General features: G+C 41.2%; 44 protein-coding genes and 1 pseudogene (1 of these 45 only partly in view). 23 read left to right on the top strand and 22 right to left on the bottom strand.

The window, feature by feature from the left end; all coding sequences use genetic code 11:
* Nucleotides 1–592 carry the end of a winged helix-turn-helix domain-containing protein gene (locus tag HJP15_RS06695; RefSeq protein ID WP_170173313.1) on the top strand. Its footprint begins 1,565 nt before the window's first position, so the window shows 592 of its 2,157 coding nt (coding positions 1,566–2,157); the start codon falls outside the window, past its left edge; it ends in the stop codon at nucleotides 590–592.
* On the opposite strand, the gene mtnA is transcribed toward HJP15_RS06695, so the two are convergent.
* A complete protein-coding gene (gene mtnA, locus HJP15_RS06690; protein ID WP_170173312.1) occupies nucleotides 589–1,611 on the bottom strand; it encodes an S-methyl-5-thioribose-1-phosphate isomerase in 1,023 nt (340 codons plus the stop codon). The two genes, HJP15_RS06695 and mtnA, sit on opposite strands and share 4 nt — an antisense overlap.
* Nucleotides 1,612–1,745: 134 nt before the next feature.
* Between mtnA and mtnK the strand changes: the two genes are divergently transcribed.
* Entirely contained in the window at nucleotides 1,746–2,963 is a 1,218-nt protein-coding gene (mtnK, locus tag HJP15_RS06685; RefSeq protein ID WP_170173311.1) for an S-methyl-5-thioribose kinase, read from the top strand.
* 85 nt (nucleotides 2,964–3,048) lie between these two features.
* On the opposite strand, the gene HJP15_RS06680 is transcribed toward mtnK, so the two are convergent.
* Both HJP15_RS06680 and HJP15_RS06675 read right to left on the bottom strand, forming a co-directional pair.
* Complete coding sequence (locus HJP15_RS06680) at nucleotides 3,049–4,530, bottom strand: FMN-binding glutamate synthase family protein (protein ID WP_170173310.1); 1,482 nt, start codon at nucleotides 4,528–4,530, stop codon at nucleotides 3,049–3,051.
* Between the two features lie 116 nt (nucleotides 4,531–4,646).
* Nucleotides 4,647–6,425 carry a DUF885 domain-containing protein gene (locus HJP15_RS06675; protein ID WP_170173309.1) on the bottom strand — a complete coding sequence of 593 codons (1,779 nt, stop codon included), beginning with the start codon at nucleotides 6,423–6,425 and terminating at the stop codon, nucleotides 4,647–4,649.
* A gap of 355 nt (nucleotides 6,426–6,780) precedes the next feature.
* Between HJP15_RS06675 and HJP15_RS06670 the strand changes: the two genes are divergently transcribed.
* The 12 genes from HJP15_RS06670 to HJP15_RS06615 all read left to right on the top strand — a co-directional run bounded on the left by HJP15_RS06670 (nucleotide 6,781) and on the right by HJP15_RS06615 (nucleotide 19,388).
* Entirely contained in the window at nucleotides 6,781–7,767 is a 987-nt protein-coding gene (locus HJP15_RS06670) for a GGDEF domain-containing protein (protein ID WP_170173354.1), read from the top strand.
* A 103-nt stretch (nucleotides 7,768–7,870) separates the two neighbouring features.
* Nucleotides 7,871–8,626: a bifunctional demethylmenaquinone methyltransferase/2-methoxy-6-polyprenyl-1,4-benzoquinol methylase UbiE gene (gene ubiE, locus HJP15_RS06665; RefSeq protein ID WP_054205296.1), complete on the top strand. Its 756-nt coding sequence runs from the start codon at nucleotides 7,871–7,873 to the stop codon at nucleotides 8,624–8,626.
* Between the two features lie 38 nt (nucleotides 8,627–8,664).
* Nucleotides 8,665–9,270, top strand: a complete 606-nt coding sequence (locus HJP15_RS06660; protein WP_054205321.1) for a ubiquinone biosynthesis accessory factor UbiJ — start codon at nucleotides 8,665–8,667, stop codon at nucleotides 9,268–9,270.
* 17 nt (nucleotides 9,271–9,287) lie between these two features.
* The gene (ubiB, locus tag HJP15_RS06655) at nucleotides 9,288–10,898 is read left to right on the top strand and encodes a ubiquinone biosynthesis regulatory protein kinase UbiB (protein ID WP_169326636.1); all 1,611 of its coding nucleotides are present in this window, start codon (nucleotides 9,288–9,290) and stop codon (nucleotides 10,896–10,898) included.
* Nucleotides 10,899–10,978: 80 nt separating this feature from the next.
* Complete coding sequence (gene tatA, locus HJP15_RS06650) at nucleotides 10,979–11,218, top strand: Sec-independent protein translocase subunit TatA (RefSeq protein ID WP_054205298.1); 240 nt, start codon at nucleotides 10,979–10,981, stop codon at nucleotides 11,216–11,218.
* 5 nt (nucleotides 11,219–11,223) lie between these two features.
* A complete protein-coding gene (gene tatB, locus HJP15_RS06645) occupies nucleotides 11,224–11,556 on the top strand; it encodes a Sec-independent protein translocase protein TatB (protein WP_170173308.1) in 333 nt (110 codons plus the stop codon).
* A gap of 46 nt (nucleotides 11,557–11,602) precedes the next feature.
* Nucleotides 11,603–12,346 carry a twin-arginine translocase subunit TatC gene (tatC, locus tag HJP15_RS06640; RefSeq protein ID WP_054205300.1) on the top strand — a complete coding sequence of 248 codons (744 nt, stop codon included), beginning with the start codon at nucleotides 11,603–11,605 and terminating at the stop codon, nucleotides 12,344–12,346.
* 1 nt (nucleotide 12,347) lies between these two features.
* Nucleotides 12,348–12,863, top strand: coding sequence for a hypothetical protein (locus HJP15_RS06635; protein ID WP_054454480.1), 516 nt, complete (start codon nucleotides 12,348–12,350; stop codon nucleotides 12,861–12,863).
* Nucleotides 12,863–13,645, top strand: a complete 783-nt coding sequence (locus HJP15_RS06630; RefSeq protein ID WP_054454482.1) for a TatD family hydrolase — start codon at nucleotides 12,863–12,865, stop codon at nucleotides 13,643–13,645. Before HJP15_RS06635 ends, HJP15_RS06630 begins: the two co-directional genes overlap by 1 nt.
* A 2-nt stretch (nucleotides 13,646–13,647) precedes the next feature.
* Nucleotides 13,648–15,504 carry a sensor domain-containing diguanylate cyclase gene (locus tag HJP15_RS06625; protein ID WP_054205303.1) on the top strand — a complete coding sequence of 619 codons (1,857 nt, stop codon included), beginning with the start codon at nucleotides 13,648–13,650 and terminating at the stop codon, nucleotides 15,502–15,504.
* Nucleotides 15,505–15,513: 9 nt separating this feature from the next.
* Nucleotides 15,514–16,521, top strand: coding sequence for a porphobilinogen synthase (hemB, locus tag HJP15_RS06620; RefSeq protein WP_054205304.1), 1,008 nt, complete (start codon nucleotides 15,514–15,516; stop codon nucleotides 16,519–16,521).
* A gap of 128 nt (nucleotides 16,522–16,649) precedes the next feature.
* The gene (locus HJP15_RS06615) at nucleotides 16,650–19,388 is read left to right on the top strand and encodes an ExeM/NucH family extracellular endonuclease (RefSeq protein WP_054205305.1); all 2,739 of its coding nucleotides are present in this window, start codon (nucleotides 16,650–16,652) and stop codon (nucleotides 19,386–19,388) included.
* A gap of 72 nt (nucleotides 19,389–19,460) precedes the next feature.
* Here HJP15_RS06615 and HJP15_RS06610 read toward each other — a convergent pair whose 3' ends face one another.
* The 7 genes from HJP15_RS06610 to agaR form a co-directional block, all read right to left on the bottom strand.
* Complete coding sequence (locus tag HJP15_RS06610) at nucleotides 19,461–19,886, bottom strand: hypothetical protein (protein WP_054205306.1); 426 nt, start codon at nucleotides 19,884–19,886, stop codon at nucleotides 19,461–19,463.
* A 583-nt stretch (nucleotides 19,887–20,469) separates the two neighbouring features.
* Complete coding sequence (fusA, locus tag HJP15_RS06605) at nucleotides 20,470–22,554, bottom strand: elongation factor G (protein ID WP_170173307.1); 2,085 nt, start codon at nucleotides 22,552–22,554, stop codon at nucleotides 20,470–20,472.
* 156 nt (nucleotides 22,555–22,710) lie between these two features.
* Nucleotides 22,711–23,883, bottom strand: a complete 1,173-nt coding sequence (gene nagA, locus HJP15_RS06600) for an N-acetylglucosamine-6-phosphate deacetylase (RefSeq protein WP_170173306.1) — start codon at nucleotides 23,881–23,883, stop codon at nucleotides 22,711–22,713.
* The gene (locus HJP15_RS06595) at nucleotides 23,880–24,809 is read right to left on the bottom strand and encodes an ROK family protein (RefSeq protein ID WP_170173305.1); all 930 of its coding nucleotides are present in this window, start codon (nucleotides 24,807–24,809) and stop codon (nucleotides 23,880–23,882) included. Before HJP15_RS06595 ends, nagA begins: the two co-directional genes overlap by 4 nt.
* Nucleotides 24,802–25,938: an SIS domain-containing protein gene (locus HJP15_RS06590; protein ID WP_170173304.1), complete on the bottom strand. Its 1,137-nt coding sequence runs from the start codon at nucleotides 25,936–25,938 to the stop codon at nucleotides 24,802–24,804. Before HJP15_RS06590 ends, HJP15_RS06595 begins: the two co-directional genes overlap by 8 nt.
* Before the next feature lie 20 nt (nucleotides 25,939–25,958).
* Complete coding sequence (locus HJP15_RS06585) at nucleotides 25,959–27,239, bottom strand: D-tagatose-bisphosphate aldolase, class II, non-catalytic subunit (RefSeq protein WP_170173303.1); 1,281 nt, start codon at nucleotides 27,237–27,239, stop codon at nucleotides 25,959–25,961.
* Between the two features lie 44 nt (nucleotides 27,240–27,283).
* Nucleotides 27,284–28,054, bottom strand: coding sequence for a transcriptional repressor AgaR (gene agaR, locus HJP15_RS06580; RefSeq protein ID WP_054205312.1), 771 nt, complete (start codon nucleotides 28,052–28,054; stop codon nucleotides 27,284–27,286).
* 264 nt (nucleotides 28,055–28,318) lie between these two features.
* Between agaR and HJP15_RS06575 the strand changes: the two genes are divergently transcribed.
* The 3 genes from HJP15_RS06575 (at nucleotide 28,319) to HJP15_RS06565 (ending at nucleotide 33,963) form a co-directional block, all read left to right on the top strand.
* Nucleotides 28,319–29,692: a Gfo/Idh/MocA family protein gene (locus HJP15_RS06575; RefSeq protein ID WP_054205313.1), complete on the top strand. Its 1,374-nt coding sequence runs from the start codon at nucleotides 28,319–28,321 to the stop codon at nucleotides 29,690–29,692.
* A gap of 93 nt (nucleotides 29,693–29,785) precedes the next feature.
* A complete protein-coding gene (locus HJP15_RS06570) occupies nucleotides 29,786–32,623 on the top strand; it encodes a TonB-dependent receptor (protein ID WP_170173302.1) in 2,838 nt (945 codons plus the stop codon).
* 44 nt (nucleotides 32,624–32,667) lie between these two features.
* The gene (locus tag HJP15_RS06565; RefSeq protein WP_249365805.1) at nucleotides 32,668–33,963 is read left to right on the top strand and encodes a DUF3472 domain-containing protein; all 1,296 of its coding nucleotides are present in this window, start codon (nucleotides 32,668–32,670) and stop codon (nucleotides 33,961–33,963) included.
* Nucleotides 33,964–34,255: 292 nt separating this feature from the next.
* Here HJP15_RS06565 and HJP15_RS06560 read toward each other — a convergent pair whose 3' ends face one another.
* The 12 genes and pseudogenes from HJP15_RS06560 to HJP15_RS06505 all read right to left on the bottom strand — a co-directional run bounded on the left by HJP15_RS06560 (nucleotide 34,256) and on the right by HJP15_RS06505 (nucleotide 46,546).
* A complete protein-coding gene (locus HJP15_RS06560; RefSeq protein ID WP_064435643.1) occupies nucleotides 34,256–34,771 on the bottom strand; it encodes a hypothetical protein in 516 nt (171 codons plus the stop codon).
* Nucleotides 34,772–34,870: 99 nt separating this feature from the next.
* Nucleotides 34,871–36,094, bottom strand: a complete 1,224-nt coding sequence (locus HJP15_RS06555; RefSeq protein WP_170173300.1) for an RHS repeat domain-containing protein — start codon at nucleotides 36,092–36,094, stop codon at nucleotides 34,871–34,873.
* A 252-nt stretch (nucleotides 36,095–36,346) separates the two neighbouring features.
* Complete coding sequence (locus tag HJP15_RS06550; RefSeq protein ID WP_054454387.1) at nucleotides 36,347–36,835, bottom strand: hypothetical protein; 489 nt, start codon at nucleotides 36,833–36,835, stop codon at nucleotides 36,347–36,349.
* On the bottom strand, nucleotides 36,825–37,469 hold the full coding sequence (locus tag HJP15_RS06545) for a hypothetical protein (protein ID WP_170173299.1): 645 nt from the start codon (nucleotides 37,467–37,469) through the stop codon (nucleotides 36,825–36,827). The genes HJP15_RS06550 and HJP15_RS06545 overlap by 11 nt, the downstream gene beginning before the upstream one ends.
* A gap of 165 nt (nucleotides 37,470–37,634) precedes the next feature.
* Nucleotides 37,635–37,865: pseudogene (locus tag HJP15_RS06540) on the bottom strand (hypothetical protein); the annotation flags it as partial.
* 40 nt (nucleotides 37,866–37,905) lie between these two features.
* A complete protein-coding gene (locus HJP15_RS06535) occupies nucleotides 37,906–38,628 on the bottom strand; it encodes a response regulator (protein WP_054205883.1) in 723 nt (240 codons plus the stop codon).
* Between the two features lie 88 nt (nucleotides 38,629–38,716).
* The gene (locus tag HJP15_RS06530; RefSeq protein ID WP_054454393.1) at nucleotides 38,717–40,339 is read right to left on the bottom strand and encodes an ATP-binding protein; all 1,623 of its coding nucleotides are present in this window, start codon (nucleotides 40,337–40,339) and stop codon (nucleotides 38,717–38,719) included.
* A gap of 17 nt (nucleotides 40,340–40,356) precedes the next feature.
* A complete protein-coding gene (locus HJP15_RS06525) occupies nucleotides 40,357–41,901 on the bottom strand; it encodes a tripartite tricarboxylate transporter permease (RefSeq protein WP_054205882.1) in 1,545 nt (514 codons plus the stop codon).
* 3 nt (nucleotides 41,902–41,904) lie between these two features.
* Complete coding sequence (locus HJP15_RS06520) at nucleotides 41,905–42,375, bottom strand: tripartite tricarboxylate transporter TctB family protein (protein ID WP_054205881.1); 471 nt, start codon at nucleotides 42,373–42,375, stop codon at nucleotides 41,905–41,907.
* A gap of 11 nt (nucleotides 42,376–42,386) precedes the next feature.
* The gene (locus HJP15_RS06515; protein WP_170173298.1) at nucleotides 42,387–43,367 is read right to left on the bottom strand and encodes a Bug family tripartite tricarboxylate transporter substrate binding protein; all 981 of its coding nucleotides are present in this window, start codon (nucleotides 43,365–43,367) and stop codon (nucleotides 42,387–42,389) included.
* A 13-nt stretch (nucleotides 43,368–43,380) separates the two neighbouring features.
* Nucleotides 43,381–44,622, bottom strand: a complete 1,242-nt coding sequence (locus tag HJP15_RS06510; protein ID WP_054205879.1) for an OprO/OprP family phosphate-selective porin — start codon at nucleotides 44,620–44,622, stop codon at nucleotides 43,381–43,383.
* Between the two features lie 277 nt (nucleotides 44,623–44,899).
* On the bottom strand, nucleotides 44,900–46,546 hold the full coding sequence (locus HJP15_RS06505) for a methyl-accepting chemotaxis protein (RefSeq protein ID WP_054205878.1): 1,647 nt from the start codon (nucleotides 46,544–46,546) through the stop codon (nucleotides 44,900–44,902).
* 338 nt (nucleotides 46,547–46,884) lie between these two features.
* Here HJP15_RS06505 and HJP15_RS06500 point away from each other — a divergent pair, with 338 nt between their 5' ends.
* The 6 genes from HJP15_RS06500 (at nucleotide 46,885) to HJP15_RS06475 (ending at nucleotide 57,158) form a co-directional block, all read left to right on the top strand.
* Nucleotides 46,885–48,162 (top strand): efflux RND transporter periplasmic adaptor subunit, encoded by a 1,278-nt coding sequence (locus HJP15_RS06500; RefSeq protein ID WP_170173297.1) that lies wholly within the window; start codon nucleotides 46,885–46,887, stop codon nucleotides 48,160–48,162.
* Nucleotides 48,159–48,914: an ABC transporter ATP-binding protein gene (locus tag HJP15_RS06495; protein WP_054454372.1), complete on the top strand. Its 756-nt coding sequence runs from the start codon at nucleotides 48,159–48,161 to the stop codon at nucleotides 48,912–48,914. The genes HJP15_RS06500 and HJP15_RS06495 overlap by 4 nt, the downstream gene beginning before the upstream one ends.
* Before the next feature lies 1 nt (nucleotide 48,915).
* Nucleotides 48,916–51,369, top strand: a complete 2,454-nt coding sequence (locus HJP15_RS06490) for an ABC transporter permease (RefSeq protein ID WP_170173296.1) — start codon at nucleotides 48,916–48,918, stop codon at nucleotides 51,367–51,369.
* Between the two features lie 73 nt (nucleotides 51,370–51,442).
* Nucleotides 51,443–52,822 carry a sigma-54-dependent transcriptional regulator gene (locus tag HJP15_RS06485; RefSeq protein ID WP_170173295.1) on the top strand — a complete coding sequence of 460 codons (1,380 nt, stop codon included), beginning with the start codon at nucleotides 51,443–51,445 and terminating at the stop codon, nucleotides 52,820–52,822.
* On the top strand, nucleotides 52,822–54,105 hold the full coding sequence (locus tag HJP15_RS06480) for a sensor histidine kinase (protein WP_170173294.1): 1,284 nt from the start codon (nucleotides 52,822–52,824) through the stop codon (nucleotides 54,103–54,105). The genes HJP15_RS06485 and HJP15_RS06480 overlap by 1 nt, the downstream gene beginning before the upstream one ends.
* A 92-nt stretch (nucleotides 54,106–54,197) precedes the next feature.
* Nucleotides 54,198–57,158 carry a DUF3857 domain-containing transglutaminase family protein gene (locus HJP15_RS06475; protein ID WP_170173293.1) on the top strand — a complete coding sequence of 987 codons (2,961 nt, stop codon included), beginning with the start codon at nucleotides 54,198–54,200 and terminating at the stop codon, nucleotides 57,156–57,158.
* Nucleotides 57,159–57,671: the final 513 nt, after the last annotated feature.

Here is a 57,671-nt window from a genome sequence, read left to right as displayed (position 1 = left end):
TAGCTCGCATTTATTGAGCTACAACAAAAGTAGTTATCAACTCTCCATTTTGAATGCCACTGATTACCATGTGATAAAACAGTGGTCGGTGCCTGGTCATATTCAAAGTGCTGTAATGCGTAACAATAAAGTGGCTATAATCTATACGGATGCCACTAATCAAAACAACCAAATAATACTGTTAAATACTGATAATGAAAACACTGTAATGAGTGACATCGACACTCCACTTGCGCTTGCTTGGATTGATGACGATCAGTTAATTGTGCATACAAAAAACACGCAATTTTTAATACTTGATAGCCAAACCAATACTTATAAAGAATTTGCAACACCAGATAAACTAACGACAATCAAACCCTCTATAGTGGCTATAGCAAGCAATGATAAAACATTATTTGTGGCAACCGATTTAGAAATATACAGTACGACTTTAGATACAATGCAAGATATTAAAAGTTTAGTGAAAATGAAGCCAACAAACTATATAACAAAGCTAAATGCCCAGAATGATAAGTTAGCTATTTCATTTTTATCTACCAACAACCCAAATAGTATTGAGCTTTACACAGAGCATAAACCAAATGACTAAAAGCCCCTCAAAGCGCCTCGCTTAATATCGGCTTGGCTATATACCCCACTATCCAGTACCCAGCCCGTGATAAGCTTGGCGGGCGTTACGTCAAATGCTGGATTGTAAACTTTTGCGTTAGTCGGTGCCCAAAGCGCCTCGCCAAAACTGCCGCTGACACCACGTACCTCTGCTCCATTACGCTGCTCTATTTCTATATCTTTGCCGCACGCCGTGTTTATATCTAATGTGGTTAGCGGCGCAACAACATAAAATTCAATATCATGAAAGTGCGCAAGCACAGCTAAATTGTAAGTACCTACTTTATTTGCAAAATCGCCATTGGCGGCGATACGGTCTGCACCCACAAAAATTTTATTCACTTTGCCCGCGGCCATTAAACTTGCAGCCATGTTGTCGCAAATTAAAGTATAAGGGATTTGCCAGCGCTCTAATTCAAATGCAGTCAACCGCCCACCTTGTAACAATGGCCTAGTTTCGTCTACCCACACATGAATGTCACCATGGCGCTGCTGCGCTTTATAAATCACCCCAAGCGCAGTGCCTATGCCTGCAGTAGCTAACGCTCCCGTATTACAATGAGTCAGAATATTATCGCCACTGTTAACGAGTTTTGCTCCGTGAGTTGCCATTTTCTCGCACAGAGCAATGTCTTCGTTGAACAGCTTTACTGCTGTGTTTATAACTTCAGCTACATAATCTTGCTGCTGTAATGCCACCCTTAGTTTCGCCATGCAATGCATTAAATTAACAGCGGTGGGACGCGTAGCTTCAAGGTCATCAATGGCTTGCGCTAAAACAGCTTTGGTTGTGTCTTGTTCAGCCAAATAAGCAATTAATAAACTAGCACCTAAACCAATCAATGGAGCACCACGAATTTTTAAACTCAAAATTAGCTCTCTCATGGTTTTTACATCACGGCATTCATGCCACACCTGTTGATGGGGCAATAAATACTGATCCAATACCATTAAGGTATTATTTTGGAATTTTAAGCTGCTAGCGATTAAATCTTGCATATGAGTTGGACCTACCAATATAAAATCTGCTGCTATTTTACATCAGTTTTAAAAACCCACAAAGCGGAAGTGTAGACTTCCAAACGGTTAAAGGTATAGAATGCTATTGTTCCTGAATTAATAAGAGAAGCCCGATGGCCAAATACTTTGCGTTTAATGCCCAGCATGCGATTGATTATATTAAAAATCTTGTAAAAGAAGAGGGATATGATTTTTTTCAGCCAGATCAAACTTTAACTGCGTATGAGTTTGGTGATGGTAATTTAAACTTAGTATTTAGAATCAGTGATGAGCAAAATAACAGCGTTATATTAAAACAAGCACTGCCTTATGCTCGCTGCGTAGGAGAATCATGGCCATTAACACTTGATAGAGCACGAATTGAAGCTGAAGTGTTAGTTAATCATGGCGCTATTTGCCCTGAACACACAGCCAATGTACTGCATTATAACCCCGCATCAGCGTTAACTATTTTAGAAGATCTGGGTCATTTACAAATTTTACGCACCGCACAAATTAACGCAGAACACTTTCCATTGCTTGGCCAGCATGTAGCCCGCTATTTAAGTTATACGGGATTTTATAATTCAGATTTTTACTTAGCCGCTCAGGATAAAAAAGCGAAGGTCACTCAGTTTACCAACCCTGAACTTTGCCAAATTACTGAAGACTTATTTTTTAACGATATTCTGCGTGAGCATGAGCGAAATAACTACCCTGCACAATTACAAAGCACGGTGAGTAAATTACAAAGTAACGCTGCGCTACATTTAGCAATCGCAAAACTCAAAGCGCAATTTTTATCATGCCCGCAAACTCTGCTCCACGGTGATATGCATAGCGGCAGCATTTTTGCAGATCAAAGCACCACTAAGATAATCGATCCTGAGTTTGGTTTTTTTGGCCCTATAGGCTTTGATATCGGCTCATTTATCGGCAACTTATTATTAAATTACTGCGCTCAAAACGCCCGCATTAGTGAGTTTGTTATTCGCCGCAACTATCACAGCCACTTACTGACTTGCCTGCAAGAAAGCTATAGCTTATTTGAACAACAGTGGCTTGCGCTAATTGTAAAGCAAAGTACTGATTTGAATTTGCAAGCAAATGGCTACGCTGAACACTTTATGCAACAAGTTTTGCAAGATGCTATTGGCTACTGTGGTGTTGAGCTTATTCGCCGTACGATTGGCTTGGCTCATGTTGCCGATATTGATGGTATTGAAGATGAGCAAGCCCGCTTAGATGTACAGCGTCACACCTTAGCGCTGGGCGAGCAGTTAGTACTCAACGCCCATACCTGCAATAACAAAGAGGAATTTTTCTCTTTATTAATAAGCCAACTAAATTAAATGTATAAATATAGCAAAAGGCACTTTATTAAGTGCCTTTTTATCAACCTACTTTGGGCGGGCCCTATTACCTAGCCCCTTTAAATTACTGATAATTTTCATACATTTTATCTACTGGTTCTGATAAGCCATTTTCCTGCACAACCCGAACATGTTCACGGCTGAGTTCTCGAGCACTAAATACACCACATGAGTGCGCAATTAACCCCGCCCCATAATGAATATACTTGTTGTAATTAGCGACACGCTGCGCCTTGTCAGCTACATCAAGGCCGCGCTGCAAGCGTTCATCGTGTGTTGTTATACCTGTTGGGCAAGTGTCCTTATTGCACTGCAATGCTTGAATACAGCCCAGGGCAAACATATGACCACGTGCAGAAACAACAAAATCTGCGCCAAGCGCCAGTGCCCAAGCCACTTTTGACGGCACAATTAATTTACCCGATGCAATCACCTTAACCCGCTCTCGTAAGCCATGTTTTTCAAGCATGCTAACGACTAAAGGTAGACTCTCTTTTAAGGGTAATCCAACCGAGTCCATTAAAGGTTGAGGTGCCGCGCCGGTGCCACCATCAGCACTATCGATAGTAATAAAATCGGGCGCTGATTCGATACCGCGATGGTTTATTTCTGCAAACAAGGTTTCTAGCCATGCATAAGCGCCTATAACGGCTTTAAAACCGGTAGGCTTACCTGTTGTTTCACGGACTTTTGCAATCATATCAAGTAAGTCTGACGGATTTTTAACCTCTGGATGACCATTTGGGCTGATTGAATCTTGCCCCTGTGGAATGCCCCGAATAGCTGCAATTTCAGCATTAACTTTTTTACCGGGTAGCATACCTCCTTTGCCCGGTTTTGCTCCTTGGCTCATTTTTATTTCAAACATCTTAACTTGCTCATGAGCCGCAATCTCTTGAAGCTTTTTAATGCTCAAATTGCCTTGCCCATCACGCACACCATACTTAGCCGTGCCTATTTGGAAAACTATATCTGCGCCCCCCTCTAAATGATAAGGGCTTAAACCGCCTTCGCCTGTATTCATCCAGCATCCTGCAAGCTTTGCACCTTTTGATAAAGCACGCACTGCAGGTTTAGATAAGGCACCAAAACTCATGCCTGAGATATTAAATAAGGAGTTTGTTGCATAAGGTACTGTACAATAAGGCCCAATTATTACAGCGCTTGGCTCGAGGGCTTCTTCGTCTAAGGTAGGAAACGCACAGTTCATAAACATAACTGTACCAGTGACTTCTAAACTCTGTGTTGAACCAAACGCTGATGTACGGTCAACATTCTTAGCCGCTTTGTACACCCAACTGCGATCAGCACGGTTGAAAGGCATTTCCTCACGATCCATGGCAAAGAAATACTGACGAAAAAACTCGCCTTGGCGCTCAAAAAAATATCGAAACCGGCCAATCACCGGGTAGTTACGCCTAATAGCTTGTTTTGATTGAGTTACATCTGCAATATAAAAATAAATAACCACTAATACAAACAAACCCAATGCCACAATAAATAAACTGGCAAACACATCTATACTAAAAATTATAAAATCACTCATCCAACGCCCCTTGCTGGTTATTTTATTCCAGCAAAGAGCATATAAGCAGATCAAATTTCAAGCAAAGAGTTTTATACCCTAGGACTTCAAATTGTTGGGCCTACACTGAATAACGGTTAGCTTTTCTGTTTAGCTAATTCAGCTTGAATATACAAACGAATTTGTTCCTCAAGAACTGACAGAGGGACTGAACCATGGCGAAGTATTTGATGATGGAATTCACGAATATCAAAGTTCTGCCCTAGTGCTTGCTCTGTTTCTTGGCGTAAACGCTTAATGGTTAACTCACCGATTTTGTAAGATAACGCTTGCGCTGGCCATGATATATAACGGTCAGTTTCTGTTTTAACGTTATGTAACGACAGGGCCGTATTTTCACTCATAAAGTTCATTGCACGCTCACGGCTCCAGCCATACATATGCATACCCGTATCAACAACTAAACGTGCAGCACGCCACATTTCATACGTTAAACGGCCAAAGTTACTATATGGGTCTTGATAAAAACCAGCCTCAAGCCCTAAATATTCAGAGTATAAACCCCAGCCTTCACCAAATGCTGACAAGTAAGCGTCGCGGCGATAACTTGGTAAATACTCTAACTCTGCATTGAGCGATATTTGTAAGTGATGGCCTGGCACTGCTTCGTGCAAAGTTAGCGCCTCTAATACATACAAAGGACGTTTATCCAGCGCATAGGTGTTTACCCAATAAAAACCGGCTTGATCGTCACGGCTTGAACCAGAATAACGTCCGGTTGTATATTTTGGCGCAATACTCGCAGGTACTGGGGCTACACCGTAAGGCATACGCGGTAAGGTATGAAATAGTTTAGGTAATTGTGCATCCATTTTTTTAGCGATAAACGATGCTTCTTTTAATAACTCTTCGGGAGTTGTTGCGTAAAATTGCGGATCCGTACGCAAAAAATGCACAAATTCGGCAAACGTGCCTTCAAAACCAACTTGTTTAATCACCTCATCCATTTCACCACGGATACGCGCAACCTCTTTTAAACCAAGCTCATGGATTTCTTTTGGCGTCATATCTGTGGTGGTGTAATACTTGGCGCGATTAGCATAAAACGCCTCACCATTTGGTGTAGTTGAAATGCCTATTTCGCTACGCGCACCCGGTTGATACTCTTCATTAAAAAACGTTAAATACCCTTTGTAAGCGACAATCACCTGATCTTTAATTATTTTTTGGGCTTGTCGTTGTAAAACTGAAAATTCATTATCACTTAACCCGGCAGTGTTAGTTAAAAATGGCTTATAAAATTCCGATTGCGTTACATCGTCAACAATGTAGGCGTTAATTGAGTCTTGATACCCGATTAAGACGGCTTTCGGTTGTGTTAAACCAGCTTGCAAGCCTTTACGCATCCAGCCAATATTTTGCTCAAAAAAGCGGGGAACTTGCTGCAAACGTTTAAGGTAAAGCTGGTAGTCAGCAGCTGTCTTATAATCTGAGCGCGATACCATAAACGACAAACTCGAATGAAAACCATATTCAGATGTCAGTGGCATATAGTGTGCATTAAACACATATTCATCGACACTGTTTTGCACTTGAGCACGGATTATAGTGAGATTTATTCGGTTTTCTTCACTGAGTTTATCTTTATCTATCGCGTCTAATTGCGCTAATAGCTGAATATTTCCTTGGTATTTTTTTTCAAGAAACTCAGCTGATAAATTACTTAATAAGTAGCCATCTACTCCTGCGGGGTTACTGTACGGGCTAATACTTTTACGATAGTCAACAATCGCTTCAGCGGCATCCGTAAATTGTTGGTCGCTGTTTATATCGGTCATTTGACACGCACTCAACGAACACACAAGAGCTAGGCTCAATAATGAGTGATGGAAAATATTTGAGCGTGGTTTTTTCATAGTTTTAGAGCTCTGTGGCATTAATAGTAAGGCTAAGCTAACCCAGTAAGACTAAAACAATCAAAAAAATGCGACTAAGAGGCTTTAAAATAAGGCTAAATTAACAGCAATTATTGCCTAGTACTTAATCAGTATTTTTTTACATTAGTGCTATTGTTGAGAAAATCAGCGATTGGAAAGCAAAAATGCAACTTTTGCTTCTAAATTGTGTTTTTTAGCTTTTAAATTCACTCGATACAGATTAATGTATTGAGGAAATAAATGCTAGGATGGCCCAGATGTCTCATGGATTGAGTTATTTAATTTAGCTGTTACGCGTATTTAGTTGGTATAAACAATGATGTTCCATGATTCCATGGCTATTGCTCAAGAAAAAATGACCAAGGTATGTATCTTTTTAGAACATCATAGTTTACCGCCGTCACCTCTAAATTATCAGGTAGTTTATACTTTCGTTAGCCAAGTCAATTCCGACCTAAGCACAACGATTGATCGCGCAATTGCCCAAGGGCAAATAATTGATTCTGTTTATATCGAACAACTTTATTTTGACTACATCGATCAGGCTCACAAAGCTGAAACCACCATGGTTCGCAATGTCGACGGTGTTATTAATTCATTGTCGCGCTCAGCACACTCCACTGAAAAAGAAATAATTCGCTTTGCCAGCCAAGTGAGTGACTGCGTTCATTCACTTGATGAAAATAACGTTAAGCAAAGCCGCTTAGCATTAGAGACGCTAAGCAAACAGACTGCCCATTTACTCACACAGCATAAGCAATTTAAGCGAGAGCTTATCAAAGCTAAACGATTACAAGAAAGAACCCAGCAACAACTCCTACAATTACGTAAACAACACATCACTGATCACCAAACTGGTCTGTATAAGCGCCACTACTTAAACCAGCAAACACAATTATGGTTAGGTAAAAACAAATCAGTATGTGCAATCGCCATTCAAATTGATAATTTAGATCACTTTATTGATAACTACGGCGATATGATTGGTGAAGTTATTTTAAATAAAGTTGCTAAACAAATTCAAAAGTACGTATTTGAAAGCGGTTTACCCGGACGTACAGGTAAAGATGCATTTACCATTTTACTTGCTGATATTGACCCAGAAACAGCCAATGTTATAGCTGAAAAAGTCCGCAATGGAGTCGAGAAGTTACGCTTTGTAAGCTCAAAAAATGGTATTAAACTTCCACCAATTAGTTTATCCCTTGGTATTGCTAAGCATCACGACGAGAAAGATTTTAATAAATTAGCGCGCAAAGCATCGAATGCTGCATATAAAGCAAAATCTCTTGGTCAAAGCAGCTTTATCGCTGGTCAATAAACCATATAAAGTTGTTACCTGCGAACAATTTAACCATATTCAAATTGCACCTCACGGTCACAATCAAGTACACTAGTCTTTATTGCCACGATAGAGATTAATCATGAACGAGAATCCAGAAAAGACCGCGCATTTTGGCTATAAAACTGTTGCCGAAACCGAAAAAGCTTCCATGGTCGCCGATGTATTTCACTCCGTTGCGACTAAATATGACGTAATGAATGATCTTATGTCTTTTGGTATTCATCGTTTATGGAAACGCCAAACTATTGCCAGCTCTGGTGTACGTAAAGGTCATTATGTACTTGATTTAGCCGGCGGCACGGGTGATTTAACAGCTAAATTTAGCCAACTCGTTGGTGATACAGGCCAAGTGGTATTAGGTGACATTAACTCATCGATGCTCAAAGTAGGCCGTGAAAAACTGCACAACTTAGGTCTTGTAGGAAATATCGACTACGTGCAAATGAATGCCGAAGCACTGCCTTTCCCTGATAATAGCTTTGATTTAATTACTATCGCATTTGGTTTGCGTAATGTGACCGATCAAAATAAAGCGCTGCGCTCAATGTACCGCATTTTAAAGCCAGGTGGTCGGTTGTTGGTATTAGAGTTTTCTAAACCAGAACATGAGTTGCTCAATAAAGCCTATGATTTTTACTCATTCAACCTGCTACCAAAAATGGGTGAATTGGTTGCTAACGACGGCGAATCATACAAATATTTGGCTGAATCAATTCGCATGCATCCAGATCAAGAAACACTCAAAACCATGATGAATGATGCTGGCTTTGAACAAACAACGTATCAAAATCTAACTGGTGGCATTGTCGCGTTACATCGTGGTTTTAAATATTAAGCGCTAGCTTGGACACTGAAAAAGGTAAAGGTGCTGTTATGTTAACGAATTTTCTAGTCGCTGTAGTTGAGCGTATTTTAAATACAGCGCTAGTGCTTGATAGTACTTTAATAGCCAAGCTAAAACCTGTCACTCAACAGCGTTTATTAATTGATATACGTGACTGGCAACAACAATTTGTAGTGGTGTTCACCGGCCAAAATTTACATTTATACAATACCAAAGAAACACTGTATGACTGCATGATCAGCGCTAATATCGATACCTTAATGGCATTACAAAATCCAGCGATGTTGACGCAGCTGATCCGCCAGGACAAACTCGATCTCCAAGGTGATTTAAATATTGCTCAAGGCTACAGTAATGCTTTTGCTGCAATGGATATTGACTGGCCTGAACACCTTTCTCGCTATATTGGTGATGTCCCTGCACAACAAGTTTGGCAGCTTATTACGCAATTGAAAAGCCAAGGCGATAAAACACAGCTTAAGCTTAACAATACGATTACTCATTTATGCCAAGATGAGTTAGCGGTCACCATTCACCCGATAGAGCTTGAACAATTTAAACAACACACCCGCCAATTAAAAGGCCAAGTTGCTCAGCTTGAAATGCGTATAAACCAATTACTTCAATCTAACTAAATCTGTAAGGATTATTTGTGTCAGCTGCTCGGTTATATTACATCACCCAAACCCTACTCAACTATGGTTTAGATGAACTGATCCCTGCCAATAAAATACCTTGGTATGCTAAAGCTGGCCGCTCATGCTTGTTCTGGCTTAAAAACAAACACACAGATAAACCAGCTGGATTACGACTGCGCTTGGCGCTGCAACAGTTAGGCCCTGTATGGATTAAGTTTGGCCAAATGCTCTCTACGCGTCGCGATTTATTACCGCTCGATATAGCAATAGAGCTTGCGCACCTACAAGATCAAGTACTCCCTTTTGAAGGTGCATTAGCACAAAAGCTCATTGAAGAAGCATTAGAGATCAATGACATTAGTGAATGCTTTAGTGACTTTGAACAAACTCCTTTAGCCTCTGCATCTATTGCACAAGTTCACACAGCGACCTTAATCGATGAACATCAACAACCGCAAGATGTGGTGATAAAAGTAATTCGCCCAGATATAAAAGGCCAAATTGATGCCGACCTAGCCTTGATGGAGCAATTTGCTAAAGTCGTGGCTAAATTAGTAAATGAAGCAAAAAGATTACGGCCTGTAGAAGTGGTTAAAGAGTATAAAAAAACCTTACTCGATGAACTAGACTTAATGCGTGAAGGCGCTAATGCTATTCAATTAAAGCGTAACTTTGAAGGTTCAGATTCGCTTTATATCCCTTATGTTTACAGTGACTACAGTCGTGTTAATGTACTCGTAATGGAGCGTATTTACGGTATTCCAGTTTCGGATACTGACGCATTAGTTGCGCAAAACACCAATATGAAATTGCTAGCTGAACGAGGCGTGGAAGTGTTTTTCACCCAAGTATTCCGTGATAGCTTTTTTCATGCTGACATGCATCCAGGGAACGTGTTTGTATCATACGACACGCCTGAAAACCCCAAATTTATTGGGATCGACTGCGGGATTGTTGGCACCTTAAACAAAGAAGATAAACGTTACCTTGCAGAGAACTTTATTGCCTTTTTTAATCGTGACTACCGTCAAGTCGCCCAGCTGCATGTTGACTCAGGGTGGGTTCCAAAGGATACCAGCGTTGAAGAGTTTGAGTTTGCGATTCGTACAGTGTGCGAGCCGATTTTTAATAAGCCATTAGCTGAAATTTCATTTGGTCACGTTTTAGTCAACTTGTTTAATACAGCTCGTCGCTTTAATATGCAAGTTCAACCCCAATTAGTTCTACTGCAAAAAACCTTACTGTATGTTGAAGGATTAGGGCGTCAGTTATATCCACAATTAGATTTATGGAAAACAGCAAAGCCCTTCTTAGAAGACTGGGTAAAGCAACAAGTCGGCCCTTGGTCGGTACTTAAGCAGGTATATGCAAATTTACCTTTTTGGGCAGAAAAAATGCCCGAATTGCCTGATTTAATTTACCATAATTTAAAGCAGCAACAGCAGTATCAAGTACAGACTCCAATCACTCAGCCGTCGCACAAGCCATTATTACTTGGTGTATTTGCGGGAGCTGCAATGATAGTGTCGGGACTATGCTATTTACAGCACGATATGATAGCAGCAAGTATTGCAGCAGTTTGCTCGCTAAGTGGCTTTATCCTCGCTTGGCGCAATGCGTCATAAACTAAGTGCTATTTAGTGCTCGGTGAGTATAATCAATACAATAACTTTAATTCACAGTATTTAATTAAGTGGAGAACATCATGGGTTTTGGCGGTATTAGTATTTGGCAATTACTGATTGTTTTGGCAATCATTGTGTTACTTTTTGGTACAAAAAAATTACGCGGAATTGGTGGTGATTTAGGGAATGCTGTAAAAGGGTTTAAAAAAGCAGTATCTGAAGAAGAACAACCTAAACCTACTGATAACATAGAACAAAGTAATAGTCCCATTCAAAATAAAGAGTCTATTGATAAAAGCAAAGAAGACCATAAGGCTTAATTAAAATGGGCATGTGGGAACTTGTTGTTGTTTTAATCGTTGGGCTCGTTGTACTGGGGCCTGAACGCTTGCCCGTTGCTATTCGCACAGTAAGTCGCTGGATAAAAACTATAAAATCATTAGCTAACTCAGTCAAAGCTGAAGTTAACGAAGAGCTTCGCGTACACGAACTGCATCAAAATTTAAAAAAAGCAGAGCAACAAAGTATGCAAGATTTAAGTCCTGAGCTCAAAAGTTCTGTTGATGAACTGCAAAAAGCGGCCGATTCTGTCACTCATAGTTATAAAAAAGAATCTTCAGATCAAAACAATAAAGTGAGTAACGATGAACAAAAGTGAATTATTTTTGTTGTCTTTGGTCTACTCATTGGTAGCGAGTTAAGTTATGGCTGAACAAACACAATCTGGCTTCGTGAGTCATTTAATTGAGTTACGAAATCGTCTAATGAAAGCTTTATTAACTATTTTATTATTTTTTATTGCTCTCGTTTACTTTGCCAATGATATTTATAGCTTTGTTGCTGCACCATTAGTTGCTCACTTACCAAGTACAGCAACAATGATCGCAACAGATGTAACGGCACCATTTTTTGCACCATTTAAATTAACTTTATTTGTTGCTTTATTTGCTTCTATACCACTGATATTACATCAAATCTGGGGGTTCATTGCACCAGGTTTGTATCAACATGAAAAACGTATGCTGATGCCTATTTTAGCATCAAGCATTATACTTTTTTATGGTGGTATCGCATTTTGTTATTTTATCGTATTGCCGATTATTCTTGGTTTTTTTACCAGTGCCGGTCCCGAAATGATGACACTTGCACCCGATATCAGCAGTTACTTGAGCTTTGCATTAAAGTTATTCTTTGCTTTTGGCGTCGCCTTTGAAATCCCAGTCGCTATTATGCTGCTATGCTGGAGTGGTGCGACAACCACGCAAAGTTTAAAAGAAAAACGACCGTATATTGTCGTTGGTGTATTTGTCGTTGCTATGTTTTTAACGCCACCTGACGTACTCTCGCAATCATTATTAGCGCTTCCGATGCTAGTATTATTTGAAATTGGTTTAATTTTAGCGACTTTTTACACCGCTAAACCTGAACAACATGAGTCTAAGGAATAAAATGAAAAAACAACTACTACCATTATTAGCTCTGTTAAGTGTCCCTATCGCTAATGCTAATGCTAATGCTAATGAAGTTAATCTACAAGCATTGCAAGCGTGTACTTTTGTTGAAAATGACTTTAATCGTTTACTTTGCTACGACAATATCATGGCTGGTAAACCATTGAGTAAACCAGTAACAACGTCACAATCGTTAAAAGACGCAGCACCCGCCTCAATAGCTGAGTCTAAAAATACGGCAAAAGCAAAAAATGAAGATTTTGGCTTAGAGCACAAAGAAGCGGCTAAAGACAATGATGATGAAATTACCGCAGTGATTAGCAGCATAGAAGAAGCGCCGTATGGTGAATTAATCATTAACTTGGAAAATGGCCAGCAATGGCGTCAAGTGGGCTCTGATAGCATACGCCTGAGGGCTAACGATACAGTCGAAATCACACGCGGTATGTTCAATTCATTCCTATTGAAAAAAGCAGGTTATAATCGTTCAATTCGCGTTAAACGAACAAATTAATGTCAACAATGCTTATTGATGCGGGTGTAAACCTCACAAATCACCAATTTGATGCTCAGCATGAAGCTATCATCACACGCGCGAAAGCGCATGATGTTGGCCAAATGCTGTTAATTGGATGCGATGTTAGCACCAGCCAACAAGCACTTACGTTAGCTCAAGATTATGAGCTGCTTGCTACCGCGGGCGTTCATCCGCATGATGCTAAATCTGTCGATGAGCAGCTAGAGACTCAACTTCGTCATTTAGCAGCAAACTCGAAAGTCGTTGCTATTGGCGAGTGTGGTTTAGATTATAATCGTGATTTTTCACCTCGGGATGTTCAGCGTTCAGTTTTACATCGTCAATTAACGCTAGCAGAACAACTTGATTTACCTGTTTACCTACATGAACGTGATGCTAGCGAGGATATGCTCGCTATTTTAAAAATGTATTCTGTTCGTGGTGTACTCCATTGCTTTACCGGTGATCAGCAGGCATTAGAGCAATACTTAGCACTAGGCTTACACATAGGGATCACTGGTTGGGTATGTGATGAAAGAAGAGGCAAAGAGTTACAGCAGCTAGTGCCATTGATACCACTTGATAAATTATTAATTGAAACAGATGCACCTTTTCTTATACCGCGCACTATTACACCTAAACCCAAATCTCGACGTAATGAGCCCTGTTTTTTACCTTATATTTGCCAAACTATTGCGTCACTGAAAAACATTGAATTTACAGCCGTTGCAGAGCAAACTACACTTAATTTTCAACAATTGTTCAACCGCAAGGGCTAGCAATGAAGTGTGCTTGGTTGTTTTTTGGTGGTTTTACGCTGCTGTTAATATCAGTTGCTTCTCACGCTAAAGGCATCACTTTAGATAAACACTTTAAACACCTTCAAGACATTTCTTTTGCTTACACACAGCAGCCTCTCACGCCTGAGCAAGCTAAACTATTACCCGCTAAATCATGGCAACAACTTAATCAACAGAGCCTAAACCTTGGCATTGCTAATCACGCTGTTTGGATTAAGTTTATAATGACTAACGCTGAGAGTTATGAATTACCAGCTTTGCTCTCTATTGATAACCCATTACTTGATAAAGTAACTGTGTTTCATTATCACAAAGGTAGCACCCTATTATTTAAAGAAATTGGTGATGCACTGCCGCTGGATAATCGCCAAATTAAGAACGAATCTTTACTGGTTAAATTAAGCTTGCCACCATTAAGCAGCAGTGAAGTATTTCTTCGGGTTGAAACTAAAGGCGGTGTTCGCGTTCCAATTAGCGTATGGCAGCACGATGAATATCTAAAATATAAAAGTAAATTTAACCTGTTGTATGGGTTGTTAATTGGTTTTGTTCTATCTCTGGCTATTACATGTTTTGTATTATTTGGTTTTTCTCGAAAAAGCTATTTTGCCTTGAGTGGCTGTATATTAATTACTTTATGGTTGCAACTCGTTTACTTGTATGGCTTTGGTTATCGCTATTTTCACCCATCAATACCGAGCTTACAACAACTTGCTATTCCTTGCATGCTCATAATTACAACAGGTTTGTTCCAACCTTTATTTAATCGCATGCGCCAATCTAACAAGTCTCCTATACAGTCTCTGCAACGATGGAGCAATCACTTATTATTAAGCAGCCTACTGGTTATCTGGCTACTACCAACAAGTTTATTAGTAAGTTACACCCTAATAGCTAGCTCTTTAATCATGTTAATCCATTGCACCGCAATCGTATATGACGTAAAGCAAAGCCGCAGCCATCCAACTAGTGCCCTATTATGTGGTGCCATCTCATTTTTTGCCGCACTGGTTTATCTCAATATTGTGGTTTTTGGTTTGTTTGATTTTAATACCCGCGGCCTGCCCTTCATGTTTATCAGCTTTTTAGTGTGCGCTTTGAGTTTAAGCTTTGCGACCATTAAATACTTTTTAATTGAACGTGATGCACAAATTGCTTCTCAGCAAGCACGTATTGCCCAAAGCGAGGCGCAAGATGCCTTATTACAAGAGCGTATTGAGCTGCAAGAACAGGCTCATTTAGATCTTGAAGCAAACATAGAAGAACGTACTTTTGAATTACAAGTTACCCTGCGAGAGCTAGAAGAAAAAAACCGCGCATTAGAACAGATGAATATGGAAGATGCACTCACGCAAGTAAAAAACCGCCGCTACTTCGATAAAAAACTGGTCATGGATTTACGCCGCTCACGCAGAGAACAAACCCCACTGAGCGTGATAATGTTCGATATAGATCACTTTAAAAAAATCAATGACACATACGGACATTTAACCGGCGATCAGGCCATACAAGCCGTTGCACAAATAATCAAAAGCCATTTAAAGCGTCCGCTTGATGAAGTCGCCCGCTATGGTGGTGAAGAATTTGTTGTATTACTGCCAAACACACCTCTCGATGGTGCCCTTGAGATAGCGCAGAATATACGCCAAGCAATCATGGATGCTGCGATAAAAGTGGCAAGCACAGAGATAAAATTTACCATTAGTGCGGGGGTATACTGTGCCGTCGCTGAAGATATAAATAACCCGGGATTATTCACTGATTGTGCAGATAAAGCGCTTTATCACGCAAAACAAAGTGGCAGAAATCGCGTGGTTAGCTTTCCAATTTTAGACTAGGAGCAAACAATGGCCCAATCAGGTCTCGACCTTTTCCCTTATACACGCATGCGTAGAATGCGCCGTAGTGATTTTTCTCGTCGTCTTATGGCTGAAAATCAACTCAGCGTCAATGATTTAATTTACCCTGTCTTTGTGCTTGAGGGTGAGAACCGCCGCGAAGCAATTGAGTCAATGCCAGGCATTGAACGCCTATCTATCGATTTACTTCTAGACGAAGCAAAAGAGTTGGTTGAATTAGGCATTCCTGCTGTCGCCATTTTTCCCGTTACACCTGTAGACAAAAAATCATTGCTCGCAGAAGAAGCCTACAGCGATGATGGCCTTGCACAACGCACTGTACGCGCACTTAAAGCTGCGTTCCCTGAGCTTGGTGTGATCACCGATGTAGCGCTTGACCCATTCACTGTGCATGGCCAAGACGGCATCATTGATGATGAAGGCTATGTCATTAACGATGTCACAACTGAAATACTTGTTAAGCAAGCACTTTCACATGCAGAAGCTGGCGCCGATGTAGTTGCACCTTCAGACATGATGGATGGCCGTATTGCCGCTATTCGTGAAGCACTCGAAGCGGATGGCTTTATTCATACCCGTATTATGGCTTACTCTGCAAAATATGCGTCTAGCTACTACGGCCCATTTCGTGATGCAGTTGGCTCAGCAGGGAATTTAAAAGGAGCAGATAAAAAAACCTATCAAATGGACCCTGCAAATTCAGATGAAGCTATCCGTGAAGTTGCCCTTGATCTGCAAGAAGGCGCTGATATGGTCATGGTAAAACCTGGTATGCCGTATTTAGACATTGTGCGCCGCGTAAAAGATGAGTTTGGTGTGCCAACTTTTGCTTATCAAGTAAGTGGTGAGTACGCGATGCACAAAGCAGCGATTGATAACGGCTGGCTCGCTGAAGAGGCAACCATAATGGAATCATTACTGGCATTTAAACGTGCTGGTGCTGATGGTATTTTGACCTACTTCGCAAAACAAGCAGCCCAGTGGCTTAAAAAATAAGCTTTCCCTTTGAAAAGAGTGAGCCCTCGCTCTTTTCACTTTCATTTTATTAACATTTTGTATTTTATTTGTCATAAAAAATCCCTAAACTAGTTCCCCCAATTGGGATCCACACACACGGGAATAAAATGATAAATACAAAAATAACACCTCTGGCACTTGTTATTGCAAGTCTCAGTGCACCAGCATCCGCTAATCTAATCATTTCAGAATATGTTGAAGGTGGCTCTAACAATAAAGCTATTGAGCTTTATAACAACTCAGGCGCTGAATTATCTCTTAACGGCTATAACATCTCTCTTTATTCAAATGGGAACGGCGATCTAACCAGTCCAAATAATACACTTGACCTATCTGGTAGTTTAGCTGCAAATAGCACCTATGTAATTGTTAACGCAGGCTCTGTAGACGAACTTAAAGCGAAAGCTGATATTGAAGCAACTGTTACCTATTTTAATGGTGATGATGCTTTAATACTTACTAAAGATGGCACTATCGTTGATAGTTTTGGTCAACTAGGCGTTGATCCTGGCCAAGAGTGGTCTGCCGGCGGTGTTGCCACTAAAGATAAATCACTGCGTCGCAATCTCAGTATTACAATAGGCCGTACAGATGCCACGGCAGAATTTGATCCAAGTGCACAATGGGTGCAGTTTGATAAAGATGACTTTTCAGGCATTGGTTTTCATGGCGAAAGCACAGAACCAACACCAGACCCTGATCCAGAACCGGTTACTCCATTAGAGTGCGGCGCTGCTAAAACTACGATTAACGCCATTCAAGGTGCCAGTGATGAAAGCCCATTGATCAATACCATCGTTGAGCTTGAAGGTATTGTAACGGCGGATCTACAGGCCGACGATCAACTCAATGGCTTTTTTATCACCTCGCTTGATGCTGATATTGACAACAACCCACTGACCTCTGAAGGTGTATTTATTTACGCTAATACTACTGACGTTAATGTGGGTGATCACGTTCGTGTTAAGGGCAGTGTCGCTGAATACTTCAACGCAACACAAATTGGCGACGTTAGCCAAATTAAAGTCTGTGCAGCAGACTTAACATCTACAGCAACAAAAATATCTTTACCTGTTGCTGATACGAATGATTTTGAAGCCTTTGAAGGTATGTTGGTCACATTAGAGCAACCTTTAGTGGTCACCAATAACTATGCGCTAGGTCGTTTCGGTGAAGTTGAACTCGCTACGGAACGTCTATATCAGGGTACGCAAGTTGCCTTACCTGGTGATGCAGCCAATGCCCACGAAGCTGAGAACCTTAAAAAACAAATTTTAGTCGATGACGGCTCAACGAAGCAAAACCGCGATCCAATCGCTTACCCGGGTGTTGGGCTTGATGCTTATAATACGTTACGTTTAGGTGACTCTGTTAATACGATTACCGGAGTATTGGGCTACAGCTTTAATCGCTACCGTCTTCACCCAACGATTGCACCAACATTTATTGCTACCAACCCTCGCCCAGATGCACCTGCATTAAACGAGCAAGCCGACTTACGTATTGCCAGCTTCAACGTACTTAATTACTTTAATGGTGATGGTCAAGGCGGTGGTTTTCCAACAAGTCGCGGTGCAGATAACGAAGCAGAATTTGTTCGCCAACAAGCAAAATTAGTCAGTGCAATTACAGCGCTTAAAGCCGATGTTATTGGTTTAATGGAAATTGAAAACGATGGTTTTGGTGAATTTAGCGCCATTGCCAGCCTAGTTAAAGCACTCAATGATGAAGATGCTGAAAACCAATACGCTTTTGTTGATTTTGCTGTAAATCAAATTGGTACAGATCAAATCACTACCGCATTAATTTACCGCGCTAATAAAGTAGAAGAAGTAGGCACTGCGGCCATAACAACGCAAACACCATTTGATTACAGTAACCGTGCGCCTATTGCGCAAAGCTTTAAATCACTTAGTACCGAAGAAGTATTTACAGTTGCTGTCGCCCATTTAAAATCAAAAGGCGGCTGTCGTAGCGCAGAAGGTAACAACGCTGATTTAGGTGATGGTCAAGCTTGCTGGAATGAAATTCGCGTTGCGGGTGCAAATGCTTATGCTGACTGGTTAAACAGTAAACCTACCGGTATCGATGATGAAGATATTATCCTTGTCGGTGATATGAACGCATATGCAATGGAAGATCCAATTCGCGCATTTGCTGATAAAGGGTATAAGAATGTTGTCGCCGAACTTAATGGCAACACTTTTAGTTACTCTTATAGCTTCTCAGGACGATTAGGTAGCTTAGATCACGCTGTAGCAAGCCCAACCCTGCTTGCAAAAGTAGTCGCTGCGACAGATTGGCATATCAATGCTGATGAGCCTATTAGCTTAGATTACAACCTCGAATCAAAATCAGACACACAGCAAGCAAGCTTATACGCAGACAACGCATACCGTGCATCAGATCATGATCCTGTCATTATCGATATAAAATCTGAGCCACCAGTTGAGCCAATCCCAGAACCACAAGCGCCTGTTTTAGCGCCTGAACAAACCTTTAGCATTGCAGAGAATAGTGCGGTAGGTGCCGTAATAGGCACGCTTAATTTTAGTGATGCAGATGAAGCATACACACCTGTAGTTAGCTTTGTTGTATCAGGTAATGATGCCGTTACAATTGATGCACAAGGTCAGCTTATTCTCGCTACAGAACTGGATTACGACCTTGAACGTAAAATTACCTTAATGGTACAAGCTCAAGATAGTGCCGGGAATTTATCAGCAGCACAGTTGGTATTTATTAATATAGATAAAGTGGATGAAAAGAAGAGTAACTCTGGCTCATTAGGTTGGTTAAGTTTGCTCGCTTTACCATTATTAGCAAGAAGGCGTATTAAAAAGTAACTTACTAAATCTACATAACGAAATAGACCGCTAAAAAGCGGTCTATTTAATCTCAAGAATCATCATCTTTACTTAAGCATTACAGCGTTGATTGCTTTCTTTTTTACTGCAAGCCAAACTACGCGCATACAAATCCAGAATGCCCTTCATTTGCTCTTCATTAAATTGCCAATTGTAGAAAGACTCAACCTTTCCAGATGCCAACTGAACTTTAAACTCAGTAATAATGCTATGTCGCTTAAAAGTAATGGCTGTTATTTCATCCGCATTAATATATTGCCGACCTAAAATACCAGAATAATAAATACCCGCTTTGTAGCAATGCAAAAATCGTAATTTCATTACATTAAACAAAGTAAGCACAAGAAAAGTGGGAATAATTACCATAGTAACTATTTTCAAATCCATTACAGCTACAACACTGTATGTTGTAACGAGGGCAAAAATAATTTTAATTGCTTGCAACATCCAGTTCGGACTTAATTTTACTATATTCATATTAAGGCTCTTTTGTTTGCACCCTCTTCTGAGGAAGGTTTCCTTTTTTATTAATAGTTAAAAACTATAAATCAGAAGAGAATTTTACCCTTATAGAAACAGGTACACAAGAGCATTTACACTACCTTTTACCTAGACCTAAAGTATTTATTCTAAGCCGTTAATAAGCCACAAGTTAATTAATTATCTTTTTTAAAAGCGAATCTCTAAAAATGAACTAGCTCAATCCTTTTAGTTGAACATATTAAAAACTATTAAACTAAAGTTCCAATAATCAACAAGTGAAGAAAAAAAATCAAGAAAAAGAGTTTCTCAAAAAAAAGTTGTACCAATCGTGTTAAGTTAATGGCCATTTATAGCGAAAGATAAATACAGTGATAACAAGGCAGAAATTTTGACATGGTGTTATTCTCGGCCATTGCTCCTGCATTGCTCTACCTCCTGCATCCATGCAGTCGTACATGAAAAACTTATAACGCTGTTAGCGCTTTATTTAGCCCGCTAGAATGGTTAAATATTTTTAGTGTTAGGCAATAAAAAACCCGCAACAAGTGCGGGTTTTTTCAAAGATTTAAAAGGCTAATTACTTAGCAGCTTTTTTCTCTTTTTCTGCAGCGATTACTGTATCAGCTACGCTTTGTGGACACGGTGCATAGTGTGAGAACTCCATAGAGAACTGACCACGACCTGACGTCATTGTACGTAGTGTACCGATGTAACCGAACATTTCTGATAACGGAACATCAGCTTTAATACGGATACCAGTTAAACCAGCTTCTTGGTCTTTCATCATACCACGACGACGGTTAAGGTCACCGATTACGTCACCAACGTGATCTTCTGGTGTGAACACGTCAACTTTCATGATTGGCTCAAGAAGTTGTGCGCCCGCTTTAGGGATCGACTGACGGAAAGCGCCTTTAGCAGCGATTTCGAATGCGATTGCAGATGAATCCACGGCATGGAAACCACCGTCGAAAAGTTCAACTTCAACGTCAAGTACTGGGAAGCCAGCTAGAACACCTTCGTTCATCATTGACTTAAAGCCTTTCTCAACTGCAGGCCAGAATTCTTTAGGTACGTTACCACCAACAACTGATGATTTAAACGTGAAGCCTGAAGCAATTTCACCTGGCTTGATGCGGTAGTCGATTTTACCGAACTGACCAGAACCACCAGATTGTTTCTTATGCGTGTAGCTATCTTCGATTTCACGAGTGATAGTTTCACGGTAAGCAACCTGTGGTTGACCAACGATAAGGTCTACGCCGTAAGTACGCTTAAGGATATCAACTTTGATATCTAAGTGAAGCTCACCCATACCTTTAAGGATAGTTTCGCCTGAATCTTCATCAGTCTCAACTTGGAAAGATGGATCTTCTGCAACCATTTTACCGATAGCAACACCCATTTTCTCATTACCGCCTTTATCTTTAGGCTGTACAGCAATCGAGATTACTGGAGTTGGGAATACCATTGGCTCAAGTGTTACTGGGTGCTTAGGATCACATAAAGTGTGACCAGTTTGCACGTTTTTCATGCCTACGATAGCAATGATGTCACCAGCTTGTGCGCTAGTTAATTCGTTACGGTCATCTGCTTGCATCTCAACCATACGGCCAACACGCTCAGTTTTACCAGTAAACGCGTTAAGGATAGTGTCACCCTTATTTAGTTTACCAGAGTAGATACGTACGAATGTTAATGCACCAAAACGGTCATCCATGATTTTGAATGCTAACGCTTTGAATGGTTCATCAGTAGATACTACTGCGAACTCGCCATTTTCATTACCTTCTTCATCCATAAGAGGTTGAGGATCAACTTCTGTAGGAGACGGTAAGTAATCAACAACAGCGTCAAGAATTAGTTGCATACCTTTGTTCTTGAAAGCAGAACCACAGTATGTAGGGAAGAAAGCAAGGTCACGAGTACCTTTACGGATACAACGCTTGATATCTTCAAGAGAAGGCGCTTCACCTTCCATGTATGCTTCAAGAAGTTCGTCGTCTTGCTCTAAAGCAGTTTCAACAAGCATTTCATAGTATTCGTCAGTTTTCTCTACCATGTCTGCTGGAACGTCTGTGATCTCGTAGTTCTCTGGAAGACCAGTGTCATCCCAAACGTATGCTTTTTTAGTTAGAACATCTACAACACCAACAAACTCATCTTCGATACCGATTGGTAACGTCATGATTAGTGGGTTTGCACCAAGTACTTTACGTACTTGCTCAGTTACACGGTAAAAATCAGCACCCATACGGTCTAATTTATTTACGAAAATAACACGTGCAACTTCTGATTCGTTAGCATAACGCCAGTTAGTTTCTGATTGTGGCTCAACACCACCAGAACCACAGAATACACCGATGCCGCCATCAAGTACTTTTAGTGAACGGTATACTTCAACTGTGAAGTCAACGTGTCCAGGAGTATCGATAACGTTAAAACGGTGATCTTTCCAGAAACAGCTTACAGCCGCAGACTGGATAGTAATACCGCGCTCAGCTTCTTGTTCCATGAAGTCAGTTGTTGATTCACCATCATGAACCTCACCAGTTTTATGGATTTGACCAGTAAGCTTTAGGATACGCTCAGTAGTCGTGGTCTTACCCGCATCAACGTGCGCGAAAATACCAATGTTTCTGTACTTCGATAAATCTGCCATTATTTTACTCTTAATAAAGTCGAAAAATTATTCGGCGGGAGTATAGCATTACTTATAGCGAACATCACCATACATGTCGCTTAAAATGCAATCAATTTTATAATATTTCACTTTCTATGGGTTTTGAAGCCAATAGCTACACTAAAGCCGTGCTTTTTAGCCGTTTTGAGCATCCCTAAAAAAGCATTGGCGACCCTTCACATAGGTAGCTTGAATACTGAAATCATTTTTTAAAACAGCAAAGTCAGCCTGTTTACCACTCGCTAAAGAACCAACTTGGCTTTCAATATTAAGAAATTGTGCAGGGACAATACTGGCCATATTTATCGCTTCACGTAGTTCAACGCTGCCTAATAGGTGCATATTTTTAACAGCGCGTTCCAGCGTTAGCGTACTACCAGCCAAAGAGCCCGATGCCGTTCTCGCCACGCCATCGTGAACAAAAACATCCATTTTACCTAATTTATATTGTCCATCAATTAAACCACCTGCATTAATACAATCACTGATCAACGCGATTTTTTGCGGGCCTTTGAGTCTATAAATTAACTTTAAAATAGTAGGATGAATATGCACACCATCAGCAATAACCTCCACCAGCGCATTGTCATCCATTAATACCGCCCCCGCGCAACCTGGATCGCGATGGTGAATGCCGCGCATGCCGTTAAATACATGCACACCACCACATGCACCATGCCCAAGCGCCTGCTGCGTTTGTTCATAAGTGGCATCACAATGACCTAACATCACTCTAACACCTTGTGCTGTAAGGTATTGGATCAGCGTATTGGCACCGGGTTTTTCAGGTGCTAATGCCACCACCTTTAAGCTACCGTTGGCCGCCTTAATCATCGCTTCTAAATGCGGCTGCGATAATTCTAAAAAATAATCTTGGTTATGCGCACCTTTATGTATTTCACTAAAAAACAAGCCTTCGCTATACCCCCCCAAAACCTGTGCACCACTAGGTTGCTGCGTATATGCTTGGCCAATTATAGCCATCGCATTAAGGGTTTGTTGCCAGTCAGTCGTTACCGTTGTCGCTAAAAACCCCGTCACTCCATGCTCTGCAAGTGAGCATGAAATTGTTTCAATGCTACTCATTTTACAATCAATGACATCGCAGCCCTCGCGACCATGAATGTGTAAATCAATTAAACCGGGAATAATCGCAGCATCACCGTAATCATGAATTGGCACATCCGCTTTGGGGCTTTCTGTAAAGTCACTAATACGACCATTATCAATTAACATTAGGTGGTCTTTCAGTACGGTCTCTTGGCAATATATAGTCTCTGCCTTAACGTAAAAGACTGGCTCAGTCATGATAATACTCCAACTTGCGCTTTAGCTAAAATTGCAGCGCCACGGGCACCGCTAGCATCACCAAACTCAGCTAACACAATTTTTGGCACGCGAATATCAGCAAAAACATACGGTACTATTGCCTCTTCTAAGTTACTTACTAGCTCGTTAACTAATGACATACCACCACCGATCACAATTACCTCAGGGTCATACGCCATAATGATTGCCGCAAAGGTACTCCCCATTAAATCCAAGTAACATGCAAAGCTCTGCTGACAAAATACATCGCCTTTTCGTAAGCCTTCCACAATTTCAAAGGTGGTGAGTTCTTTTCCTGAAAAGTGCCAATGGATTCGCGCTAACCCGGGGCCAGCGATATAACTTTCAACACATCCGGTTAAACCACAGCCACATTTTAAAATAGGCAACTGGTATTTTTGTTGTAGCACTGCTGAAAGTGAATAATGCCCATATTCGCCAGCAATACCTTGCGCACTTTTGTACAGCTCACCATCAATGCATAACCCGCCACCGGCCCCAGTACCAATAATTGCACCAAACACACGAGTATGTTGTAAACCAATCGTGCTTTTTGCTTCAGAAAGTGCAAAACAGCGGCAATCATTTTCAATGGCGACAGGCCGGTTTATTAATTTTGCTAAATCTTGCGCTGCATTTTGACCTGTTGCATGAGGAACATTCGCGGATAAAACCTCTTGGTTCGCATTAATAATACCTGGCATGCCAATACCTACTGCACCACAGCACTGATATTTATGATCTGCACTTGAAATCATTTCCACTAACGCAGTTAAAAAATCTTGGTAACTCGTTTGCGGTGTTGCAATACGCCGTGACCCTAGTTGTTTTAATGAAGCGTCAAATACCGCAAGTTCAATTTTACTGCCGCCAATATCAATGCCATAAATATACTGCTTAGTCATTAATATCACCTTGTGAGAATGGATAAATAGTCACCCCTTGCACCACTCGGTTTACCTCACCGGTTGGACATGGGTTATCTACCGTAATACCTAGTTGCCACGCTTTATAGAAGGATATTATTTGTGCGCACACCATATAATACAGGCCATTAAAGACATCATCTAACTGCTCAGCAGAGGCCTCACTTGGCAAGGTTAATGTATGCACTGCAATCGCTTTATTATCGCTTTGCAGCTCATTAAGTAGGTCAATATCATATTGTTTTGTATAGTTATTATTTGAACCAAATAAGACGATTAACGTTTTGTCATCAACCAATGATTTTGGCCCATGGCGAAAACCAAGTGGAGATTCAAAATACCCCATTACTTGGCCTGCACTTAACTCCAATAGCTTTAACGCCGATTCTTGCGCATACCCTTTTAATGACCCAGCCCCTAAATACACCAGCCGATGCATTGGCAACTCAGCCAACTCTTTTAATTGAGTTAACTTGCTCGGAATATTTTTATCAATACTGTCAGCCATCGTTAAAACGGCATTATCCACATCGCTAAATACCGCTAAGCTTGCCACCAGCATCGACGTAAAACTACTGGTCATTGCAAAGCTTTGGTCAAGTGTTTGTGTTGGCATCAATAACGAGAAATAGTGCTCATCCTGCGCCGCTTGCTTATTCAGTGCGCCATCAGGGTTACAGGTAATAAATAAATGAGCACAGTGTTTTACATAGTTATTCACTACACCAACAGCAGCAACACTTTCAGGGCTATTACCTGAGCGTGCAAAAGAGACCAATAACGTTGGCCTATTTTTTTGTAAATACTGCTGCGGGCAAGCCACTAGCTCGGTGCTACTAATACTGAGACATGGAATATCTAACTGTTGGTTTAAGTAACCAACAACCGCCTCGCCAACATACGCAGAGGTACCGGCCCCAGTAAAAACTATTTGCGCATTAGGCTTATCCAACACATTTGCAAGCCAAGCATCTAATTGCTTGCGTACAGCACTTACCAAGCTGAGTGTTTCTCGCCAGCAGCCACTTTGCTGCATGATTTCTTTTGCTGTCCATGCACTATTTCTAGCTTCTAAAAGCGTTTCATCAATTGCTAAATAACTCGACATTGCTACCTCACTTACGTCTATTATTGTTTAAAGCACGCATCTGCGTAGCGACTGGTTACTTGCATTATGTGATGAAGTACCAAAGATTTAGGGTTGTTCTGAAGTGTTTTATTACGTACAGCTAGATACTGTAACGGCATATACTGGCTTAGTAGAGGCAAGGGGATCGGCTGTTTTTGTAAGTTACTAAATAGCGTTTCAACCGCATTTTTATTGCCTTGCTGGCCCCAATAATAACGAATACGATCACTAAAGCTAAAGCGGCGATATAGCTGCTGCAGTGATTGTTCGACTTGATAAAAACGCTGCCAGTTTTTTGGAAACTGCTGCATATCGGCATCAACTACAGTGCGTAAATGCGAGCACTGTTCAGTACCTATGAGCGCATCTTCAATATGGCTTAATGCAAATAAAGCTTCACGTAGTGCAAATGTAAGCTCAGGGCCTACTTTTAAAATCGCGAAATGGTCATTCACTAGCTGCTGATATCCCACCGGCGTTTGGTAATCCGTTGAATGCGCCTCAAAGGCAATACCTTCAACGGTTGTTATGTACTGTTTTAGTTGCTGTGCTTTACTGCTGTCGTAATCAAATACTTGGGTATTATCAAATTCAACCCCCGGCTGCACAACTAATCCCACTACACGCTGCCATGCAGATGATAAACCGAGCTGTAAAAATGCATCGTGATGCAGCGCTAAGGTACTTGCAACATGGGCAGTTTGCGTAACAGCGAGCGTGTCAATATGCTCATCTGCTCCACCTGGTGGGGGGACTTCAGTGCCTATCACGTACACCAAATCACTGTGACCAAATGTATCAACGGCTGTTTTTTCAGCCACAGCACACAACTGCGCCGCACGTATTGCCACCGTTTCATCTGCTAAAATTGCGTCGTCATCAGCGCAGCGCATACTGGTATCTAGGTGGATTTTTTTGAACCCTGCCGCCACATAACCAGCAATTAACTGCTCAGCCTTTTGCATCGCTGATCCAGCATCCTCGTCACACCAACACACTGGGCCTAAATGATCTCCACCTAGGATCAGTTTATCGACCGCAAACCCCTGCTCTGTCGCTAGCTGCTCAACAAATGCTATAAAATCAGTAGGCAACATGCCGGTATAACCGCCAAATTGATTAACCTGATTAGCAGTCGCTTCTATTAGTAGGTAACTGCTGTCTTGCTTGGCTTGCAATATGGCGGCTTCAAGCACCAATGGATGCGCCGAACACACGGCATAAATACCTTGTTTTTCACCGCGTTTATTCGCTGCGATTAATTGCTGTAATATCGTCATTGCAAGCCTCTATGTTGGTTAATCTTTTGTAGTTATGACTAAAGTCAAAGGTCAATTATGTGTAGCTGTACACCCGCATTCTCGATGGCCGTTTTAATCTCAGCTGGAATGCCACTGTCTGTTATCAATACATTTACTTCACTGGCGGCTATAATTTTATGCACGCCTTTACGGTTAAATTTACTGGAATCGGTAACAACAATGATCTCTCGCGATACTTCGCACATCACTCTGTTTAATAAGGCTTCCAATTCAAAATGCGTCGTGATCCCCACATCTTTTTCAAAACCATCAACACCTAAAATCAACTTATCAAAGTGGTACTGCTGTAAATGCTGCTCAGCTTGGCGACCATAAAATGACAATGATTTTTTACGTAGCGTGCCACCAGTCATTAATACTTCAACGGATGGTGCATTCAACAGCGAATGTGCGACATTCAACCCGTTAGTCATCACCACGACACCATGGTGATTGGTTAAATTTTTAGCGACCTCTTCCGTTGTGGTCCCTGAATCTAAAATGATCGATTCACCATCTTTAATTAAGCTTGCAGCAAATTTGCCTAGCCGCTCTTTAATTCCGCGATTTGCGTCATGCTTCTCTTTTAATGACAACTCTTGCGTAAGGCGATTACTCATCACAGCACCACCGCGAGAGCGCACCAACAAACCTTTTTCATCCAATTCATTTAAATCATTTCGAATAGTAACCGTCGATACGCCAAACAGCTGAGCAAGCTCAGGAACCTGTACGCGTTCTTGCTTGCAAACTAATTGCACAATTTCATGACGTCTTTCGATAGTGTTAAGCATGCCCGCTCTCTTTCATTATTTACTTTCATTCATTGTACTCAGCTTTCACTTACTTTCAATTTAATTTATTTACATTTTTTATTTATTAACAATAAATAACAACAAACAATTGAATTAAAACAACTTAAATGCAAATTAAAATTACACACCGCCACAAATGAAAGTAAATGAAAGATTTTTATCTTGCTTTGATGTTTTCTTGGGTGTACAAATAAAAGCCTACGAAAGCGAATTCACAAATAATAAATATATAAGGGCAATGTCATGGGCGATCTCAACCGTAGACGGTTTTTACAATCAATGGCCGCAATTGCAGCAACAAGCGCAGCTTTAGGCTGTGCTTCGACAGTAAATCCCAAATCAATACTCAGAACGCCGCAACAAGGACGTTCAACCCTTGGCTTAACAGTGCCAAAAATGGATGTAGTAAGAGTGGGCTTTATTGGGGTTGGTGAACGCGGAGTTGGCGCTGTAAAACATTTTTGTCATCTTGATGGCGTTGAGATAAAAGCTATTTGTGACACCCATCAAGCCGTAGTAGACAGAGCTGTGAAAGTTGTTGTTGATAAAGGCTTTAAAAAACCAGATACCTACGGTAAAAGTGACCTCGATTATAGGCGTATGTTAGAACGCCAAGACATTGATATTGTCATTATTTCAACACCGTGGCAATGGCACACCCCCATGGCTGTCGATACCATGGAAAGCGGTAAACACGCTTTTGTTGAAGTGCCCGCAGCCGTTACCGTTGAAGAAGCATGGCAGCTTGTTAATACCTCTGAGCGCACACAAAAAAATTGCATGATGTTAGAAAATGTTTGCTACGGCCGTGACGAGCTCATGGTGCTTAATATGGTTCGCCAAGGCGTTTTTGGAGAGTTATTGCACGGTGAAGCGGCGTACATTCATGAACTTCGCTGGCAGATGAAAGAAATTGATCATAAAACAGGTTCTTGGCGCACCCCTTGGCACGCAGCTGTTGATGGTAATTTATACCCAACTCATGGTTTAGGCCCAGTGTCCCAGTATATGAATATTAACCGTGGCGACCGTTTTGACTATATAAGCTCAATGAGCTCGCCATCATTAGGGCGCGCCGCCTACGCTAAAAAAGAATTTCCCGCAGATCATAGCCGCAATAAGCTTAACTACATTGCGGGTGATATGAACACCAGCATTATCAAAACAGTAAAAGGTCGTAGCATTATGGTGCAACACGACACCACCACGCCACGCCCTTACTCTCGTCACAACCTAATTCAAGGCACTAACGGCGCATTTGCAGGCTTTCCAAATCGGATCGCACTTGAGCAAGGTGGCAGTAAAAGCTACCACGAGTGGGATTACGACATGGCTGATTGGTATAACAAATACGATCACCCGCTCTGGCAAAAAATGGGCGCTGAGGCTGAACGTAACGGCGGCCATGGCGGCATGGACTTTTTAATGTTTTGGCGCATTGTGTTTTGCCTGCGCAACGGCGAACCACTTGATCAAGATGTGTATGACGCAGCCGCATGGTCTGCTGTTTTCCCATTATCAGTAGAGTCTGTCGCTGATCGTAGTAACAGCAAGGACTTCCCTGATTTCACTCGCGGCCTTTGGCAGCAAGCAAAGCCACTTGGCATTATTTCGTGATTTCCCCCAAGCGTACTGGAAAAAGACACCCAACACGCTTGGTAATAAACCAATAAAAAATAACCATCAACAAGTAAAATACAGGTAACTATTATGAAAGCACAATTAAAACTGTCCACCCTGTTTTTGTCCATGAGTGCCATTTTCAGTGGTGCTACGCTGGCTGCTGAAGAAGACAAAAAAAAGGAAAAAGAAGCCGAGACCGAGCAGGTAGAAGTAATCGAAGTCAGAGGTGTTCGCTCAAGTATTAAGGAATCCCTGTATTTAAAACAACAAGCCGTTGGGGTTATGGATGCCATAGTAGCAGAGGATATTGGTAAGTTTCCCGATCAAAATATTGCAGAGGCACTGCAACGGATGACGGGGATTGCGATTACCCGTAACGGTGGCGAGGGCCAAAATGTTACCGTGCGAGGTTTAGGTGGTGACTATAACGTAACCACCGTTAATGGTCGGCGCATGGCATCAGAGCATTCCAGCCGTAACTTTAATTTTGACTTAATAGCCCCTGAAATAGTCCAATCCCTCGAAGTATATAAATCCCCACAAAGTAAAACACAAGAAGGCGGCATTGGCTCTGTCATCAATATCAAAACCCGTAAACCTCTCGATTTAGACGGTTTTACTTTATCTGGCAGTGCAAAAGGTATTTATGAAGAGCGTACGGGTGATATAAATCCACAAGCATCCTTTTTGATTAGCGATACTTTTTTTGACGATACCTTTGGCGCATTATTTACCGCGGTTTATTCTGAGCGTACTCAACGAGCAGATTCTTATGAAGGCCAAGGGTTTTATGATCCAGACGAAAATGTAGACGTTCGTATTCCAATCGATAGCAATGGTAACGGTATACTTGAAGATAACGAGCAATCATATCCCTCGATCATTCCAGGCTACGTACGTTATTCAAACTGGCAAGATACCCGTGAACGCCTTGGCGCAAGCCTAGCGCTACAATGGCGCCCCTCTGACAAGTTTGATGTGAACTTTGATAGCATGTACTCACAGTACGAAACCAATGGCGAACAATATCAGATTTCATTTGTCACCTATGACGAATCATGGACTCCCGGCATTCCGGCAATCGGTGAAGTAAAATTTAATGATGATGGCAATGCAAATTACGTAGAGTTAGTTGATGGCGCAATGGCAGAACTGCTTAATGTATCTGTACCGCGTAATACCGATACATGGCAATGGGGCTTTAATACAGTTTGGTATGCCACAGAAAGCTTAACGGTTGATTTAGATATTTCACAATCACAAGCAAAAAATGTGAGTAACGGTAATAACCGCTTTATTGTTGCGCGTGGCTTTGTTGATGGTATCACTATCGACCAAACCGGCAGTAATATGCTACCAGATGTAACAATGACACCAGCGCTTAGTTCTGAGCAACCTTTTGGCGCACATTACAGCTACAACTCCGGCACTGATGTTAAAGACAAAATCGAAGAAGTACGCCTAGCAGCAACTTACATCCCTTCGTTTGAACTCGTCAAAGATGTGCAATTTGGTCTACATTACGGTAAACAAACTAAAGAGCGCAGCGTGTTTAAATCTAAAAATGCCTCCATGTTTAGTAACGGCGGCGCTTACTTTAAAAACTCTGAATACGATAGCTTTGATGACTCAAGTGTAGAAGAGCTTGGCGGCTTAAATTTATTCCGCTTACCTGCTGATGTATTAGTCCCTGCTAATTTTGATAACTTCTTAGATGGCGAACCCGGCAAACACCCTGATCCATGGGCCAGCTTTGATTACGACAAGCTGTATGCTTTTTATGAAACAATCAACCCACAAGCAGCTCAAGATAAAATTGTTGCAAAAAACAGCCCTAAAGATTCATTTGCACTAACAGAGCAAACCCTAGCCGCCTTTGTTGAAACAAACCTACAAGGCGATTTAGGCAAATTACCGTTTGCACTAAACATGGGCGTACGAGTTATTAAAACCGACGTCACATCGGATGGTTACACCTTTGATGTTGAAAATGTTCGCTATAATGTGACTGAAAAAGATGGCGCATTAAGCTACCGTGTTGATGGTGATATTGACGATTATTATGCACGCTCAACCACAGAAGAAAGCTACACGGATGTACTGCCTAGCTTAAACTTCAAACTTAATTTACGCGATGATTTATTGTACCGCTTTAGTGCCGCAAAAGTGATCACACGGCCAAACCTTGGTTACTTATCACCGTACAGTTATTTAGATTTTAATAATGCTGAATACCATGCCTCTAACCCAGGTATCAAACCACTGAGAGCAAATCAGATTGATACCACTATTGAATGGTACTTCTCTGATTATGGCGCACTCACATTTGCAGCTTATTATAAAGACATAGAGTCTGTCATAGCCCGTGGCCGTGTAGGCACAGCACAAGTAGGTAATTACTTTAAAGATGGCGTTGCAGTAGACGGCCCTATTTTTACTAAAATTTCACCTACATCAGAAAAAGGCGCAACCATTTTAGGCTTTGAAACAGCTTATCAACAATCTTTTGATGAAATACTCCCAGCCCCCTTTGATGGCTTAGGCGTACAAGTAAACTATACTTTTACAGATAGTAGCTATGACGATGAAGAATTAAACGACCTTCCTTTTGTAGGAATGTCTGAGCATTCGTATAACGCGGTTATTTATTATGAGAAAGGTGATTACCAAACGCGTATTGCTTATAACTGGCGCGACGATTACCTTGTATACCCAGACGCATGGGGCGGCCCAGAGTGGGCGGCTGATTATGGTCAATTTGATTTTAGTGCTAGCTACAACATTACTGAAAAAATGCGCGTTGATTTAAGCGTAACTAACTTAACAAACGAACGACAATGGTCGTATGTTAAAACTGAAGAACAAATTCGTCGCTTGGCGCGCTATGGTCGCTCGATTAGCTTGGGCTTTTCGGCATCATTTTAAGCTGATTAGCGCCGTTTATCGGCGCTTTTTTTATGGAACACACTATGAGATTTTTACTACTTGTTGCCTCATTAATAGGGAGCTTATTTTCTCCCTTTGTAACGGCGACTCAAACCACTGACTACTTCATTCCCAGTTATGGCAATAGTGCCACCAGCCATAGCATTAAAGAAAACAAAGAACTTATCAGCGATGAAGGGATTACGCATTGGCAAGACCCCACAATACCAATAAATCACTACTTTTACCTGCCAACAAAAACCCCTTTTAATTTAAAATTACGTGTAAAAGTGACCGATGGCAACAGTCAATTAAAAGTCGACTTTAATCAGCACAGCCAAATTATTAAACTCACAAACCAACAATTTCAAGACATCGATCTTGGGAAGTTCAACCCAGCTGATGTCGGCTATCAGCAACTCACGCTTAGCGGGTTAACTCGCAGCAGCAACAACACCTTTGCTGATATTCAAGGGGTTATTGTCACGCTAAATAAAGACGCTGCTGCCCCTTTATATGTAAAAGATGATATTTATTGGGGTCGTCGTGGGCCATCTGTGCATTTAAACTACCCAGTAGCTGATACCACTAAAAACTATCAATGGTTTTATTCAGAGCTGACTGTGCCACAAGGTTACGATAAGCAAGGTTCTTATTTTATGGCCAATGGTTTTGCAGAAGGCTACTTTGGCATTCAAGTTAATTCAGCCACTGAACGGCGCGTATTATTTTCAGTGTGGAGTCCTTTTCATACCGATGACCCTGCTGCTATCCCTGTTGAAATGAGAGTTCAACTCTTAGCAAAAGGCAACAATGTATACACAGGTAAATTTGGTAACGAAGGCTCTGGGGGTCAAAGTTACCTCGTTTTCCCATGGCAAGCAGAGCAAACCTATCGCTTTTTACTTAAAGTTAATCCGACTAAAAATCTTGCCAATCATACTGATTACAGCGCCTACTTTTATGATCCTATTGCTGCAAAATGGCTATTTATCGCATCATTTAGACGCCCAAGTACCAATACATATGTAACAAGACCACACAGCTTTTTAGAAAACTTTATCCCTGATGCAGGCCAGTTTGAACGCAAAGCGCTTTATAGCAATCAATGGCTTAGAGACACCCAAGGCCAGTGGCATGCACTAACTAAAGCACGTTTTACCTATGATGCAACCGCCGCTAAAAAATCGAGAATGGACTATCAAGGTGGCACTGAGAATACGGGGTTTTACTTACGCAACACCGGCTTTTTTACAGGACCTACTAAATTACACAGCGAATTTGAACGCCCAGTGAGTCAAGCGCCTGAGGTAAACTTAAACGCCTTGCCTAACAATTAAAGTTATTTCAACGTCGCGTTTTGTCCAATCCGCATATTTGTCGCTCCTTCAAGCGGCAAATATACTATAGTACGTAATCGACAACTGGCCTTACACGAATGTTTACAATCGATTTTCCTGACGCCCGGTTACAAGCAAATACTGTGTCACTTAAAAATAAAAACACGATAAAATTAATAGTTTTTTCATTATTTTTCTTAATTTTGTTAGAAGGAGACAGGTCTGCAAACTATAAGACCTGTCCTTGAGATTTCATAAAAGGCAAAATGCAAGACCTGACCCTAACACTTTTTTAGTAGCTTTCGAACCATTCATAAGGCGAGACTATCCCCCAAGCCCAGTCACCGAAAAAAAATAAAAAAGCAGCTGAAAAAATAATAATTACAATTATTAGTATTATTATTAAATTTAAAAAAGCCAATCTGGTTCCTTTAAGCCTAGTTATAACCTCAATAAAAAAAGAAACAGAGCCAAATAGTAAAACGACTATTATCAAACCTATTAATTTTGAAAGCTCTTGCTTTTCAAATATAAATTCAGTTACTAGTAACCAAATTAAAAAATAGAGCGCTGAAATATCGAGTACTAAAGTTAAGTCTGTATTTTTCTCTAAAAATAATGAATCAAATTTATCCGTCGCTAACAAGTATATAAACACAACAAAAAACTTTAAGTAAAAGCTAATTGAATAACCGATCTCAAACTTATCAAAATTTAAAAGGTATAAATCAGCCAATAAAAAAAGCGATATAACTAAAACTGATTGTAATATCGCACTTTTGTTAAAGAAATCAGGTCGACTATTCAATTACATACTTCCCATCTAGTCTAACTTTCATTCTTGGCTTTCCAGAACCCATTAAAGGTATTTTCATTCCTTTTCCCTTAAAAAACCTTGAACTTTGCATTACTGCGGAGCTAAATCTATCAAACTAGTTGGTCGGACAGTTGCATTTGTTAATGTGGTAATCTCTCCGACTAAGCCAAACACTGCCGATCTTTCAGTTCGCGACATAAATGATAATCGCCCAACTCCTTTTCCTATTAAACCAGCTCCTGAATAAACTGCTGATGCAGTAATAGCTGTATCTATGAAAGCATTATAAACATTACTTTGACTTTCCAAGTAGTTACTTCTAATAGCGGCTAAACCAATACTAAAATCAGGTAAATGATCGTTAATCTCATTTTTAAAAGCACTCCAATTATCACCACCTAATATACTTGATACGTCCAAATCACTAGCTAAATCTTTTATACTTTGCAAAGTAGCATGATATAATTCTGGATTTCTCTGCATTTCAGCAATTTGTTTGCCATCAACCGAAAATCCATTCTGAGGCGCACTTCCTGGTGAAGTTGACCCCCTGCCTCCTGAATTACTTGGTTTATTAGCTCCTTCCTCTACTGTAAGTGAAGGTGTTTCATTTCCACCATCAGTCTTGGTGGTAGCTTGCTCTTTAGGAGACTCTGAAGACTCGGGTACACACCCAGCTCCCGCTGCCATATTCAACATACAATTAACAGCGGCCCCTTTTGCAAAGCTTTTTGCAAACCCACCCGCAAAGTTGGCCATGGCTGTCCCACCACCATCTATCGCCTGAGCAATCCCTATCGCCATTTTCGCATAACCATAATACTCATAAGCCGTCAATATACCACCTATTACCGTGGCTGCTGCCCCTGTGACTATGCCATTGGCAATCGCTGCTTGTAATGCCCAAACCACCAAGGTCGCAAAAATATACCCACTTGGATCTGTTTTATTCAGCGGGTTATTCACCACGTACGAGTAACGGTTTAAGTTTTGAATGTTCTCTGGTGCTTGCACCATGGGATCTGCTTGTAAGAAGCGCCCAAGAATAGGGTCATAAATTCGCCCACCCATGTGTACCAGCCCAACTTCGTCCATTTGCTCGTGACCGGTATAACCACGTAAGGTGATTTTACTGGTAAATTTCGCTTGGTCGCTGAAATCCCTTGCCCATGTTTTGGCATCACGGCGCGCACCAAACACATCAAAGCTCATGGTTTGCTCAAGCTTACCATTGGCATCAGCAATCACATGGGTTGAACCTAAGTGGTCGTCTAGCATGTAGCGAGTGGTGGCTTGGTTATTAACCGAAATCAAGGGGGCAAATAAGCTTTTTAGTTTTTAAGTAAAGGCAAAAAGAAAAAGCTGACCCCATTATTTCAAACCATCGTGCATATTCACACCAATCGACGTCATTACTGGATGTATAGTCATATTTAAAGTGAGTTTAAAAAGTAACAACACTTGGTTTTTTGAATAAAAAGATCAAGAAAACACAGCTGCCTGCTTGACCGGAACTTTCTAATGGGTGACCCTATTCACTCTTTTTCCTATTTCTAAAAGCTTAATCTATGCTTCAAAACATCCATATTTAGATATAACCAGGCTGTTACTTGAAAACTTTCTGTACTCACTATTTATTTTCACAACTTCCATAAGCGAAACTATATACTCCTCTTCTGAAATGGTTAATTTATAAATTTTCTCTATTGGGATATCAATAATGAAGATTTCACCGGCTTTAATTTCAACTTCGAAAGGAGTTATTTTTTCATGATGTTTTAAAAAAATTTTCATGAATATAAGCAAGCTATTACCAGTGTTAATGGCTTGCTTATATTCATCGTATTTAAATAAAGCTAACCCACTGAAATCAGTATTGAATCTTATTTTTCTTGAATCTTTTAAATTGTTATTACTGTAGCCTACTAATAAATTAAATTCTTCATTTTCAAAGTTACAGCTTAAATTGACTTTAACATCGACTGCCCTACTTTTAGCACAAGATAAACATGTGAATATCATCAAAGTTACAATAGCTAGTTTTTTAATCAACATAATTTTTCCCCATCATACTATGTTCTAAAACATAAGGGTTGTGCCTCAAATGAGAAATAGCAGACACTCTTTCTCTCGGTGAAAACGATCTATGTGCTACAGAATTAAGAACCTTTATATCCTTAATCCTTGAGCCAAAACTGGTATCTCCATTATGCACATGACCATAATCAAAACTTGGTAAATGTGATACTTCATGAATAATTGTAGTTTGAGGAACATCACCATATCGAAGGTTACTCTTAAAGTAATTGTTAGAAAACCCGATTTGAGTAGAGCCAGCCTCAGCAAAGTCACTACCTCCAGTCTTATAATGATAGAAGTCATCTCTTCCCATAGAATTCATTTTAGAAACCATACCTTCTAGATCTTTAGAAAGACTCTCAGCAACTGAAGCAAATGCCTCCGCATCCATGTCCATACTCGCATTATAACCATAGTTATACGCAATTCGTTTGTAATCCGCAGAAGTTGGATCTTTGAGTGCTTCTATCATATTTTTAGCATTTTTAGTATTTGTTTTAATATCCTTCTGAACCGTGTCCCACTCTTTATCCGATAGCTTTCTTCTGTGCTTAGCGCAAAATAAACTAGACCGAAATAAACTAGACAGCCACTTTAATAGAACAAACACAGCTGCTCCTTTAAATTTACTTTTTAGGTTATGAGTTTATCTTTTACTGCTGCGTTACTTTCATTTCACCCATTAAATGAGTTACTTGTCCTCTTAAGCTTAAATTGCACGCATGAAAATGACTGCATAGTTGCAGTTTTAACTTTTTACTGGGGACTTTTAACTTTATGCCAGCAACTTTTCGCAGTTACCTATATTTGCTCGCCGTTTTCTGTGTAGATTTTCACAGTAACTTTCTTATGAAGATGCCCTGCCTACTACGCCATGAAATACGCGCGTAAATTGCGTGGTCAATTTTAACCAGTTTTCTGGGGAAATATTGACTCTTTCTAGTAAAGGTAAATGTGTGCTTTCAATATACCCACGTTTACCTTCTCGTATACAACGTCCAGCAAGCAAAGCGCCAGAGATTAACCTAAGCCGCTTTGCCACATCACTAACCCATTTTATAGCAACGTTCAGGCCGACCAATACTGCCATAGCTTTGGTCGGCGCTGACTTGTTCAGCCTCTAGTAAATATTCAAGATAACGCCTTGCTGTAGAGCGACTCACTCCCACTAAATCGCCCATTTGCTGGGCAGTAAATGGTGTTTTTTGATTATTTTTAAATGCATCCATAATCTTTTTCAGCGTAAGCTGATCAACCCCTTTAGGGAGCCTTACCACCGCTTTACTTTGCTCATTTGAGCCAAATAACGTATCCACCATAGATTGCGTGACTTCGTCTGCGTCTGATAGGCAACGTTGACGCGCTTCAAAACGCGCCAATGCTTGATCAAGGCGATTGAGCATCAGCGGCTTAACTAAAAAGTCACAGGCACCAAGCTGCATGGCCTTTTCAAGAGTTTCGACTTCTTTGGCTGCAGTAAGCAACATAACATCACTTTTTATTGCACGTCGGCGTAAGTCACTTAATAACTCAAGGCCATTGCCATCTGGTAAATGAATATCGAGTAGAATAAGGTCTGGCTCTATCGCATGCAACAAGGCCGTTGCCGTGCTTAGGTTTGCAGCAATACCCACAACCTGATACTGGCCTTGACGCTGGCTTTGCCTTGCAGCTTGATTACCCGCCACACCATTTGGTAGCAATAAATATTGCGCCAAAAGTTGTGCGACTTCTATTTCATCTTCGATGATAACTACTGAATATGTCATTGTTTATTACTCATTTTTAGCATTGCTAATGTGCCGCATTTAGTTTTATTATTATTTGCTTTACCACGGCTTGTTACCCTAAATTACGTTATTTAGGAATATAAACGCTTAGTCGTGCGCCTTTTAAATCTGATTCACCAATTTCTAAACTCCCCCCACAGGAGTCCAAATTGGTCTTTACTAAATATAAACCAATACCGTGTTCTGCCCCGGCTTTAGAGCTGTATTGTGGCGTAAATATCACTTCGTGATCATCGCCAACACCAAAACCACTGTCTTCTACATCGAATAACAGCGTTTTACTGGTTTCATCAACGGTCACTCTTACATACGGTGTGCGTTCGTTACTTGCTCTAATTGCCGCATCAATGGCGTTATCGATCAAATTACCCAGTATTGATACCACTCGTTCGAGCATCTCGGTACGGGCTATTGCACCGAGTAGACTATCTGGGTTTAATTCCAACGTAACATTGAGTTCGCGCGCTTTGTGGTATTTGCCCACCAACAAACCTGCGAGCACGGGGTCTTGAATATGCTCTAACAAATGGTGTATTTGTGCTTGCGAGCCTTGACTTTCTTGGCCGATCAGCTCAATTGCCTCATCGCTCTTTCCCATTTGGATCAGTGCGCCAATTAAATTTAATTTGTTTGAATAGTCGTGTGTTTGTACACGTAAAAGCTCTGCAAACGCTTGTACCTTAGTCAATTGCTGACTTAAATACTCCAGCTCATCGGCAGGACGCAATGTTAATAATATGCCATCTGCCTGACCTTGTACTTGCAATGAAAACCGCGACAATACTAAACGTTTATCCGCTGCAAACAGTTCAAAACCAACCATTTTACGACGTTGATTACGCAGCAAGAACTCAGCATGCTCAGGGAGTAAGTCACTTAGCATTAAATCTTGATTTATACAGGCGGTAGGTTTGTCTAAAATCTCGCAAGCTCTTTGGGTTAATTTGCGCACTCGACCATCGGGGTCTAGAGCTATGACACCGCTGCGCATGGTGTTTAAAATGGCATCTTGCTCTGAGAATAACCGCGCAATTTCGTCAGGTTGTAAACCAAATATGGCATTTCTAACGCGCCGCCCAATAAGCACCGCCGCTATAATGCTCAAAATAACCAGTAAAACTCCCCAAATCATCACCTCTACAATGCGTTCTTGAATCAAAGGTTCAATCGATTGCACCAAGAAACCAACCGACACCAACCCGATAATATCCCCCTGCGCATCATACACAGGCACCTTGCCACGAATTGACTCTCCCAAACTCCCTTTAGCAATAGAGATATAACGCTCTCCCTGCAAGGCCGCTTGGCTATCACCACCAACCATGCGCTTACCGAGTTTATTGCTATCTGGGTGAACAACTCGATGGGCATTTTTATCGCCTATAACAATAAAATCTGCGCCAGTGAGCTGGCGCAGATTTTCGATCTCTTGATTGATAGCGGTTAATTTTTGCGGATTATTTAATGCTTGAACAACATTGTTGCTCGCAGCAATACTGGTCGCCACCGCAAGGGCTTTATCACCTATGTGGTCGTTTAAGCTTTGCGCGGTAATCTGATACACCAATCCACCAAACATCAATGCTTGAAGTACGCACAACCCGGTTACCCAAATAATTAATCGCGTTTCTAAGCGCTTGGGCTTTTTAACCATGCTTTGCAATGGATTTAGTTTTTTGGTGTATTTCATCATTACCTCAGCCTACCTCACGATGCATGCTCTGATTTCACTTTAAGCGCGGCTTTATCTGCACGACGCTGGGTTATAAAGTCTTTTAATGGGAATAACAACACTAATATTGAAATAACAAAAATACTCAATGTCAGCGGGCGCTCCCACAAAAAGCTTAACGAGCCGTCAGAAATCATCATAGAGCGGCGGAAATTACGCTCAATCATGTCACCTAAAATAAAGCCTAGTAGTAATGGTGCCATTGGGAAAGCCAGTAACCGCAAGACTAAAGCGACAATAGCAAAGCCCACCATCATAAATAAATCAAAAGTATTAAAGGAGACGAGATACACGCCAATTAAGCTAAAGAACAAAATCATCACAGTCAAAACAGACTTTGGCATTGCCAGTACTTTTGCAAAATACGGGATTAACGGCAAGTTCAAAATAAGTAGCACAATATTGCCAAAGTACATGCTTACAATCACCGCCCAAAACACGCTAGGGTTTTCTTGCATTAACATAGGGCCCGGTTGAATACCGTAGGCAATTAATGCACCGAGCATAATCGCAGTTGTACCTGAACCTGGGATGCCTAATGTCAGTAATGGTACAAATGATCCCGTACATGCTGCATTATTGGCAGACTCTGGCGCTGCTAAACCGCGCAATGACCCTTTACCAAATTTCTCTTTTAGGCCTTTAGGCGCTAAGTTTCGCTCAGTTGCATAAGCCATAAAGCTGGCAATCGTTGCACCTGCGCCCGGTAATACACCTACAATAAAACCAAGAATAGACGAGCGACCAATAACAGGGGCTATATCTTTAATTTCTTCTTTAGTTAATTTGGTTGAGCCTATTTGTGGTGTGTCTGAATCATTAATGCCCTTAACGTCTTTTTTCTCCGGACGTGTAACATTAATAAGTGCTTCAGCCAGAGCAAAAGTTGCCATAGCCACCAATAAAAAACTAATACCATCAAGTAAATCAGCTTGGCCTAAAGTAAAGCGCTCAGTACCTGAGGACGGATCAATACCGACTGTTGCCAACATAAGACCAAATACGGTCATCATCATGGCTTTTAAAAATTGCCCTTTATTTGAAAATGCTGCGATTGCTGTTAAACCTAAAAACATCAGCACGACATAATCGGGAGATTGAAAGCTCAGCGACACTTTTGCCAACAGCGGCGCGGCCACCATCAATAATATTGCGCCAATTGTGCCACCAATAAAGGAGGAATAGGCAGCAATTGCCAATGCTTTACCAGCGTGGCCTTGCTTTGCAAGTGGGTAGCCATCAAAGGAAGACGCTACGGTCCCAGCAACCCCTGGTGCATTTATTAAAATAGACGAGGTTGAACCGCCAAATATTGCGCCGTAATACACTCCAGCCATTAAAATCATACCCGAATCAGCACCAATGCTGTAAGTAATGGGGATCATTAATGCAATAGCGGTAATAGGGCCCAAGCCCGGCAACATGCCGATAAAAGTACCAACAAAACACCCTATGATCACATAAAGTAAGTTGTTCCAGTCGAGTACGGTCGACAAGCCCAGCATAATTCCATCAAACATAACTTAACTCCACAGGTTGCCAGGAACCAAATAAATGCCCAGCACTTGGGTCATTAAAAACCAAAACACCACAGCAACAGGAATTGAGGCCAGTAATAAAACTGCTTTACGGCGCTCGCCCATCACAAAAAAGCCTATTAACAAAAACGCACTGGTTGAGAGTAAAAAACCAATTGGCTCTAGCATAGCGCTGTATAACACCATTAAAATTAGCAATGCCACTGTGCGCAGTACATTCGATTTTTCAAGTGTTTGCTGCTCATCACTTGGTTGCTCTTTTGGCTTTAGCAAGGTTGCTGCTATCGACAGTAAACACACAATAATACCAAATGCCGCATACACCTTAGGTAAGGTGGCTGAGGTCACTGTTTCATACTCTTCAAATGGGAGTAACGGAATTTGCCATGCAATAATGGCGTATAGGGTAAATAGCGCCAAGAATAAACTTGGCCCTAGTAATTCGCGGTTCAACATTGGCGCCTCGATTAACGTAATGTGCGAATAAAACCAAGCTCTTCCATCACGACTTTGAGCTGTGCTTCTTGTGCTTCGAGTGACTTAATGAATTGATCTTTTTCTTGAAACAGGTTTAACCAACCATTACGCGCACGGACCACTTCCCACTCAGGTGTTGTTTGTAGCTTACGTAATTTTTCAGTGTATTCTGCCAGTTTGTCGGCTGGTAAATCGGGAGCTGCAAAAAAGCCACGCCAATTCACAAATTCCATGTCATAACCTAGTGATTTAAGTGTTGGGATTTCAGGGTAATCAGGTAGTGCATCCCCTGAGGTCACAGCTAAAATACGTGCTTGACCGCCATTAGCCACTTCTAACGCTTCGCTTAGACCCGTTGAAAGCAAGTTAACTTCGCCAGATAGTAAACCAGCTTTTGCTTTACCGCCTGCATCATAAGGAATATAACGTAACCTGCGCCCATCAAGGCCTGCGGCTTTAACCGCTTGCGCTGCAACTAAGTGATCCATGCTGCCACGCGCCGAGCCACCGGCTACCTTTACCGAGCTTGGGTCTTTTTTCATTGAGACGATCACATCTTGCCACGTTTTAAATGGCGAATCATTACGTACAACAAATGCACCATAATCGGCGATCATGCTGGCAACAGGCGTTAGATCGCGATAGCTATACGGAATTTTACCCGTTAATGCACGCAACACGATAGGTGTTGAGTTAACCATTAAAATATCGCCTTTTTTAGTCCCTGACTCAATCAAATATGCGATTGCACGGCCACCACCGCCACCCGACATATTTTGAAAAGAGGCATTATCTTCAATACCTGCTTTTACTAAGCCTTCGCCTACACCACGTGCTGTTGTATCCCAACCGCCGCCAGGACCACCGGGTACTAAAAAGTGAATATCGGCCAGTGCAAATGGACTGCTTAATATGAGCGATGCTGCAAGCACCGTCGTTTTAACTGATTTAAATGATTTGAATAAATTCATGTTCCGCTACCTCTTAAAATAAGTACTGCATACGTGCGCTAAAGCCCATACCCGAATCTTCATCACCTACAAGCGCAATTGTTCCTGGGCCTTCTACATCGCTGTAAATAAGGTTACCCATAAATTTAATATCGCTGCTAATGTAGTAAGAAGTGCCTAATGTGTAAGTTGTTACTTCAGTGCCTTGCGTACTGCTTGTTGCGTCCATTTGCGATACACGAGCAACAAGTTCCCATGCGTCTTTAACGCCTTTAGGCTGTACAAATAACGCAGAACCCGCTTTGTACTGGCGCTGCTCGCCCCCTAGAAAGTAACTGGCTGATACATGAAAACCATCAAAGCGCTCACCATCAAGGGCGTCGGCGCTATTTACGGCATCAAGTGAACGACTGGCGTATTCGGCCTCAAGAGTGAGTGAGTCAGCTTGAAAAGCAAACTCAAGACCTGTTTGCGATAAACTATCTAATGCGACAGCATCACCACCAACAGCGTAATCCACCAAGCGCACATTGGTTTCGCGAATTTCACCACGGGCAAAACGCGCCCCTAATTCATTACCACCCATATCACGATATGAATGCCACGCACCTAGGTGAATAACATCGCCCGGCGACGCGCTCGACCACGTTAAACGCCCTGTTGCGGCAAGTGTTAAGTTATCATCTTCATCATGGCCTGATGCACCAAATGCATCGTTTTTATACACACCAACGGCATAACGCACGCCACTGTCTTTAAAATATTGATAAGCCGATACACCCCAACGGAAAAACGGTGAGAAAGTATTTGCTAAGGTACTACGCTCAATCGTGTTGATATGCTTAGAACTCGTTAACGCATTAAGCGACATATCTTCACGGATTTTACCCACCTTCACTTTTAGGCCGTTATCGAATGCATAACGCACACGCGCCATCACGATTTCAGCTGTGCCCTCGCCAAACTCAAGCAATAATTTGTGATCCCAATTACCGTGCTCACTTTCCACGTACGTACGAATACGGCGCGGGAAAAAATCACTGCCAGCATCACCGTCATTATTTGCGTTATATGCACCATTAAAGTAATTGTAATCAAGCTGAACGCGGCCACCAAACTCAAGGTCAAATGCTTTATTGCCTTTCATTGAGTCGACTTCTTTTTGTAGCTCATCCAATTGCTGCTGTAGTTTTTGTGTATCGTTGTCGGCCAACACAGAGGTACTTGCTAACGCTGCTGCAACAGCTAACGCCAGTTGTGTATTACTTGCTTTCATTGTTTTACTCCACACCAATTATTTTAGTTTTGTTGTCATTAAGATGAGCTACTGCACACTGCCATCTAACTTCGAGCATAGTGTTAACGTGAGATTAACGAAATGTTTAGAAGTTAAGCTGCATTGATCTGTTTAAAATGCATTTAGCGCATAAAAACCACGCACAATATGCACAAAAAGAACGAGCAATAACTCATTGATAGTCATCTATTATTTAACGGGGATTAGCTAATTTAAGCGGATTAAGGGGCAGCATATACTCAAGCCCCTTCATTACTTATACTTTGAAGTTGCTTACTAAGTTGTCTAGCTGTTGACACTGCTGCGCCAATGCTTGGCATGCACGTTCAGCATGATCTACTTTTTCGAGCATATTACCGCTTGATGTAGCGATGCGCTGCACATTGATATTCACGTCTTCACTCACTTGGCTTTGCTGCGTCGCCGCTGTAGCTATTTGCATGTTCATATCATTAATGATGGTGACGGCATCATTAATGCGCTGCACCGATTGCGCCGCCCCGCGAGAGTGCTCAATAGTTTGCTGCCCGCTTTTAGTGCTCGCTTGCATTGCACTAACGGCCTGATTAGTCCCTTGTTGAAGCTTTTCAATCATGGCATTAATTTCACCAGTGCTGTCTTGTGTACGGCTCGCTAACGAGCGCACTTCATCAGCAACCACAGCAAAACCACGTCCTTGCTCACCGGCTCTAGCGGCTTCAATGGCTGCATTTAGTGCGAGTAAATTTGTTTGATCGGCAATCCCGCGAATAACATCAAGCACAGTGGCAATGTTCATCACATCTTGCTCTAGGGTGTTTATTACATCGCTTGATGCTGAAATGTCGGTTACAAGCTGATTAATTAACGAGATAGTTTCTTCGATAGTCGCTTTTGCCACGTTTGCATCGTTATTTGCGTTGCTTGTAGCGCTAGCTGCATCGTTAGCATTATGGCTAACATTATCGCTGGTGGTACTCATTTCATTAACCGCCGCAGCCACCTGCTCACTTTCAACTTGCTGATTACTGGCTTCGTTTAGCACACTGGCTGTAATAGTACGTAAGTTTGCCGTTTCAGTGCGTACCTGCTCAGCCGAACCAACAACTGCAAGTACCGTGTTATGAATTTTACTTATAAAAGTATTAAATGAACGCGCTAATGAACCCATTTCATCTTGCGATTCAATATTTAAACGCTGGGTTAAATCACCTTGCCCACAAGCTATGTTTTCAAGTGCGAGTTGCATTTGCTTTAATGGCGCTAAAATAACGCCTGATAACAACCACGTAGCAGCAATCGATAATACAAAACTTAATAACATGCCAAATTGCAGTGCATAACTTGCCGAGGTTTGTTGCTCGTCAATCTCAATGAGTGAATTTGAAAGTTTAGCGTCTATTTCATCACGCATGGTAGTAACGTTTTTGCGAATGCGGCCAAGCACCGTTTCCATATCTTGTTTATGTTCAGCTAAATAACTTGCTGCTAAAGCATGATCACTAAATAACCCTTGATAATAACGAGACCAAATAACTACATCGGCTTTTATATTATCGATTCGCTGTGCATTTATCGCATCGATGTAACCTGAATCAACCAACTTTAATGGACTTGAAAGACGAGCATCTACACGCGCTATATTGCTTCTATATTCGTCTTGCTGAATTAAATAGTTTTGCTTATCACCTTGGCCTAACACCATGCTTAAGCCAGCGGTTTTTACTTGGAATAGATCGCGATAACCATCTTCTAGATCATCAAGTACAGTGCGCACTTCTAAACTTATAAAGCTATTAAGACGTGCCTGCTCTTTAAATGTATAAAGAACATACCCTGACAACACAGAAAATATAACTAGGGCAACAACCACAGGAATAGCAAATTTAACCCTAAAGCTAAGGTTATTTATTAATTGACTCATTTTTGATCACTTATTGATTTACAGGCAGAAGGAAATACGAGGACAGCAATAAAAAATAACGTTATGTACCTGAAAAGACAAATAAATTAAATGAACAAAAAGCCCAAAAAGAACAAAACAACAGCCATTTTGGAAAGATTAATTTTGAGGGCTGAGTAAGGCCGCGACCACATCAATATTTAAAAATCACTTTACTCCCATTTTTAAATTCATATTCCCATCGATGGGAAAACCCATGCATCCATAAATATTTAATTTATTTATTTTCAATAAGTTAACCTTTGGCATAAAACTGGCTTTATCTGGTTAATTATTTTTGATAACGAATAACACATACCATGGATATAGACAGCACCTTAGCGCGAAGTAATAAACCAACGTCGCGTAAAAAGCTCATTATTGGTTTATTGATTATTGGCTGCGGATTAATTGCTTTTGCTTTACAGCAGTGGCTTGCTCCTCATTCATTAGCGGCCAGTCAGCTGCAAATTACCAGCGTAACCCAAGCTGACTTTGTGGTAAAAATTCGTGGGTTTGGCCGCTTAAAATCAAAGCACCAGCGTTACTTAACCAATACTGATACCGCCATGGTCGAAGCAATTCATGTTTACCCTGGCACGCGAGTTAGTAAAGACACGGTTATTTTAAGCCTCGTAAATCCACTTCAAGCGCAGCGTTTATCAGTCGCACGGTTAGAGTTAGCGAGGCAAAAAGCCAGCGTTAACGAACAAATAATCAATCAAAAAAGTCAACTGCTAGAGCGCCAAGCAAACCTGACTATTTTAAAAAGCGATCTTGAAAGTGCCCAACTGCGTGCAGAGGCCGAAAGTAAATTGATCGAGCAAGGTATTGTCTCTAGCCTTGATTACAAACGCAGTTTATTAACCGTTAAACAGCTAGAGCAACGTGTAGATATTGAAAAACAGCGCTTAGCCCAATTAGCCGATATGCACCATGAACGCAGCAAAATTCAGCAAGAGCTATTGAGCCAATTTGAACTAAATTACCAAGTACAACAACAAGCTTTTAATGATTTACAAATAACCGCAGGGATTGATGGCATGCTGCAAGCACTTAATGTAGAGCTTGGTCAAAATCTCACGCCGGGCACACGGCTTGCCGTCGTTGGCTCTGATACAGCCCTTAAGGCTGAATTGAGTATTCAACAAAGTGAAGCTGAAAAAATAGCGTTAAATATGCCCGCTAAAGTAAATACATTTAGCGCAGGTGAAAGTAGCGAAGTGTTGGCTAAAGTCACCCGTATTGACCCTATCGTCAGTGACGGCCGTGTAATGATTGAGCTTGATTTAACAGGTACGCTGCCAGCTAACGCTCGCCCCGACTTAAGCATTGAAGGCTATGTAATAAGTCACATCATACCGAACGCTCTGACCATTAATTTACCCATAAAAGCACAAGCAAATAGCAATGCCATGCTTTTTAAGCTCAACCCCACCACTCATTTAGCCCACCCAACTAAAATTGAATTTGGTACACTCAGTGATAACAAAATTCAACTTTTAAGCGGCGCAAAAGTGGGTGAACAGCTGATCATTTCAGATCTCTCTAAATGGCAGCATTTGGCAACTATAAAAATAGAACAGGAAAGTTTATGAACGCAAATACGCTTATCTCATTAAAAAATATCGCCAAGGTTTACCGCAGCCAAAGTGTTGAAACCTACGCTTTAAAGAATATTGACCTTGCTATAACGCAAGGCGATTACATCTGCATTAGTGGTCCATCAGGGTGCGGTAAATCAACGCTACTGTCTTTACTTGGCTTACTCGACAGCCCTACCGAAGGGCAATATTTAATTAAAAGCGTCGATACTAAAACCCTTGATATGGACCAACAAGCAGAGCTACGTAATTTACACATTGGCTTTATTTTTCAGTCTTTTAATTTAATAGATGAACTCTCGGTGTTTGATAACGTGGCGCTCCCGCTTACTTATCGAGAACCAGCTATGAGCCAAGCCGATATTCAAAGTGCGGTAAAGCATGCGCTTGATGAAGTTGAAATGGGGCATCGTGCTCAGCATAAACCAAACCAGCTATCTGGTGGGCAACAACAACGTATTGCCATTGCCCGCGCCCTTGCCGGTAAACCAAGTATTTTATTGGTCGATGAGCCAACCGGTAACCTCGATTCTAAAAATGGTGATGCAGTGATGGACTTACTTGATGCGCTAAACCAAAAAGGCACCACCATTTGTATGGTAACCCATGATTTACGTTACGCAGGACGTGCAAAAACTCAGCTAAAATTACTCGATGGCGAAATTATCTCGTATTCGCAGGCGCGCCAAGATGCACACACTGAAAATACCAGCGCTGTACCCGCTAATACTGCCGAGGTAATTTAACATGAGCCGTTTAACTAAAACACGTAGTCAACTGCGCTTGGCGTGGGCATCACTGATGAACGCACCGGGGTTTGTTACCGCCGTTGTTGCCACCTTGGCGCTCACTCTCGCAACGTTATTTGTAGTGCTAAGCCTGGTTAATAGTTACTTTTTAAAACCCCTTGATGTGTTTGACGAAACCCGCATGGTGGTGGTTGAGCAAAGCCTAACCTATGACGACTATGATGCGGTTGGCTTTCAAAGTTACCAGTCAATTGTGCACTGGCTTAAAAACAACCAAAGCTTTGAACAAGCTTTTATGATGAATGCCGCTGAAAATGTTTTTTTATACTTAGACGGCCAACCAAAAAAGAATGTGCTGTATGTGGGTGGTGAATATTTTGAGCTCCTACATACTCCTTTTTTACTCGGACATGGCTTTAAAAAGGGCGGAACTTTAGAGGAAGCTGATAATAGCGCGGTCATTTCAGAGAAGTTCTGGAAAGAACATTTTAATAGTGACCCTGATGTAATTGGTAAGTCCTTAAAAACAGCCAGTGAGATTGAAGGTGATGGGCATATAATAACGGGGGTTGTAGCGGCTAATTTCAGCCCACCCTACATGATTAAAGCGGGCTCTGTTGATGTGTGGTATCCAACCAGTTCTGACCGTCGATTTTTCCATAATGATGACTGGCAAAGCCCGTGGACCAACACCTTTAGAAACTTAAAACTGATTGCAGTATTAAAACCTAGCGTCACTAACGAGCAAGTAAAAACCGACTTAAAAGCTCAAATTGATACGATTAAATCCCAGTGGCTTAATAATGGCGGTATAACTGATGTAAAGCCCGTTGTTACACCGTATCGCGAAGTTGAACTTGGTAATAATGATCAACTTAGTTTAATGATGCTTGCAGGTGCAGTAGGGCTATTGATCATCGCTGTACTGAACGTCAGTACCTTATTTTTCTCGCGCGCATTAGCACAACATAAAACCTTAGCATTACAAGCTGTACTGGGCGCAAAACGTAAAACTTTATTTAGCAGCATTTTACTGCAATCACTCATTTTAATGAGCATATCGGTCAGTATTGCGCTGTTTTTATCTATTTGGGGTATTCGGTTATTTAAAGTACTTGCAGAAGGACGTTTACCATTAGTAAACAGCTTGGCTGTTGACCTTAATTTGGTGCTGATTGCGGTAGTTATGTGCATTGCTCTCGCATATATATTTTCGATGATTACCGCACGTTTAGTTAACTACAAAACCTTAAATAACCAAATGCAAAACAGTGGCAAAGGCGGCGTGTCGCAAGTATCTGGGCGTACTGTGCGTATACTAATTGGCACACAAATGTTTGTGGCCGCTTTATTAGTTAGCTTTTCAATTATGATTGTTAGCAAAGCACTCGACACCATTAATCGCCCACTGGGTAGCGACACTCAAAACCTGTACTTTGCACAGTTATTTCAAACCAATAACAATGCAACACTGGCTGAGCGCTACGAGCAAATTAAGCAGTATCAAAAAGTATTACAAAATAGTGAGGGCATTAAAGATGTTGCTATTGGGCAAAGCCCGGTATCCGCAAGGCAAAATGCCAATACCTTGACCGATGTTGAAGGTAAAAGCTCAATCTTCTTTCCAAGCCAGTGGGTCGGGCCTGATTACTTTGATTTAGTGGGCACAAAAATACTCGCTGGGCGTACTTTTAGTGAGCAAGCAATGCGCGGTGAAACTAACGAGCTATTGGTATCTATCAGTGTCGCTAAATGGCTATTACCCGATCAAGAGTACACAAATGTTATCGGTAAAAGCTACAAAGGCCTTGAAGATAAAATGTTTGAAATTGTCGGCATAACGGAGGATTTTAACCATCCTAAATATTATGATGAATCATTTGGTCGGCATATGTGGTGGCCGGCACAGCCTTGGAGCTATATGTTTGTTATTGAAACAGAGCAAGGTGTTGAGCTTACCAGTAAGCAAGTTTTAAGTTTATTAAGAAAAGCCAATAGTCACCTAACGTTATGGCAATTTAGAGACTTACAACAAGAGTACGATGATTTATTGTATATGAGCCACCTAACCGTTGCACTATGTAGTACCTTGGCATTATTTACTCTATTATTAGCAGCAATAGGCATCTTTGGCGTGTTGAGCTATAACTTAGGCCTGCGCCGTTATGAGTTTGGTATTCGCATGGCGCTCGGCGCTAAAAAGATACGCTTATTTAAACTCATGAGTAAAGAAGCTGTTATTCCCGTACTCATTGGCTTTATTCTGGCCATAGCAACCGTATTAGCGGGTTACTTTATGCTACAAGAACAGCTAATATCGTGGTTAATTATGGACGTGCGACTACAATTAATAGCATGGACAATTACCTTGATTATTGCCATGTTTGCCTGCTTTAGGCCACTATTGCTGTTAATTAAAGCCAAACCTATGGCCGCGCTTCGTAACGACTAAGCGAATATTGCTTACCCACCAAGCAAAAGCAAAGCAATTTGCTTTTGCTTTTGCTTGAAACAAGAAGAACAAAATGGACACAATTTTAGTTATCGACGACCAAGCCGATGTGCGCATGGCCGCCATCGTGGCGTTAAATCAAATTGGCTATCAATGCATTGAAGCACAAGGCCCAGAGCAGGCAATGGAGCTAATTAATAACAGTACGATTAGCCTGATATTGCTAGATATGAATTTTAAACTCGACACCACCTCAGGCGACGAAGGGCTGCGATTTTTAAAACAACTACAGTCGCTTGGCTCAACAATACCCGTGGTGGTAATGACCGCATGGGCCAGTGTTGATGTTGCCGTAAAAGCGATGCAATTAGGCGCGCTAGATTTTATAGAAAAACCGTGGAACAACTTGCGCTTAACGGCGGTAGTACAACAGCAACTCAAACAGCAAAAAACCAGCCACGACAATGCTTGTTTAAAAGCCTTAAACACCACTAAAAATGCCGATTACATTGCCAATTCCCCCGCTATGCGGCAACTACTTACACGCGCTAAACGCGCAGCAAAAACCGATGCCAGTATTTTAATCACCGGTGAAAATGGCACCGGAAAAAGCTTATTAGCACAGTATATTCATCAGCATTCTAACCGTTGTGAACAACGTTACGTGAGCGTAAATATTGGCGCTATTGCCCCCTCATTATTTGAAAGCGAGTTATTCGGCCATAAAAAAGGCGCGTTTACCGATGCCAAAGAAGACCGCCTAGGCCGCTTTGAAATAGCCAACGGCGGTACCTTATTTTTAGATGAAATAGCCACCCTGCCGCTTGAACTGCAAAGTAAAATGCTGCGTGTGCTAGAAAGCCAAGAGTTTGAAGTCTTAGGCTCAAGCCAAACGCAAATAGCCGATGTACGGATTATTGCTGCCACCAACGCACAGCTTGCCAAAGCGATTGAAGAGGGAGAATTTCGCCGCGATTTACTATTCAGGCTCAACACTATTGAGCTACATATTCCACCACTGCGCGAACGAGTAGAAGATATTATTGAGCTGGCAAACCACCTACTCACAACTCATGGTAGAAAATATAAACGCACAAATATGACACTCACGACACACGCAATGACTGCCCTCACGCAATACAGTTGGCCGGGCAATGTACGCGAACTTAGCCATTGTATTGAACGCGCCGTGATCATGAGCGATAACGACAACATTACAGCCAATGATTTAATTTTAGAACAACCCAGCAGTGAGGTCAGTCATAGTGCAGCAGGTGATAAATCATTACCTTTATTGCCACTGGAAGAGCTTGAAAAACAAATGATTCAAAAAGCACTGGCCGAATTTAATGGCAATGTCATTGCCGCAGGCGAGTTTTTAGGGCTCAGTAAGTCGGCCATATATCGTCGTATTGATAAGCATCAGCTCGATTTAAAAGAAGCAGACAGTTAATGCCAAACGTGCTCTCATTTGAACAACGTATTAAGCGGTATATTTATTTAGTTGCCGCAGTCTTACTCTTACTGTGCGGCTTGCTCGCCATTGCATGGAATGTTGATTGGTTTACCAGCGCCAGCATTTTATTACCAATAGCAGCGCTTGCGATAGGCGGTTTAGTTAAATGCTACCGACTCATTACTGATGTGACAGATCGCTTTGGCCTGCAATTAGATGCGTTAGCGAACGATGAAAGTAACAGCTGGCATTTAGCGCAATATCAAGGCGGGCGTATTAGCGGTCTAAAAACTGATTTTAATAAGCTCAGAAACAAAATTGCTAAAAATAAACGCCATTATATGCAAACCGAAGAGTTTGTATTTGAGTTTGTTGGCATGCTTGATTTACCCATTGTTATTTTAGACCCTCACGGGCTTATATATTTTACCAATCAAGCATTTTTAAATAGCTTAACCAACCCAACCATTGATGGTTTAACAGCTAACAATCTCGGCCTCACTTATAGCCAAGGCAATTGGCAACAAAACGATGAATCACGCTTTGAGCAGCGTTTTCATATTTCATCACAAACTTTTTGGCGCGCCGGGCGAAGCTATGAACTACTCACTTTATTTTCTATCGAGCAGCAATTACGTGCCAATGAAAAGCAGGTATGGCAACGCTTAATTAGGGTTCTTAATCATGAAGTAAGAAACTCTCTAACCCCTATTTATTCAATGAGCCAATCATTGCAACTGATGAAACAGCAAGGGCAGATCAATAAAGAGCCTGACTTAGCCAGCGACATGCTGCTAGTAATTGAAAAACGTGCTCAGCATTTACTCGACTTTGTGGCCAGCTACAGCGCATTTTCGCAGTTACCTGCAGCAAAAAAACAAGCGGTGACGAACGAGACAATTAACCTTAGATTACATGCTTTATTTCCACAGCTCGTCATTAAAGCCGCTGAGATTCAGCACTTTAATGTTGATCTTGGGCAGTTAGAACAAGCACTAATAAACCTAATTAAAAACGCTTTTGAAGCAGGAGGCAAACACGCACCAACACTTAATTGGCAGCAGCAAAGTGATAAGGTCATTATTGAGCTGCTCGATAGCGGTACTGGTATTACAAATCCCGACAACCTATTTGTGCCCTTTTATTCAACTAAAGAACAAGGAGCTGGCATAGGCTTAGTTATAAGCCGCGAACTTATTCGTAACCAAAGTGGTCAACTACAGTTATTAGCCAATCCTTATTGCCAAGGTACACGCGTATTAATTACCTTACCGAAATAAAGAATCCTCTTCATTTTATTGGCTTAAAAGCAATAGCTTGGTAATCTAACGCCTATAGGGAATACCAAAAACCAACCAAAAGAAGAACAATAATGAAATGGACTCAGTTAACCAGCCTCGCTCTTAGCGTGTGCTTTTTAGTTATAAGTTTTTATAGCACCAGCCAAGAATACCAAATACAAACTGCCGATAGTTGGGTAAAAAAATACCCCCTCATTGAAACTGACATTCCCGTTAACCAAATTATCGATGGTACTTACTATTTACTCCTCGATACCCAAATCAACGTTTCACAGCAGCAACCTACGCAACGCTATACGCGCACAGTTATGCAGGCCGTGAATCAAAGTGGTATTGATTATATCAGCCAACTAAATTTAGATTTTGATCCCAGTTATCAAACCCTCACCCTGAATGGGCTGGGCCTTATTCGTGATGGCCAATACATAGATAAACTCACCAGCGCGCAATTTAAGGTTTTACAACGAGAAACTGAATTAGCCAATGGCATCTACAACGGCAGCCTTACTTTAAATATTATTGTTGATGACATGCGCGTAAACGACAAACTCGACTACAGCTTTACGATTACAGGGCGTAATCCTGTTTATCAACACTTTAGCGTGTCTCGTACGTTAAACTGGTCAGTGCCCGTTGCACAACAATTTATGCGTGTGCTGTGGCAAAAATCAACGCCACTTTATATTAATACTGTCAATGGTGAGACTGATATAAAAGACACTCCGCTTGCTGTTGGGCATGACTATCAAATCAGCTTACGTAATCAAGCAACTGTTGCATCTTCAAATCAAACACCACGTTGGTATAGCCCTTATAAACAGGTTTTTTTCTCTGAATTAAACACATGGCAAGAGGTCACCGAGTGGGCTATTCCTTTATATAAATCTGCCATTGAGGTCACTGCTAGCGTTGCGCAAGTTGCCGATGATATTACTATGCAGAACCTCCAAGTCACTGATCGCATTGCCGCAGCCTTGAAGTTTAGCCAAGATGAAGTGCGTTATTTGGGCTTGGAAATGGGCACAAACTCACACCAACCAACACCCGCATCAGAAACTCTTGAACTGCGTTATGGCGACTGTAAAGACAAAACAGTGCTCCTTATATCATTACTCAAAGCGATGGGGATCCCAGCTTACCCAGCTCTGGTAAACACCGAAGAGGGCAAGCGCTTAAATCGGCTTCCTCCTTCTGCGAACCAGTTTGACCACGTTATTGTTACACTTGAATATGCGGGACAACGTTATTGGTTAGACCCAACGATAAGCTATCAAACGGGAAGCTTAGAGCACCTAGCTCAACCAAACTATGGCTATGCATTAATCATTAAACCTTTTGAGCAGCAGCTCACAAAAATGGCGCCACCTGTTGACGGTCTGAGAATTAAAACCACTGATAACTACACCATAGCGCAAAACCGTGAACAACCAGCAACCTTCCAAACTAGCTATTTGTATAGCGGATTTGAAGCCATAAATAGACGCAGCTCACTAGCACGCAACGGCCTTGATCAAATAGCCAAAGACTACCTTGAGTATTACCAAGGCTACTTTAAAGGTCTAACTATTGATCAGCCGATGACAGTGACTGAAAATGCCAATAATGGTGAACTTTTAAGCAATGAGTTTTATTTGATTGATGATTTTTGGCAACCCGCTGACCCAGATCTAAGAGCTGATTTTTATGCCTCAGAGATTCAAAACAGTGTTTACGAACCAGATCAAATTACGCGTACCGCTCCGCTCTATTTCCAGTACCCAAATAACATTGAAACAACCATTAAAGTTAAATTTGAAGAACAAAATTGGCAATTTGATAACGAACAAGTCGAAGTTGATAACCCTTTCTTTTACTTTAAAAAGAATATTCACTTTGCTGAAAACACCCTCACGCTTAATTTTTCATTTAGCGCCAAACAAGACCATATTCCAGCGGATCAAATCAAGCTATACCTTGATGAACGAGAAAAACTGGTCGATCACACTCACTTTGGCATTATTAAATATATTGATGGCGAAGCGACTACAAGTGATTCTGGCGGGTTGGATCTCGAAGACAATTGGATCATTGTTTTGCTATGTGTGTACCTTATAGGCATGGTGTTCTTTATAGTGGCATGGCGCATAGAATCAGCAAAACGCCCAACCTTCAATAACACTCATTTTTACCCTGTATCAAACGCTAAATTTATTATTTATAGCATATTTACCTTAGGGCTATTTATTAACTACTGGAGCTACCGTAACTGGCTGGCGATAAAAGCACAGCAAGATAGCCATATAATGCCGATTGCTCGTGGGATTTTTGCACTGTTTTTCTTCTACTCTTTATTTTTAGAGCTACTTGCACACAGCCAAGAGCACCATAAAAAAAATAAAATCATGCCAAATGCACTAGCCTTAATTGGCTGGTTACTACTTATAGTAATTACAGCCACTACACGTTTTAGTGACTATGCAACTATTGGATTATGCATTATCCCACTCATTTGGCTACCGCTGGTGAACTATATTCAGCATATAAATCAATCATCTGAAGCACTGATATATAACTCTAAATGGCGTATAAGAAACATCGTTATCAGCATAATTTGGGCACCAATTTTATTTTTAGGGCTGCTGCAAGAGGCTTATTTATTACCCGGCGCATCAATTGTCAAAGGTGAAAAGCTATGGCCATTTCAGGTGCAATTTTTACAACGCCAACAACTAATGCCCATTGATGAAGATATTTTATATTTTTACAGCGATGCTTTTTTTGATTTTCGTAGTGATGGTAATGGCATTACTGACAACTATATATTTAGCTATTGGCAAAATGAACAAGGGCAGCTTGAATCACGATTAAAGCACTTTAAAGATATTACGAGTATCGAAGTAACTTATGGAAAAACGAAATTTGATAACACCGTGATTAAGGTTATCGATACCGAGCAACAATACTTTTTACTTATCATCGATAGCGAAGGGCAAACAGATAAAGAGCTTGCAGAACAAATAAATCGTCGCCTTGACCATTACAAATCACTTTAGCTCCATTAGGGCTAACAGTAACTCTTTGCTTTATTTGTACTTTTTACAAAAAACAAAATAAATGAGAATTATTTGCAAGTGGGTGTTGACAGATTTATAGATCTAACTGATAATCAATATCAACAAGACGGCAAAGTACTACGACTTGTACGGAATAAACTGATTTGTTTCTCGACCCTGAAACACGTGTGGCGCACGTAAACAGCCAAGGTTACCTGTTGCTAACCGCAACGCCCCTTGATGTTGACGACAGATAACCGCCCTACTATTTTACTTGCTACATTGCTCATATCGGTGACGGTAGATATGATACTAAAAAGCCCTTACGGGCTTTTTTTATGCCTGAAATTCAACAGCAGCACAGCACCATAAACTCCCCGAAAACCTTCTTTTTTAATGTTAATTAAAATACCAACATGATAATGAGAATAATTTTCAATTAGGTGTTGACACTCACTTAAATCTAACTGATAATCAATATCAACAAGACGACAGCGCACAACGACTTGTACA

It is taken from the genome of Pseudoalteromonas sp. NEC-BIFX-2020_002 (assembly GCF_013002825.1).
Taxonomy (GTDB): domain Bacteria; phylum Pseudomonadota; class Gammaproteobacteria; order Enterobacterales; family Alteromonadaceae; genus Pseudoalteromonas; species Pseudoalteromonas neustonica.
The sequence above is the reverse complement of the archived record's forward strand: the minus strand, read 5'-3'. Positions and strand labels throughout refer to the sequence as shown.

What these genes read in the sequence shown, in the direction of transcription:
- HJP15_RS06490 (WP_170173296.1), top strand. Translation starts at nt 48,916, where the DNA reads ATGAGCCGTTTAACTAAAACACGTAGTCAACTGCGCTTGGCGTGGGCA.
- agaR (WP_054205312.1), bottom strand. Translation starts at nt 28,054, where the DNA reads ATGCTTAACACTATCGAAAGACGTCATGAAATTGTGCAATTAGTTTGC.
- HJP15_RS06485 (WP_170173295.1), top strand. Translation starts at nt 51,443, where the DNA reads ATGGACACAATTTTAGTTATCGACGACCAAGCCGATGTGCGCATGGCC.
- HJP15_RS06585 (WP_170173303.1), bottom strand. Translation starts at nt 27,239, where the DNA reads ATGACGATATTACAGCAATTAATCGCAGCGAATAAACGCGGTGAAAAA.
- HJP15_RS06505 (WP_054205878.1), bottom strand. Translation starts at nt 46,546, where the DNA reads ATGAGTCAATTAATAAATAACCTTAGCTTTAGGGTTAAATTTGCTATT.
- HJP15_RS06570 (WP_170173302.1), top strand. Translation starts at nt 29,786, where the DNA reads ATGAAAGCACAATTAAAACTGTCCACCCTGTTTTTGTCCATGAGTGCC.
- HJP15_RS06535 (WP_054205883.1), bottom strand. Translation starts at nt 38,628, where the DNA reads ATGACATATTCAGTAGTTATCATCGAAGATGAAATAGAAGTCGCACAA.
- tatC (WP_054205300.1), top strand. Translation starts at nt 11,603, where the DNA reads ATGGCTGAACAAACACAATCTGGCTTCGTGAGTCATTTAATTGAGTTA.
- HJP15_RS06525 (WP_054205882.1), bottom strand. Translation starts at nt 41,901, where the DNA reads ATGTTTGATGGAATTATGCTGGGCTTGTCGACCGTACTCGACTGGAAC.
- HJP15_RS06550 (WP_054454387.1), bottom strand. Translation starts at nt 36,835, where the DNA reads ATGTTGATTAAAAAACTAGCTATTGTAACTTTGATGATATTCACATGT.
- HJP15_RS06630 (WP_054454482.1), top strand. Translation starts at nt 12,863, where the DNA reads ATGTCAACAATGCTTATTGATGCGGGTGTAAACCTCACAAATCACCAA.
- hemB (WP_054205304.1), top strand. Translation starts at nt 15,514, where the DNA reads ATGGCCCAATCAGGTCTCGACCTTTTCCCTTATACACGCATGCGTAGA.
- HJP15_RS06590 (WP_170173304.1), bottom strand. Translation starts at nt 25,938, where the DNA reads ATGTCGAGTTATTTAGCAATTGATGAAACGCTTTTAGAAGCTAGAAAT.
- HJP15_RS06615 (WP_054205305.1), top strand. Translation starts at nt 16,650, where the DNA reads ATGATAAATACAAAAATAACACCTCTGGCACTTGTTATTGCAAGTCTC.
- tatB (WP_170173308.1), top strand. Translation starts at nt 11,224, where the DNA reads ATGGGCATGTGGGAACTTGTTGTTGTTTTAATCGTTGGGCTCGTTGTA.
- HJP15_RS06480 (WP_170173294.1), top strand. Translation starts at nt 52,822, where the DNA reads ATGCCAAACGTGCTCTCATTTGAACAACGTATTAAGCGGTATATTTAT.
- HJP15_RS06595 (WP_170173305.1), bottom strand. Translation starts at nt 24,809, where the DNA reads ATGACTAAGCAGTATATTTATGGCATTGATATTGGCGGCAGTAAAATT.
- HJP15_RS06680 (WP_170173310.1), bottom strand. Translation starts at nt 4,530, where the DNA reads ATGAGTGATTTTATAATTTTTAGTATAGATGTGTTTGCCAGTTTATTT.
- HJP15_RS06530 (WP_054454393.1), bottom strand. Translation starts at nt 40,339, where the DNA reads ATGAAATACACCAAAAAACTAAATCCATTGCAAAGCATGGTTAAAAAG.
- mtnA (WP_170173312.1), bottom strand. Translation starts at nt 1,611, where the DNA reads ATGCAAGATTTAATCGCTAGCAGCTTAAAATTCCAAAATAATACCTTA.
- HJP15_RS06515 (WP_170173298.1), bottom strand. Translation starts at nt 43,367, where the DNA reads ATGAATTTATTCAAATCATTTAAATCAGTTAAAACGACGGTGCTTGCA.
- HJP15_RS06495 (WP_054454372.1), top strand. Translation starts at nt 48,159, where the DNA reads ATGAACGCAAATACGCTTATCTCATTAAAAAATATCGCCAAGGTTTAC.
- fusA (WP_170173307.1), bottom strand. Translation starts at nt 22,554, where the DNA reads ATGGCAGATTTATCGAAGTACAGAAACATTGGTATTTTCGCGCACGTT.
- HJP15_RS06520 (WP_054205881.1), bottom strand. Translation starts at nt 42,375, where the DNA reads ATGTTGAACCGCGAATTACTAGGGCCAAGTTTATTCTTGGCGCTATTT.
- HJP15_RS06575 (WP_054205313.1), top strand. Translation starts at nt 28,319, where the DNA reads ATGGGCGATCTCAACCGTAGACGGTTTTTACAATCAATGGCCGCAATT.
- HJP15_RS06625 (WP_054205303.1), top strand. Translation starts at nt 13,648, where the DNA reads ATGAAGTGTGCTTGGTTGTTTTTTGGTGGTTTTACGCTGCTGTTAATA.
- HJP15_RS06610 (WP_054205306.1), bottom strand. Translation starts at nt 19,886, where the DNA reads ATGAATATAGTAAAATTAAGTCCGAACTGGATGTTGCAAGCAATTAAA.
- HJP15_RS06475 (WP_170173293.1), top strand. Translation starts at nt 54,198, where the DNA reads ATGAAATGGACTCAGTTAACCAGCCTCGCTCTTAGCGTGTGCTTTTTA.
- mtnK (WP_170173311.1), top strand. Translation starts at nt 1,746, where the DNA reads ATGGCCAAATACTTTGCGTTTAATGCCCAGCATGCGATTGATTATATT.
- nagA (WP_170173306.1), bottom strand. Translation starts at nt 23,883, where the DNA reads ATGACTGAGCCAGTCTTTTACGTTAAGGCAGAGACTATATATTGCCAA.
- HJP15_RS06635 (WP_054454480.1), top strand. Translation starts at nt 12,348, where the DNA reads ATGAAAAAACAACTACTACCATTATTAGCTCTGTTAAGTGTCCCTATC.
- HJP15_RS06670 (WP_170173354.1), top strand. Translation starts at nt 6,781, where the DNA reads ATGGCTATTGCTCAAGAAAAAATGACCAAGGTATGTATCTTTTTAGAA.
- ubiE (WP_054205296.1), top strand. Translation starts at nt 7,871, where the DNA reads ATGAACGAGAATCCAGAAAAGACCGCGCATTTTGGCTATAAAACTGTT.
- HJP15_RS06510 (WP_054205879.1), bottom strand. Translation starts at nt 44,622, where the DNA reads ATGAAAGCAAGTAATACACAACTGGCGTTAGCTGTTGCAGCAGCGTTA.
- tatA (WP_054205298.1), top strand. Translation starts at nt 10,979, where the DNA reads ATGGGTTTTGGCGGTATTAGTATTTGGCAATTACTGATTGTTTTGGCA.
- HJP15_RS06500 (WP_170173297.1), top strand. Translation starts at nt 46,885, where the DNA reads ATGGATATAGACAGCACCTTAGCGCGAAGTAATAAACCAACGTCGCGT.
- HJP15_RS06675 (WP_170173309.1), bottom strand. Translation starts at nt 6,425, where the DNA reads ATGAAAAAACCACGCTCAAATATTTTCCATCACTCATTATTGAGCCTA.
- HJP15_RS06660 (WP_054205321.1), top strand. Translation starts at nt 8,665, where the DNA reads ATGTTAACGAATTTTCTAGTCGCTGTAGTTGAGCGTATTTTAAATACA.
- HJP15_RS06565 (WP_249365805.1), top strand. Translation starts at nt 32,668, where the DNA reads ATGAGATTTTTACTACTTGTTGCCTCATTAATAGGGAGCTTATTTTCT.